Origin of the sequence: Flammeovirga sp. SJP92, assembly GCF_001583495.1 — a bacterium.
Classification (GTDB): Bacteria; Bacteroidota; Bacteroidia; order Cytophagales; family Flammeovirgaceae; genus Flammeovirga.
The window spans coordinates 1-57,671 of the sequence record NZ_LQAQ01000037.1; the positions used below are offsets into that span (position 1 = coordinate 1).

At 33.4% G+C, this 57,671-nt stretch carries 55 protein-coding genes and 1 pseudogene (1 of these 56 running past the window's edge); 32 read left to right on the top strand and 24 right to left on the bottom strand.

Features of this window, described 5'->3' with window-relative positions:
• The first annotated feature begins 400 nt into the window (after positions 1 to 400).
• The 28 genes from AVL50_RS33820 (at position 401) to AVL50_RS09450 (ending at position 24,951) form a co-directional block, all read left to right on the top strand.
• Positions 401 to 565, top strand: coding sequence for a tyrosine-type recombinase/integrase (locus AVL50_RS33820; RefSeq protein ID WP_082795741.1), 165 nt, complete (start codon positions 401 to 403; stop codon positions 563 to 565).
• 157 nt (positions 566 to 722) lie between these two features.
• Positions 723 to 1,607 (top strand): hypothetical protein, encoded by an 885-nt coding sequence (locus AVL50_RS09320; RefSeq protein WP_157491232.1) that lies wholly within the window; start codon positions 723 to 725, stop codon positions 1,605 to 1,607.
• 46 nt (positions 1,608 to 1,653) lie between these two features.
• A complete protein-coding gene (locus AVL50_RS09325; protein ID WP_062616228.1) occupies positions 1,654 to 2,112 on the top strand; it encodes a hypothetical protein in 459 nt (152 codons plus the stop codon).
• A gap of 123 nt (positions 2,113 to 2,235) precedes the next feature.
• The gene (locus AVL50_RS09330) at positions 2,236 to 3,513 is read left to right on the top strand and encodes a hypothetical protein (protein ID WP_062616229.1); all 1,278 of its coding nucleotides are present in this window, start codon (positions 2,236 to 2,238) and stop codon (positions 3,511 to 3,513) included.
• A 16-nt stretch (positions 3,514 to 3,529) separates the two neighbouring features.
• Positions 3,530 to 4,156, top strand: a complete 627-nt coding sequence (locus AVL50_RS09335; protein ID WP_157491233.1) for a hypothetical protein — start codon at positions 3,530 to 3,532, stop codon at positions 4,154 to 4,156.
• A 169-nt stretch (positions 4,157 to 4,325) separates the two neighbouring features.
• The gene (locus AVL50_RS09340; RefSeq protein WP_062616231.1) at positions 4,326 to 4,964 is read left to right on the top strand and encodes a hypothetical protein; all 639 of its coding nucleotides are present in this window, start codon (positions 4,326 to 4,328) and stop codon (positions 4,962 to 4,964) included.
• Positions 4,965 to 4,966: 2 nt separating this feature from the next.
• The gene (locus AVL50_RS09345) at positions 4,967 to 7,141 is read left to right on the top strand and encodes a tetratricopeptide repeat protein (protein WP_062616232.1); all 2,175 of its coding nucleotides are present in this window, start codon (positions 4,967 to 4,969) and stop codon (positions 7,139 to 7,141) included.
• Positions 7,142 to 7,667: 526 nt separating this feature from the next.
• Positions 7,668 to 8,234, top strand: a complete 567-nt coding sequence (locus tag AVL50_RS09350; RefSeq protein WP_062616233.1) for a DUF4377 domain-containing protein — start codon at positions 7,668 to 7,670, stop codon at positions 8,232 to 8,234.
• Between the two features lie 110 nt (positions 8,235 to 8,344).
• Positions 8,345 to 8,917 carry a hypothetical protein gene (locus AVL50_RS09355; RefSeq protein ID WP_062616234.1) on the top strand — a complete coding sequence of 191 codons (573 nt, stop codon included), beginning with the start codon at positions 8,345 to 8,347 and terminating at the stop codon, positions 8,915 to 8,917.
• 970 nt (positions 8,918 to 9,887) lie between these two features.
• Positions 9,888 to 10,400 carry a hypothetical protein gene (locus AVL50_RS09360; protein WP_062616235.1) on the top strand — a complete coding sequence of 171 codons (513 nt, stop codon included), beginning with the start codon at positions 9,888 to 9,890 and terminating at the stop codon, positions 10,398 to 10,400.
• Positions 10,401 to 10,603: 203 nt separating this feature from the next.
• Positions 10,604 to 11,143 (top strand): DUF4240 domain-containing protein, encoded by a 540-nt coding sequence (locus AVL50_RS09365; RefSeq protein WP_062616236.1) that lies wholly within the window; start codon positions 10,604 to 10,606, stop codon positions 11,141 to 11,143.
• A 69-nt stretch (positions 11,144 to 11,212) separates the two neighbouring features.
• A complete protein-coding gene (locus tag AVL50_RS09370) occupies positions 11,213 to 11,803 on the top strand; it encodes a hypothetical protein (RefSeq protein ID WP_157491234.1) in 591 nt (196 codons plus the stop codon).
• Positions 11,804 to 11,851: 48 nt separating this feature from the next.
• Positions 11,852 to 12,673, top strand: coding sequence for an alpha/beta hydrolase (locus AVL50_RS09375; RefSeq protein ID WP_062616238.1), 822 nt, complete (start codon positions 11,852 to 11,854; stop codon positions 12,671 to 12,673).
• Between the two features lie 264 nt (positions 12,674 to 12,937).
• On the top strand, positions 12,938 to 13,540 hold the full coding sequence (locus AVL50_RS09380; protein ID WP_157491235.1) for a hypothetical protein: 603 nt from the start codon (positions 12,938 to 12,940) through the stop codon (positions 13,538 to 13,540).
• A gap of 550 nt (positions 13,541 to 14,090) precedes the next feature.
• Complete coding sequence (locus AVL50_RS09385; protein WP_082795736.1) at positions 14,091 to 15,059, top strand: SDR family NAD(P)-dependent oxidoreductase; 969 nt, start codon at positions 14,091 to 14,093, stop codon at positions 15,057 to 15,059.
• A gap of 13 nt (positions 15,060 to 15,072) precedes the next feature.
• Positions 15,073 to 15,681: a hypothetical protein gene (locus AVL50_RS09390; protein ID WP_062616240.1), complete on the top strand. Its 609-nt coding sequence runs from the start codon at positions 15,073 to 15,075 to the stop codon at positions 15,679 to 15,681.
• Between the two features lie 23 nt (positions 15,682 to 15,704).
• Entirely contained in the window at positions 15,705 to 16,373 is a 669-nt protein-coding gene (locus AVL50_RS09395; RefSeq protein WP_062616241.1) for an NAD-dependent epimerase/dehydratase family protein, read from the top strand.
• A gap of 10 nt (positions 16,374 to 16,383) precedes the next feature.
• A complete protein-coding gene (locus AVL50_RS09400; protein ID WP_062616242.1) occupies positions 16,384 to 17,304 on the top strand; it encodes an AraC family transcriptional regulator in 921 nt (306 codons plus the stop codon).
• A gap of 359 nt (positions 17,305 to 17,663) precedes the next feature.
• Complete coding sequence (locus AVL50_RS09405) at positions 17,664 to 17,999, top strand: hypothetical protein (RefSeq protein WP_062616243.1); 336 nt, start codon at positions 17,664 to 17,666, stop codon at positions 17,997 to 17,999.
• 384 nt (positions 18,000 to 18,383) lie between these two features.
• Entirely contained in the window at positions 18,384 to 18,980 is a 597-nt protein-coding gene (locus AVL50_RS09410; RefSeq protein ID WP_062616244.1) for a hypothetical protein, read from the top strand.
• Between the two features lie 95 nt (positions 18,981 to 19,075).
• Positions 19,076 to 19,702, top strand: coding sequence for a PH domain-containing protein (locus AVL50_RS09415; RefSeq protein WP_062616245.1), 627 nt, complete (start codon positions 19,076 to 19,078; stop codon positions 19,700 to 19,702).
• An 87-nt stretch (positions 19,703 to 19,789) separates the two neighbouring features.
• Positions 19,790 to 20,299: a hypothetical protein gene (locus tag AVL50_RS09420; protein WP_062616246.1), complete on the top strand. Its 510-nt coding sequence runs from the start codon at positions 19,790 to 19,792 to the stop codon at positions 20,297 to 20,299.
• Positions 20,300 to 20,358: 59 nt separating this feature from the next.
• Entirely contained in the window at positions 20,359 to 21,018 is a 660-nt protein-coding gene (locus AVL50_RS09425) for a hypothetical protein (protein WP_062616247.1), read from the top strand.
• Positions 21,019 to 21,401: 383 nt separating this feature from the next.
• Positions 21,402 to 21,698, top strand: a complete 297-nt coding sequence (locus AVL50_RS09430) for a hypothetical protein (RefSeq protein WP_062616248.1) — start codon at positions 21,402 to 21,404, stop codon at positions 21,696 to 21,698.
• 201 nt (positions 21,699 to 21,899) lie between these two features.
• Entirely contained in the window at positions 21,900 to 22,475 is a 576-nt protein-coding gene (locus AVL50_RS09435) for a hypothetical protein (protein WP_062616249.1), read from the top strand.
• Between the two features lie 49 nt (positions 22,476 to 22,524).
• Entirely contained in the window at positions 22,525 to 23,058 is a 534-nt protein-coding gene (locus tag AVL50_RS09440; protein ID WP_062616250.1) for a hypothetical protein, read from the top strand.
• 205 nt (positions 23,059 to 23,263) lie between these two features.
• Positions 23,264 to 24,241 (top strand): toxin-antitoxin system YwqK family antitoxin, encoded by a 978-nt coding sequence (locus tag AVL50_RS09445; RefSeq protein WP_062616251.1) that lies wholly within the window; start codon positions 23,264 to 23,266, stop codon positions 24,239 to 24,241.
• 218 nt (positions 24,242 to 24,459) lie between these two features.
• A complete protein-coding gene (locus AVL50_RS09450) occupies positions 24,460 to 24,951 on the top strand; it encodes a hypothetical protein (protein WP_157491236.1) in 492 nt (163 codons plus the stop codon).
• Positions 24,952 to 25,006: 55 nt separating this feature from the next.
• On the opposite strand, the pseudogene AVL50_RS32935 reads toward AVL50_RS09450, so the two are convergent.
• The 21 genes and pseudogenes from AVL50_RS32935 to AVL50_RS09550 all read right to left on the bottom strand — a co-directional run.
• A pseudogene (locus tag AVL50_RS32935) lies at positions 25,007 to 25,117 on the bottom strand (transposase); the annotation flags it as partial.
• 1,204 nt (positions 25,118 to 26,321) lie between these two features.
• Positions 26,322 to 27,050, bottom strand: a complete 729-nt coding sequence (locus AVL50_RS09455) for a hypothetical protein (protein ID WP_062616253.1) — start codon at positions 27,048 to 27,050, stop codon at positions 26,322 to 26,324.
• Between the two features lie 22 nt (positions 27,051 to 27,072).
• Positions 27,073 to 28,113, bottom strand: a complete 1,041-nt coding sequence (locus tag AVL50_RS09460; protein ID WP_062616254.1) for a serine hydrolase — start codon at positions 28,111 to 28,113, stop codon at positions 27,073 to 27,075.
• Positions 28,114 to 28,144: 31 nt separating this feature from the next.
• Positions 28,145 to 28,948, bottom strand: coding sequence for a DUF695 domain-containing protein (locus AVL50_RS09465; protein WP_062616255.1), 804 nt, complete (start codon positions 28,946 to 28,948; stop codon positions 28,145 to 28,147).
• Between the two features lie 100 nt (positions 28,949 to 29,048).
• Positions 29,049 to 30,122: a serine hydrolase gene (locus tag AVL50_RS09470; RefSeq protein WP_062616256.1), complete on the bottom strand. Its 1,074-nt coding sequence runs from the start codon at positions 30,120 to 30,122 to the stop codon at positions 29,049 to 29,051.
• Between the two features lie 42 nt (positions 30,123 to 30,164).
• Positions 30,165 to 31,403 carry a serine hydrolase gene (locus tag AVL50_RS09475; protein ID WP_062616257.1) on the bottom strand — a complete coding sequence of 413 codons (1,239 nt, stop codon included), beginning with the start codon at positions 31,401 to 31,403 and terminating at the stop codon, positions 30,165 to 30,167.
• Positions 31,404 to 31,495: 92 nt separating this feature from the next.
• Complete coding sequence (locus tag AVL50_RS09480; RefSeq protein WP_062616258.1) at positions 31,496 to 32,056, bottom strand: isochorismatase family protein; 561 nt, start codon at positions 32,054 to 32,056, stop codon at positions 31,496 to 31,498.
• A gap of 205 nt (positions 32,057 to 32,261) precedes the next feature.
• Positions 32,262 to 32,720 carry a hypothetical protein gene (locus AVL50_RS09485; RefSeq protein ID WP_062616259.1) on the bottom strand — a complete coding sequence of 153 codons (459 nt, stop codon included), beginning with the start codon at positions 32,718 to 32,720 and terminating at the stop codon, positions 32,262 to 32,264.
• Positions 32,721 to 32,944: 224 nt separating this feature from the next.
• A complete protein-coding gene (locus AVL50_RS09490) occupies positions 32,945 to 33,526 on the bottom strand; it encodes a hypothetical protein (RefSeq protein WP_062616260.1) in 582 nt (193 codons plus the stop codon).
• 417 nt (positions 33,527 to 33,943) lie between these two features.
• On the bottom strand, positions 33,944 to 35,008 hold the full coding sequence (gene rsgA, locus AVL50_RS09495; protein WP_062616261.1) for a ribosome small subunit-dependent GTPase A: 1,065 nt from the start codon (positions 35,006 to 35,008) through the stop codon (positions 33,944 to 33,946).
• A 284-nt stretch (positions 35,009 to 35,292) separates the two neighbouring features.
• The gene (locus tag AVL50_RS09500; RefSeq protein WP_157491237.1) at positions 35,293 to 35,814 is read right to left on the bottom strand and encodes a hypothetical protein; all 522 of its coding nucleotides are present in this window, start codon (positions 35,812 to 35,814) and stop codon (positions 35,293 to 35,295) included.
• A 120-nt stretch (positions 35,815 to 35,934) separates the two neighbouring features.
• Positions 35,935 to 36,801, bottom strand: a complete 867-nt coding sequence (locus tag AVL50_RS09505) for an HAEPLYID family protein (protein WP_062616263.1) — start codon at positions 36,799 to 36,801, stop codon at positions 35,935 to 35,937.
• A gap of 263 nt (positions 36,802 to 37,064) precedes the next feature.
• Positions 37,065 to 38,135, bottom strand: coding sequence for an L-dopachrome tautomerase-related protein (locus AVL50_RS09510; RefSeq protein ID WP_062616264.1), 1,071 nt, complete (start codon positions 38,133 to 38,135; stop codon positions 37,065 to 37,067).
• 246 nt (positions 38,136 to 38,381) lie between these two features.
• On the bottom strand, positions 38,382 to 39,323 hold the full coding sequence (locus tag AVL50_RS09515; protein ID WP_062616265.1) for a DNA-processing protein DprA: 942 nt from the start codon (positions 39,321 to 39,323) through the stop codon (positions 38,382 to 38,384).
• A 197-nt stretch (positions 39,324 to 39,520) separates the two neighbouring features.
• Positions 39,521 to 40,282: a GNAT family N-acetyltransferase gene (locus tag AVL50_RS09520; RefSeq protein WP_062616266.1), complete on the bottom strand. Its 762-nt coding sequence runs from the start codon at positions 40,280 to 40,282 to the stop codon at positions 39,521 to 39,523.
• A 196-nt stretch (positions 40,283 to 40,478) separates the two neighbouring features.
• On the bottom strand, positions 40,479 to 41,882 hold the full coding sequence (locus AVL50_RS09525; RefSeq protein WP_082795737.1) for a sialate O-acetylesterase: 1,404 nt from the start codon (positions 41,880 to 41,882) through the stop codon (positions 40,479 to 40,481).
• Positions 41,883 to 42,187: 305 nt separating this feature from the next.
• A complete protein-coding gene (locus AVL50_RS09530; RefSeq protein WP_062616268.1) occupies positions 42,188 to 42,865 on the bottom strand; it encodes a LytTR family DNA-binding domain-containing protein in 678 nt (225 codons plus the stop codon).
• Positions 42,862 to 43,977, bottom strand: a complete 1,116-nt coding sequence (locus tag AVL50_RS09535) for a sensor histidine kinase (RefSeq protein WP_062616269.1) — start codon at positions 43,975 to 43,977, stop codon at positions 42,862 to 42,864. The genes AVL50_RS09530 and AVL50_RS09535 overlap by 4 nt, the downstream gene beginning before the upstream one ends.
• Before the next feature lie 161 nt (positions 43,978 to 44,138).
• The gene (pafA, locus tag AVL50_RS09540) at positions 44,139 to 45,785 is read right to left on the bottom strand and encodes an alkaline phosphatase PafA (RefSeq protein ID WP_062616270.1); all 1,647 of its coding nucleotides are present in this window, start codon (positions 45,783 to 45,785) and stop codon (positions 44,139 to 44,141) included.
• Positions 45,786 to 45,873: 88 nt separating this feature from the next.
• The gene (locus tag AVL50_RS09545; protein WP_062616271.1) at positions 45,874 to 47,313 is read right to left on the bottom strand and encodes a right-handed parallel beta-helix repeat-containing protein; all 1,440 of its coding nucleotides are present in this window, start codon (positions 47,311 to 47,313) and stop codon (positions 45,874 to 45,876) included.
• 63 nt (positions 47,314 to 47,376) lie between these two features.
• Entirely contained in the window at positions 47,377 to 50,157 is a 2,781-nt protein-coding gene (locus tag AVL50_RS09550; RefSeq protein WP_062616272.1) for a TonB-dependent receptor, read from the bottom strand.
• 373 nt (positions 50,158 to 50,530) lie between these two features.
• On the opposite strand from AVL50_RS09550, the gene bluB reads away from it, so the two are divergent.
• From bluB to AVL50_RS09570, 4 genes are all read left to right on the top strand, one after another.
• Complete coding sequence (gene bluB, locus AVL50_RS09555; RefSeq protein WP_062616273.1) at positions 50,531 to 51,139, top strand: 5,6-dimethylbenzimidazole synthase; 609 nt, start codon at positions 50,531 to 50,533, stop codon at positions 51,137 to 51,139.
• Positions 51,140 to 51,478: 339 nt separating this feature from the next.
• Positions 51,479 to 51,925 (top strand): nuclear transport factor 2 family protein, encoded by a 447-nt coding sequence (locus AVL50_RS09560; RefSeq protein ID WP_062616274.1) that lies wholly within the window; start codon positions 51,479 to 51,481, stop codon positions 51,923 to 51,925.
• A gap of 45 nt (positions 51,926 to 51,970) precedes the next feature.
• Positions 51,971 to 52,981 carry an alpha/beta hydrolase gene (locus AVL50_RS09565; protein WP_082795738.1) on the top strand — a complete coding sequence of 337 codons (1,011 nt, stop codon included), beginning with the start codon at positions 51,971 to 51,973 and terminating at the stop codon, positions 52,979 to 52,981.
• Between the two features lie 192 nt (positions 52,982 to 53,173).
• Complete coding sequence (locus tag AVL50_RS09570) at positions 53,174 to 53,767, top strand: NAD(P)H-dependent oxidoreductase (RefSeq protein WP_062616275.1); 594 nt, start codon at positions 53,174 to 53,176, stop codon at positions 53,765 to 53,767.
• A 239-nt stretch (positions 53,768 to 54,006) separates the two neighbouring features.
• On the opposite strand, the gene AVL50_RS09575 is transcribed toward AVL50_RS09570, so the two are convergent.
• The 3 genes from AVL50_RS09575 to AVL50_RS09585 all read right to left on the bottom strand — a co-directional run.
• Positions 54,007 to 55,425, bottom strand: a complete 1,419-nt coding sequence (locus tag AVL50_RS09575; protein WP_062616276.1) for a sulfatase — start codon at positions 55,423 to 55,425, stop codon at positions 54,007 to 54,009.
• 111 nt (positions 55,426 to 55,536) lie between these two features.
• Positions 55,537 to 56,544, bottom strand: coding sequence for a sugar kinase (locus AVL50_RS09580; RefSeq protein ID WP_062616277.1), 1,008 nt, complete (start codon positions 56,542 to 56,544; stop codon positions 55,537 to 55,539).
• A 122-nt stretch (positions 56,545 to 56,666) separates the two neighbouring features.
• A protein-coding gene (locus tag AVL50_RS09585; protein ID WP_062616278.1) for a tagaturonate reductase crosses the window boundary here: on the bottom strand, positions 56,667 to 57,671 show its 3' portion. The gene runs 432 nt beyond the window's last position; the window shows 1,005 of its 1,437 coding nt (coding positions 433-1,437); its start codon lies off the right edge, out of view; its stop codon occupies positions 56,667 to 56,669.

A 57,671-nucleotide genomic window follows, 5' to 3' on the forward strand; every position in this document is an offset into this window, starting at 1 on the left:
TATTATTGGATGCGTGAACTGATCAAAGATCGACCACAATTCAAACTCTGGAAGAACCCAACCGTTCTGAAATGGAAGACCTACGTCTAATCCATTCATTTTTCATTAAAATCCCTCTCAACTCACCTATTTCCACTCACTTCACTCCACAATTTTTCACAACACTCCCTCTTCAGGGATTTTTTTATGCCCAAATTTTCCGAAGTCACACCAAAAGTCAACAACTACTTGAACTTGAAAGGATAATTTGCATTTGCTCACGAATTGATTTGGAAAAAATATTTTTTGAATGCCAATCAATTCAAGAAAAACTTTTTAAATGAGCAGATCTAAGCCATAAGAAACCTATTCTATATTTTTCTAAGCGTCGAAAGAATATTTTTTCATACAATCTTGATAAATCACAGTAAGAAGTTCTTTTGCAACTCATTTATTAGAGAATGATGTAGATCTAAGCTCTGTACCATCCCTTTTAGGTCATAACTCTGCAATGACCACACAGATATCTACTCATATGAGCACCAGAGTAATAAGTGAAATAAGCAACCCTCTTGATAATTTGTAATATATATTAGAATTGTGGTGCTTCGGATTTGAATATTTAAAGTTGGTTACTAACTTAATGAAAGTAAACTATTTTACTAATGGATAAACGCCATGTTGTATTAAAAAATATAATTTAACATAATGGCCTTTATCAAATGTTGTATGCAATTATAGATATGGAACTAGAAGGAAGACTTTGCTTTTATTCAGAAACTGGAACCGAGGGTGGTTATTGGGCTTTACAAGAAAGCAAGTATATCAAACTCGTGTCACCCACTTTTGGCGTTTCAAATAAACAAACGGTTTACGATATTGAGAATGATTCCCGAATAGGAATTGCATCTAAAAGTGAAGTATTATTAAATAACAAATGGCTTCCTCTACCAGATCCAATAACTCAGGATTCTGATTACCTTGAGTCCTCATTATACAAAGGAGAAGAACAGGGTGATTTTTTAGCAGATGATAGGTTAATGGAAAAGTATGATTTTAAAATCAATTATACAGAAGATAGAGCTAATGAAAAATATGGTAAAGGTAATTGGAAATTTTCTGGTCATGGTAAGGAAATTATCTTAAAGGATGGAAGTAAAATGTCTTTTGGAATAACATGTTCACCTAGTAGACCTTATGGAATTCCACAAAACGCTATTAGCCGCGTAACTATCAATTGGAATGATGGGAGAATTGAAGAAAACCGAGAATCCAATACTCTTCTTGTTGAAAGTTGGGATTACAAGGGCTTACATATTCTAGAAAACCAAGATGTTCTTAAAATTAAAGACCCTGAAAGTTTACATTGTGTTTGGGTAGGTCAAATTGATTTAAAGCAATTCGGGGTATTTCAAGAACATGCCAAAGGAGCTTGGATTCATGCAGAGCAAAAGAATTTTGACCGAGAAAAATGGGCAGAATATTTTTTCAATAAACATCCTGCAATATTAAAAAAGAAAGAAAAAAAGCATACAACAATGTATAAAAGTAATGGCGGTCAAAGTACTGAATTGAAAAATAAAACTACTATTAAACAGCAACCATGGTGGAAACGGTTGTGGTCTTAAATTAGCCACTACTCTTATACTAAATATTAGCATCAATTAGAATTAAATGAAAAGAAAAATAGGATTAACTATAATTGGAGCATTCTTCCTTACTTGCCTAATGGCACAAGATGGTTCAAATATCAAATATTATGAGCCGAGCGATCTTGACAGTTCATTAATTAGAAAATATTGTCATGTTGATTTTGGAGAAGAATCTCTTGGAGGACGGATAATTGACACTATTGATATCAAAGTACAAGGTCAAAAGATGAGATTCTATGAGCATAGAAAAGATAATGGATTTAATAATTGGTTTAACGAACAATATTTGATTCGTGTGGATGATAGAAGTCAAACGTCAACTCGACTTCAAAATTCGCGAATTGACAGCTTAACAGCTGACAAAGTATTTTTGACAAGTGTTCTTAGCTATTACGTCAATGAGTCACCAATCGACACGATAACTGTTTTTCAACATTGGTATGACCGAAAGAATATCTCAAAAGTGCTAATAAAGAATTAAAAAAGATGCTAACAATGTATATGAAATCATAGCACTCTATGGAATGATGCTCTTCATGTACTAACCGTTGTGCATCATGCATGCCAAGTTATATAGTGAGCTAAAAAATAATGCAAGTGTTACATGGATAGACTAAATTATTTTAACCCATATCAATCAAAGGGAATAAATCATGAAGACCAATTGACTAGAGCATATTTAGTCTTATTGAAATATTCAGGACATGCTTTTTCAACTTTTTTTGAGTATTGTAGAATCAATCATTGCACTTCAGAAGATGAAAAATCAATCTCTCTAATTGAAAACTTGGAATATGGATGGGATATTCAGACACAAAAAAGTAACCCTGATATAAGTACGAGCACTTTATTATCCATATTAATAACTGATTCACAATCAGCATTAAGGGATAAAGATATTAAGTCGAGTGAGAGAAATGCGATATACGATGGAATAATTACTTTTGGAAGTAATCTAACTTTAATAATTGAAAATAAACCTCGCTCTAAAAATGTTTGGTTTGACCAATTGAACCCTTCAAGACAAAACCTTTCAGAGGAAACTTCGGTTTATACAAATCCATCAATCTTAGAATGGAAAGAAATAATAAAACAATTGAATTACCTTTTATCTATTCCAACACTTTCTGGGAATGAGAAAATAATGATTGAAGACTTTCTTTCATTCATTGATACAAATTTTCCTTATTTAAATCCGTATGACAAGTTTCACCAATGTAAAGGAAATAAAGAACTAATAAATAGAAGAATTAAAAATGTTCTTGAATCTATTGTTCATGATGAAAGTATGATTGAATATCATCGTGGTTGGGGGTTTTATATAAAATCGAAGTACAATGAAATTAAAAAAATTGGCTTAATACAAAAATCAAGTGATAATGATTGGCATTTGGAACTGAGTTTATTTTTCGGAGATACTCAATCACAAGCAAAGTCTTTTTTTAGTTCTTTTTCTAATATTACTCCTCAAATAGATAATGAATGGTATATACGTCCCAATTTTCATGTATCATTTAGAAACTCTAATCTTGTATGGTTTAAATCAACTGATTATAGCCAATATATTGATTATTGGAAAAATAATATAGATAAAATATCGCAACAGAAAAGAGACAATGTAAAAACTTATATAAGTGAATTAGAAAAGCAGGAAATTATCATTCTAAATGAAGAAAAGTATTCTGAATTAGAAGAAAAGTTCTATGAAACAGCTATGTCAACGTTAAATATGTGTCCTGGTTTAGGGATGATTTATAAATTATCTTCGCAAAAGGTTGAAGAGCTAGATAAGAATGAGATGCTGAAGTCAACCCTTATTAAAAGAATAAAACAGGCATTAGGGATTATTAATAAAAACGGAAGCGAAATGTTAAAAGAATAATAAAGCACGAATATATATGAAACTGAATTTATTAGTCTTATTTATGTTTTTTCTTCTTCTAAGTTGTATCACTGAGTCGAAAGACAAAAAAGTAGAAACCCAAACAACCGACTCGAAGCAAGGAGAAGTAATATTCCCTCAAGTTAATGACGAATTTGATGGTTTTCTTAGGTACTTTGAAAAAGCAAAACTGCCAATTGAAATTAAAGGCTGTAATCTAAGTGAAAAGGAAATGCAAGAGTTTAAAGGAGACCTATTCAGAAAGTATGTTGATGAGTACCACTATGGTTATAAACAAATACCAACGAATGGAACCTATGTTGCAACTATAACATTAGGATCTGCCGACTGCTTCTTGCACGTATTGACAACTTATAAATTGACAGGTGAGAAGATTGACAGTAAATCAATTTCAATAAGTTACTGTGGTTCCGAATGTGGATATTTGTGCAATGAATATATGATAATTAAAGAAGATTATTCATTATATGTTTCGGACACAATAAGCTCTTCAGAGTGTGATAGCCTTGGAAATATTATTCCTGGAACAACAGAAAACTACGTGATTTATAAAACTGGAAAGTTGTTAAAAACTGGAGAGATTGAATTGAGTGAAGAAATCAGAAAAGAATTGGAAGAATAAAAAAAGAACACCATAGCAATGTATAAAAATAATAGCCGAATCAGTAGTGAAATTAAGGGTTTTAGCTCGCTTCAATTTTCGTGCAACTTTACAGAAAAATGGTACGCAGTCGGCTACTATTCTTATACTAAATGTTAGCAAAAAATAAAATCACTAAAAATTAATAACTATGAAGGAAGTAAGAATATTCTTAGCCTCTTCAAATGAACTGAAAGAAGAGCGTGAGTTATTTGAAAGAAATATATATCGGAAATGTCAGGAATGGTTTGCAAGCAAACAAACCTTTCTGTATCTCGATATTTGGGAAAACATGTCTGCTGCAATGACGCAAACTCATTCGCAGGACAAATACAATGAGTTTGTACAAAATGCTGATATTGTTGTAGTGCTTGCTTATTCCAAAATAGGAGAATACACCTTCTCTGAATTTAAAACCGCACAACGCACGTTTAAAAGCACCAATAAGCCCTTTCTTTTTGTGTACTTTAAAGCTAATCCGCCTTATACAGGCAACAACCTAAAAGACCTTCAATCGCTCGAAGACTTTAAAAAGCTACTTGCCGAAAGTGGTTACTTCTACCCCTCGTTCACCGATTTTAACGACCTATGGAACCAATTTAACAAAGAACTTGACCGACTTGTCGACAACGAATTCAGGAAAGTAACGCAGGAAAACCAGCAGAATGAGCTGACTGGAACAAATACCGACAATTCAACTAACCAAACCCACAGTGGAACTGGAAATAATATTGGCGGAGATTATGTGGGTGGTGATAAAATTTCAGGTAATAAAATAGTGAAAGAGTAATTATGGAACAACAGAATACATTCGGAAACAATATCACAGGTGATTATATTATTAAAGACAAAGTTTTAGGCGATAAGATTACGAACATCTACCTAAACACAACCGACTATCAGGAACTTGAAAAACAACTGAATAAACTGAAAGACCAAAAAATAAAATTACAGGAGCGTATTCAAAAATACCCTGATGATGATGACTTTAAAACCGACCTATTGAAAGTTGATGCCGATATAACAGAACAGGAACAGAAAATTGAAAGTTTTAAGGCTGATGTATCTCGTTTATACGAAACCTTTACCAAAATAGAAATAAACACTGAACGCCTGCGCCTTGCCAAAGCCCATTTCGACAAAGGTGAGTTTCGTGAAGCTGATGCTATTTTGAAAGCCGAAGAAATGACTTCCGATTTAGAGAAATTAAAAGAAAAAGACAAACAGCTTGACAAGGAAAAAGAGGAAGTAAAAAAAGGCAGAGAACAAATAGCCTACGAGTTTTTAGTTAAAGCCCAACTCTGGAAAACCTTTTATAGTGATCCAAATTGGTTTAATAACGCTTGTGAATACTACGAAAAAGCCCTCGATGCCTGTCGTACCGATGCAATTGTATTTCAATACGCCTTATTTCTCCAAAATCATAATCAATTCAATAATGCAAATACTTTATACGAAGAAGCATTGCTGATTTATAGAGAACTTGCCAAAGAGAATCCAAGAACGTATTTGCCCAATGTAGCTACTACTTTGAACAATTTGGCGGTTTTACAAAAGGATAAAAATGAATTTGGCGAAGCTTTAGAAAAATACGAAGAAGCATTGCAAATTGATAGAGAACTTGCCAAAGAGAACCCAAAAACGTATTTGCCCAATGTAGCTACTACTTTGAACAATTTGGCGATTTTACATTCGGTTAAAAATGAATTTGGCGAAGCTTTAGAAAAATACAAAGAAGCATTGCAGATAAGAAGAGAACTTGCCAAAGAGAACCCAAAAACGTATTTGCCCAATGTAGCTACTACTTTGAACAATTTGGCGATTTTACAAAAGAATAAAAATGAATTTGGCGAAGCATTAGAAAAATACAAAGAAGCATTGCAGATTTATAGAAAACTTGCCAAAGAGAACCCAAGAACGTATTTGCCATACGTCGCTACTACTTTGAACAATTTGGCGAATTTACATTCGGATAAAAATGAATTTGGCGAAGCATTAGAAAAATACAAAGAAGCATTACAGATTTATAGAGAACTTGCCAAAGAGAACCCAAAAACGTATTTGCCCAATGTAGCTACTACTTTGAACAATTTGGCGATTTTACATTCGGATAAAAATGAATTTGGCGAAGCATTAGAAAAATACAAAGAAGCATTACAGATTTATAGAGAACTTGCCAAAGAGAACCCAAGAACGTATTTGCCATACGTGGCAGGTGCTTTGAACAATTTGGCGAATTTACATTCGGATAAAAATGAATTTGGCGAAGCATTAGAAAAATACAAAGAAGCATTGCAGATTTATAGAAAACTTGCCAAAGAGAACCCAAGAACGTATTTGCCATACGTGGCAGGTACTTTGAACAATTTGGCGAATTTACATTCGGATAAAAATGAATTTGGCGAAGCCTTAAAAAAATACAAAGAAGCATTGCAGGTTTATAGAAAACTTTCCAAAGAGAATCCAAGAACGTATTTGCCCGATGTCGCTACTACTTTGAACAATTTGGCGGTTTTACATTCACATAAAAATGAATTTGACGAAGCCTTAAAAAAATACAAAGAAGCATTGCAGATAAGAAGAGACATTGCTAAAGAGAACCCAAGAACGTATTTGCCCGATGTCGCTACTACTTTGAACAATTTGGCGGTTTTACATTCACATAAAAATGAATTTGACGAAGCTTTAGAAAAATTCGAAGAAGCATTGCAGATTTATAGAAAACTTGCCAAAGAGAACCCAAGAACGTATTTGCCCGATGTCGCTACTACTGTAATAAACCTGAGTATTTTTTATATACAATCAGTTCCTGATAAAACAAAATCAATTGCATTAGCAATGGAAGCAGTTGAAATGCTTTTACCTGTCTATCAACAAGCCCCTTATTTAGAAAATTACTTGAAAACAGCCATTCAGGTACTACAAGAAAACGGTGTTGATTTAGATAAAATCATGAATAATGAATAGTTTTGCCAGTCGAGTAAGCTAGGGGAATCTCACCCCTAACTTCTCACAGAACCGTACGTGAACCTCTCTATCCATACGGCTCTTGTTATACAAAGTCTGGCTTTTTTACTGACTCTAAAGTCCTATTGTAGAAAGTCGCCACCGCCCTTTAGCTAAAAGACATTGAACTGAAAATAAGAAAGCCATCATTTCAACCGCAAATGGTATTTACTCACGAATTGATTTGAAAAAAATCTATTCTTGTTTTGTAATACATAAATATGTAAATTGAAATCATCTTTCAACAATCTAATAGCAAACTCATTTTTAAAAAGGAAGTTGGAAGTACTTTTTACTAATGGATATATACCATATGGCACATATCCGTGAGGTTTTGAGGGATAAAAGACATTATGTTTATCCAATGTTGTACTTAATTAATAATTAGCTAATCTCTATCCATCGGTCGACACAATCACTGGTCATAGTTTTGCATTACGTGACCAATAATTTTCATAAATACATTTAACTTTAAAATAATAAAAAGATGAAGAATACAATATTCGCTTTAATACTTATTTTCATTGGTATTACATCATGTGATAAAGAAGAGAGTTTTGAACTAACTAATATGCGAATCAATCATTACCAACAACCGATAAACAATTATGAGTTGTTTACAGGTATGTCCTATTATATCCAAGAAGGAGATGATATAGGTTCTAGTAATTGGACTTCTTTTCAGCATGAAATCAGGGGATTTGAGTTTGAATTTGGTTATGTATATGATTTAACTGTAGAAAAAGAAGAGTTAGAAAATGAATTGATTGACCATCCAAATGTTATTTATACGCTACGAAAAATAAATTCAAAATCTAAAATTGATATAGAAACAACATTTGATTTAGTACTTTCAATAAAGTATACAAATGGTTACCAAGCTCTGTTAAAAAAGGATGAATTTTCGAATTACTATTTACTTAATTCTAATATTAAGATTGATTGTGGAGATTTATATGAGCAATTATCTGAAAAGATTGAAAACGAAGAAGGTATACAAGGTACTTTTAAACATATTGATAGCCAAACAATCCAATTGTTGAAGCTAAATTAAAAAACAAATTTTCAGTATATTAATCATTACCTCTAGCATAAAAAATGGTTATATGAATCACGTAAGGTTAACTCTACGATAGAGTTTAAAAACTTTTAGGTAATAACAATATGAAAAGTAACAATCATACGAAAATACTAATTAGTTCACTATTTTTTATAGTATTTGGAAGTGCCTGTAATGAGGAGAATGATGAAGTAACTTTAAAGGATGTTATTGACTTTAACTTAATAAACAAATGGGAGTTAGTCAAGGTTTCGAAAATTGAGAAACTACCATCTCACATATATGATTCTATTAAATGTATCGATGGAACCCCTTACATATTTAATGATGGGATTAAATCAAAATATGTGAGTGAAACAGACCAACCTGATTCAATAATTAATTTCCAACCACTTAATGACATTTGGACAATTTACAGCGGAGATTCTTTATTGATAGAAAGAGAAGGTTTTCAACCAATCAGTCCTGTTTGTAATCAAGGAGAAATAATATGGATGACCTCTCCTGGATTTCCTGTATACAATTTTAAAATGAAATGGGAAGCGACGAGTGAAAGCTTTTCAATTTTAAATGACAACCTTGAATCCGTTAATTTTCAAATAGACTATATTGACAAAGATAGTTTAGTACTTGAAATGCCTAATAACAAACTGACCTTTCAAAGACAGAAAAACTAATCCACAGTCGAGCAAGTACATTGTAAACTAAGTTTTCGTTATTTATAGTGTTTAGAAATCAGGAGATTTCTGATGATCTGAAGGACACGAATGACGCTAACGCTTAACATTCGCGCCATTGAGCTTTCTACCACTATAGTTTGGTAGTACTCCCCCTGGCATTGAAGGGAAAAGTGTTAAGAATTTTATGAATTGAGCCGTTAAAAATGATTTTCTTGTCTGAGCAAAGCGAGTTTAAAATCATTGAGGCGAGCGGAATGAAATTTAGCTTTTGACTTCTAAGCCTAGATTTTTTGCTTCGTTTTTCAGCAATGGAAAAATGAAGAAGAAGGAAGCTTGAAAGTAGGTCATAAAAGCCTGCAGAATAATTGACTAAAGATTTGCGGTAATTTAGTTTACAATGTAGTAAGTTAGGGGAATCTCACCCCTAACTTCTCACAGAACCATCCCTTAATCTCTCAATTCATACGGCTCACGTGTTATACAGAGCCCTACAAGAAGCTGTAACCTAAAGACCAAAGATATATTCACCCCACCTCGAATAATAGAATTCAGAGTTTGGGCTTTTTACTGAATTATAGTTCCAATTTTCCTTGAAACCTTAACTCCCTAAAGGTAGCTGATCATACAAGGTCTGGCTTTTTTATTGACTCTAAAGTCCTATTGTAGAAAGTCGCCACCGCCCTTCAGCTAGAAGACATTGAACTGAAAATAAGAAAGTCATCATTTCAACCCCAAATTGCATTTACTCACGAATTGATTTGAAAAAAATCTATTCTTGTTTTGTAATACATAAACATGTAAATTGAAATCATCTTTCAACAATCTAATAGCAAACTAATTTTAAAAAGAAGTTGGGAGTACTTTTTACTAATGGATATATACCATATGGCGTATATCCGTTAAATCTTTGAGAAATAAACGCCATTGTACTCATCCAATGTTGGTGGTAAGCATACTAAATCTAAGAATGAAATTCAGACTGATAATAATACTTCTTATTTGCGTGTCCAGTAGTTCGTTTGGACAAGTAAAAGCCTTTGACTTCTCAAAATTGACGTTTAAAGGTCTTGAATTCCGTTTATCTAAAGACCTTGTAATTAAGACATTCGGACTAGGTGAAATTATAGATCCGCAATACGAATGCGGTTTTTATGCTAATGATCAGCAGGGTGCACCTTTTTATCAAATGTCGTTTAACTCTTTTAACTACATTGGAAGTGACTCTGAAAAATTTATTCTTGAGAATGTCTATTTCAACCTTGACAGTGGCCTATCAATCCAGTATGACCGATGGACTTTGAATGGACAGACAACTAAGGCAGACTTGGTAGAAATATTTGGTGACTACGTTAAAACTTATTTCGCTAATAATCCTGAAGTTAACGATATCCTCATCTATGACGCAAATGGAGATGATGGAGTTATATTTACATTTAAGGAAAACAGACTTATTAGCTTTCGGTACTGGTCACCATGTTGACAAAAAAAAGCCTACCACCAATATCAACTAAACTCCAATCTCGGGTGACGCAACCACTCACGAATTTAGCCATTATGCTAGCCTCAATTGTGAGTCATAACAAGTGGAATAATTCAGAATTAGTCGTTTTACTTTTATACTTGAAAACTAGACAATTGATATCATAATGACAGTAATTATTAAATCTTAAATCAAACTTATATATGGAAACGATCAATACCAATAAATTTTGGAAACTTATTGACAAAGCTGTCCAAGCTTCTAACGGAGACAATCATTTAAAAGAAAGATATCTAGTCCATGAACTAGAAAAATTATCGCTTGACGAAATAAAAAATTTTGAATTTGCTTTTCGAAAATGCATAATTGAAGCTGACGAGTTTAAAATTATGGCAGCACAAAAGATTATTGAAGGCTATGTTTCAGATGATAGTTATTTATATTTCCGTTGTTGGCTAATTGGACTTGGAGAAAATGTTTATGCTGAGATCTTAAACAACCCAGACTATTTGGCAAACATTGTAGATCAGAAAGAAATCCTCGATTGGGAAGGCTTAATGTACGTCGCGACAGATGCTTATTCTAAAAAAACAGGTAAAGAAGAGGATGAAACTTTCCCTAGAGACATTGCAATTGATTTGGGACTTGATTACGATTTTGGGGCACCTCCAACGAAAGGTAAGGATTGGACAGAAGATGAACTCCCAACAATGTTACCTAACTTATGGGCAAAGTTAAATTAAAAATCACAGACGCAACCTACCAGCGTCACCGTATCCATGTCGTCAGCAATGCAAATACAGACACAACATATGAAATCAATATTGAAAGTTTTTAATGTTACTTTTCTGATAATTTTTATTGGTATAAATGCATATTCTAAAGAAATAACTTTGGAACAACCATCCAATGAAACTTCTGAGACTGATACAGTAAAAAAAACATTTTCTGCAGATTTAGTATGTTCCCAATTGAACAATGCACTTCAGTATCTTAAAGACAATAAGATATTCTCAAAAAAGTTTAGAATGGATTATAAAATAAGGTCTGGTTGGGGGTATAACATTTTTCTTACTGAGTATCTTTCATACAAATTGAATGTGTCAGAAAATGATGTATGGAGGATTGATAATGAAAAACGTAGTAAAGCATTAATACACCTTAAGGAAAGCGTACCCTATGAGGACACTTTAATGTTTATCGACAATTGTAAGATTATTGATAAAACAAAGAAGAAAAGTAAGTGGACGATTCTTATATCTAAAACGGATGCTGAATCCATGTTAGTTCAATTTTCCTATAAAAAAAGACCCGATTTGCATGGAAGTGGGTTAATGTATTTATTCTTTTATGATGAGCATAATGAAATAGTCTCTTTCTATAAGACTTCTTGGATTGAATAAGAAAGCAAAACTTAAAACAATGTAAATTACAATAATAACAAACTTAAAATGAAAATCTTCAATTTAATATTAATACTTCTATTCCCTTTTTTAGGCTATTCTCAAACTAAAGTAACAGATCTTACTTTTGGGAAAAAAATAACTATTAACTCTGAAATATTATCAGATTCAATTGAATGTTGGGTTCGTATACCTGAAAGATTAAATCAATCAAACTCAAAAATTGATTCAGTATCCTTACTAGTTCTATTAGATGGAGATGAATATTTTAAAATAGCATCTGATATTGCAGAACTTTATGAATGGTCAAACAAAATGCCATTAACTGTTATAGTAGGATTACCAAGTACTGGCGAAAGCAGATATAAATATTATACACCAACCAATGTAAAAAATTTAAACAGTAAAGAGGATAGTATTTTATATTCAAAAACGGGTAATTTTAATCTTTTTGAATCCTCATTATCACAAGAAGTCATACCCCGTTTGGAACATTACTTACAAGTGAAATTTTCAGAAAAAACAATATTTGGTCATTCTAATGGTGGATTAGGAGCTTTATCATTTTACATATCACAAAATCATTTGTTTGATCATTATATTGTGGCAAGCCCGGCAATCCTTTGGGATAACTATTATATCCAAAAAAATATCTCTAATAATTCTCGTAAAGAATCTATTTATTTAAGCCTTAGTAATAATGGTTGGGACTATTCATTAAAGTCGTATGGAACATTAATAGATGTTTTAGAAAAGACCAATAAACGGTTTAAGTTTAAATTAAATGAAGAGGAAAATCATGCAACTAATGGCTTACGAACTTTACTAGATGGTTTAATCTATGTCAATAATAAGAATAAAATACAGTAGTTAACCATAAGGGCTTAGCTTGGTCTGAAAGTATGGTTACCGATAATTGGGACCTTATAACGATATGCTTACCTTATCCTACCGCCTATGCCTCTTACTTTACTTATGTCTCGCTTCACGGTATCCTTTCGAACTCTCGTTCACAGGAGTATTCAACAGTAGCAACTTTTGGGCACACAGATCAGCTAATCTCCATCCACCGGGTGACTCATCCGCTGGTCGTAGTTTAGCATTTATATTGAGTGGCATGAATTCATGAAAAAAATGAGAGAAAAATCACCTATAATATCACTTTTTGTTTTATCAATATTAGTTGGACTGATTTGGAGAATGGAAGTTGAATATCATGGCTGGGCTGGACTAACTTGGGTAGCATATTTTCATTTAGCAATTCCAACTGGCTTTTGTTTATTCCTAACATGGGCAAACTTCTTTGTAAAGCTTGATTTAAAGAAACGGATTTTAATTAATTCTATTTCATTGATATATGGACTGATAATTTATTATGTGCTAGAAACGTCATTGTATTATAATTTTGCTAGTGGACCATTAGGTTTTTTATTGGTTATGGAGATACCTGAATGGAAATTAAATTTGATAAGATTCTCATTATTGTTGATAATTCCATTCATCCCATTAGGAGCATTCCTCATATTAAAATTATTTAGACTCGAACCGAATAGAAAATTTTTGATAATTTCAATTATAAGTATTGTTATATCAATACCACTTTCTGTTTTAATGCTCGAAATTTCAAATCATAAGGGAGGACATGATTTAATACATTCTATTAAAAGTGGAATATTGATACCATTTTGGGTGTACTCAGTAGGACTTTTAATTATTGGTAAAAGAACAAAAAATTGAGTAAACAACTTTGTAGCCTTGTCAATCAAACTTCAACTGAACTTTCTCTCTTCGGAGAAGAAATTAGATTTCATTACAAAACAAAAGAAACTAAATCTTATCGAATAGATATCTATTATCAAGTTGTTTCTTTGGATAAGTTTCTAATGCGATTATTGAATATTATAACTAGAAAAATGATTCAACTTACCCTAAGAATTTTGAATTACAATTTTATGAAAATATAAGTACTAGGATAAATGAAAACGGGTGTTTCGTAGACCCATAATTGAAATTATGGGTTTTTGGGGAGATAACTCATTTCTCAACATTTGATCATAATATTTGGCCCATTCGTATTTTAATAGATTTAAAAACTGTAAATCTTTGAGACATATCAAGTTTATAATGAAAGTTGAAAAATGGGACAGCTTCCCATAAGCCCACGAGTTTAGTCATCACGTTGTGAGCAAGTTGAACAATCAGTAAAACTGTTATGACCATCTGTAAAATGGTTAAGCTCAACTCCTAACTTCATAAGATATTTGTCTTAACAAAAATCAGAATTGTTATGGCAAATAAAAATGTGATATGGGCTGATAAAGCCACTCTTTCAAAAGATCTAAGCGGCAAAACATACATAGTTACAGGTTCAAACTCTGGTGTAGGATTTGAGACCGCTCAACAACTGGTAAAACAAGGTGCACAAGTAGTAATGGCCGTTCGCAGACCTGAAGCTGGTGAAGAAGCACGCAAGAACTTCAAGAATGTAAAAGGGACTTGCGAAGTCATGAAATGTGACTTAGCTGATTTAGACTCTGTTCGCAATTTCGTGAATGAATTTAAAGCAAAACACAATCAGTTAGATGGATTGATGTGCAATGCCGGTATGGTAAACATGGAAAACAAACCAAAGTACACCAAACACGGTTTTGAATATACCTGGTCAGCAAGCTATTTCGGACATTTCTTGTTAACTGAGTTGCTTTTAGACACATTAAAAGCTACACCAAACGCACGGATGGCCATCATTTCTTCTGTGGTGCATGCTGGTAGCCCAAAAAGCAGACCTAAAGTTCACTTAGAAGATTTAAACTATAAAAAGAGAAAGTACGACAATTTTGCCGCCTACGGAGAGGCCAAAGTAGCCGTTGTTTTATACGCCAAAGAATTAGCTGAGAGACTCGAAGGAACAGGTGTTACAACCTACTCTATCCACCCAGGTTGGGCTCGTTCTAACTTTGGTAGTGGCGGTGGAGTCATAATGAAATCAATATTTTCACTGGTTCAACCACTCACCAAATGGTTTAACATGAGTGACAGCTCATGGGAGTCTGCACAAACGTCATTGCACTGCTTATTGTCCGATGATGCACCTCAGCACTCAGGTGCCTACTTCAGTCAACACAGTGTGCTGTACAGAGATAAGGAATGCAAGAAAGGTGGGTGGCCAATGAAAAGCCCCAACCCAAATGCTAGTGATATGGATTCAGCCAGAAAGCTAGTTAAGATGACAAGGGGAATGGTAGGATTGGACTAAAAACACAAAAAAGATGAAATCATTCAAAACACTTATGGCTCTCATTGCTTTTGCATTTGCGACTACACACGTGCAAGCTCAAGACGGCTGGGAAACACATACTGCCAAGGACGGAATAACAACTGTAAAAAGTCGCGTTCAAAAAACAAAAGACTTTACCAGGATTGATTATACAGTAACATCAAAAGGAAACTTTACTCTGAAAGAGGCGGATGAATTTTTCAAAAACTCCGCCAACCATAAAAAGTTTTGGGAAAATTGTGAGAAAAGTGAAGAGTTTAAGAAAATATCAGAAAATGATTGGTATACCTACTTGTACTTTAACTATTCTTGGCCAATGTCTGATGTCGATTGTGCACAGCACTTTACTAGAACGGTTACCTCAGAAAAAGTCGTTTTCAAAGCAACTACAACTCCGAATGCCATTGAAGACAGAGGCGTTGACAGATCTCACCTTTTTGATGTGATAATCACAGTAACTCCGATTGACGATGCAAGCTCAAACATAACGCTTGAAGTATCCTTTGGCAGTACGGTGAGTGGGCCTAAGTGGATGATCAATGCATGGCTTCCTGACGGCCCTAAAGAGATTATGGAAAGAATCATTGGTGAACTAGAATAACAACCATTAAAGACCCAAATAAAATGAACGTAATAATCACAGGAGCAACAGGAATGGTAGGCGAAGGTGTTTTGCACGAATGCCTTAATCATTCGAAAGTGGATTCTGTCCTAATCATCAATAGAAGATCCTATGGAATGAGCCACCCTAAACTGAAGGAAATCCTTCACAAAGATTTTTCTGATTTCAGTTCCATAGAGAAGGAGCTGAATGGATATGATGCTGCATTTTTATGTATGGGTGTTTCATCCGTTGGGTTGAAAGAAGATAAGTTCAGGTATTTGACTTATGATTTGACCATGGCTTTAGCCAAATCGTTAGTAAATATTAATACAAATATGACTATAACCTATGTGTCAGGAGCAGGTACCGACTCTACTGAGAAAGGTAGAACGATGTGGGCGCGTATTAAAGGGAAGACCGAAAACGATCTAATGAAAATGCCTTTCAAAGCAGTCTACGCTTTTAGACCCGGTGGCATCACACCCATAAAGGGTCTAAAAAACACCTACCCTATGCTCAAAGCAATGTCCCCTATTTTACCTTTGTTCAGGTTTTTAATGCCCAAACTTATTTGCAGTTTGCAGGAAGTTGGAGTAGCCATGATTAATGCTGCCTTGCATGGCTATGAAAAAAAGATTCTTGAAGTAAAAGACATTGTGGAACTAGCTACTTTAGACAAAAAGCAGTAATTCGATAGACATGAATGATATTTTTAGAATAACAAGTATTTCGCAATTCCATGAGATTTTAAACTTACCTGCACCAGAGCACCCATTAATCAGTTTTATCAACGAAAAGGATGCGATGAGCAAACCCGATATGGACGGCTCTATGTACGGTATTCGCTTCTCATCTGATATGTATGCCATCATGTACAAAGATAAAATCAGTGGGTCAATTGGTTATGGTAGAAATTCTTATGACTTTCAAGAAGGTACTTTGATCTTCGCTAGTCCAGGGCAAGTTTTCACTTCACCCAAAAAAGAAGAACTTGAAGGCAAGGAAGGTTGGACGTTACTTTTCCACCCTGATTTATTGCTTAAATCAACACTTAGCAATAAGATAGATGCTTACTCTTACTTTTCGTATGAAGTAACAGAGGCCTTGCATTTATCAAAAAAAGAAGAGGCATTTATATTTGGAGTTATTGAGCAAATCAAAACGGAATACTCACAGAACTTAGATATGCATAGTCAAATTCTCATTCTCTCTAATTTGGAACTACTTTTAAACTATTGTATGCGCTATTATGACAGACAATTCTTTACGAGAACGAACCTTAACCGCGATTTTGTTTCGCAGTTTAACATAGAACTGAAGCAATACTTTACATCTGATTTAATAACGGATTTGGGAGCCCCACACGCAGATTATTTTGGAGAGAAGCTAAATATGTCTACTAACTATTTGAGCGACATGCTGAAAAAGGAAACCGGAAAGGGTATAAAAGAGCACATTGATGGGTACATCATAAGACGAGCAAAAAACATACTACTCAATTCTAATAAGTCAGTGAGCGAAATAGCGTACGATCTGGGTTTTGATTACCCGCAAAGCTTTACTCGGATGTTTAAGAAGAAAACAGGAATGAGTCCACTGGATTTTAGAACTTTGAATTAAAACCCGCACACAGTCAAGTTATCATGGGTGTCGTTTTACGGGTTACCATCTTGAGGTTTGTCTTCAACTTTTCCATGAATCTCACTTCGCGGTATGGTATCCTTTTGAACTCTCGTTCTTTGGAGTATTCATTTTTTTGTCTGACTTACTTCACCACCTTGTTATGTGCTAATGCTTCGGGATTGTCCTCCGCACCTAAGGAACTTGCACCCTCTAGAAGATTGAATTATATTTAGATTAATATAGATCGTGTCCATTTTGGGTACAAAAATCAGTTAATCTCTATCCACCGGGTGACTCATCCGCTGGTCGTAGTTTAGTCATTAATCAAAAACTGTTTAGTCCAAAAGTAATCAATAATGAATAGCTTTGAATTATTTAGTTTTGGAAGTTCAGATTGTTTAAACCTAAAAGAATTTAGCCCAAAGGATGAATTCTTTATCTCAGTTGAATTTGATTTGAAGAAACAAAACGAAGAAGGAATAATGACCTTTTTCTTTTTTTTAGCAACAAAGGAAGGTTATTATAATCAACCTTATCACGATGAATTAGAACATATTATAATTGTTGAAAAATATTCATTTGAGTTTGTAAGAAGAATGCTTGACAAAAAGATAGTGAATAAGATTACTGAGTTATCAGATAAACGATTACTAGAATACCTTCACTCTATTTTTAATTTCAGCGATGATTAAAGGCTAAGTGTAAAAAAAAGATATGATTTTCTATTGAATTGTAGCTCGGATGGAATGTTATAGAATTCATGAAAACGATAGAATTTGATATTCTAGGTTGTAACAGATCAAAAATTGAAAAAAGCATTAAGTTAGTGGTAAAATTGGTAGGTTATTGCATCACCAAAAGAATTAAAAAAATAAAAGGCTTGTGGCTATTAAGTAGATGAAAGGTAAGCTCTTTGAAATGCTTTTTAGCTGAATCATTATCCATAAGCAAATTTAACTATGGGACTATTTGACTTATTCAAAAGAATAAGAAATAGAATTCAAAATCGTAGGACAAGTAAAATACAACCCTCCTTTCAAAGAAGAGTTTGACGAAGAGTAGAAATAATAAGATAGATGAAAAACAAAGTACCAAGGGTATACGAAAAAAAATATAAGAAATACATAGGTAAATTATACCAAGAAGAGCAGACCAAAATAAATAGGACAAAGAAAAAGAATTGTAGAATAATTAACACCACTTTTTTTCTGAGTTTTATACCTTTAATTCTCTCGTTATTTTTATATGAAGACACTTTTATTGACGTGAAGATAATCTTAATAGTATATACTTTTTTTGGGTTGATTTCTGCATATATAAGTTCAAATTTTTTCAATAATTCAGAAGTTTATAAATCACTTTTTTATAAGCTATTTATTAATTTCATATGTGCTGGCAGTTTATTTTCCTTTTCATTATTAGGTATAAATTATTTATCCTTTAAAAATAAGTTAGTTGAAAAACAATTTACAATAATAAGAAAAGGTTCAAAGGCAGGAGCAACTCAAGTGGAACGGACACCAACTGTAGATATTAATCACCATGGTATTATTAAGTCAATATCATTTTCTCCTAAAGATGCAGAAAAGGTGAAAGGTGCGATACATATTAAGTTAACTTTACAAGAAGGAAATTTAGGGTTTGATTTTATTAAAAGTAAGAAAATCATTTAAATATCAACCCAATAATTAAAAATGAAATACAAATTAACAAAGACACATTTATAATTAAACGTTAGTTTGCGTGAGCAATTAATTCAAATAGAAAAATGTATCAAAAGAAAAGACAAAACTATAAAAGCAAATTTGATTTAATAAAAGATAAGGATGAAGAAATATTATGGGAAGATAAACCTGTATTCTTACCATTTATCTCAGTTGGTATACTTCAAATAACCTTAGGTTTATTAATACCCCTAATAATAGTATTAATTAATTACATAGGAAAGTTTGATTTAGATTATGAATCCTATCATTGGAATGTGTTAATAATTTTTGGTATTCAGTTTCTATTTGGTTTATACCAAATATTCTATAACATATTTAATTACTCTAATACATCATTTGCCTTCACAAATAAAAGAGTAATGTTTAGTTCAGGCTACTCTTTTGTTGATTTCAAAACCATAGATTATGATAATATCTTAGAATTAGAAGTTAAGGCTAATTTTATAGAGAAAATGTTTAATGTTGGAACTATACGATTTTTCAATGGTAGAACTAAACATGATGAAGGGAATACTACAAAACTTTATGATGAGTGGAATTCTATAAAAGACGTTTTGACTGTTTATCAGATGGTGAAACAGATTTCATTTGATTTTAAACATTCAAATAATTCAAAATTTAGTACCAACCCTAGTTATAAGATAAATAACAATTATACACAACGTTAACGCAAGCTAAAATCTACTGAAAACTTCGATCATCAGTGGAAATGTCCACTGCCCGTAGTTTAGTCATTATATTGTACTTAATCGATTATGAAAAAATACCTGATAATACTAGGTGTAGCTTTTGGTGTTTATAGAACCAATTGTCAAGACATTGAGTTTCGTTTCAAACAGAACACAGATTCTCTGGATTTATGGGAGTTTAGATTTGAAAAGGATACACTCGATAATGAGAGAATCGGATTGTTAACGCTCATAAGAAAGAAAGACATCTACTCCTCGGACAGTTCAAAAAGAATTACACCTCTTGTTAAATTCGAAATATACCCTGTGGAAATAGCAGATTCAATTGCAAAGTTTGAATCAGACAGAATAATGGAGCTTTCTTGTTGTTATCCACGTTGTGGAGCCACTCTAAAAACGACAAAAAATTTTATTTTTTGGTCTAATCCGTGGTCTATCACTGCCGCGTTAGACTGTAATGGGATTGATTACACCCGAAAGAATGCTGAATTAATTTTAGAAAAGGTAGCAAGTCAGAACTTTGATTTCATTGATGAACTCATTAACGAATTAACAATTGACGAAATAAAAAACTAAGTACATTTTAACCTAAATTACATTAAAACGTAGTTTAGAAAAAACATTGAAAAAGATAAATGAAACAAACCCGAAAAGAAACAGCGTGGAAGAAGAGTCGAAAATTTGGAGATGTAAAAGGTGGACGAAAAAGGCCAAAACTCGCTGACAATATTTTTAATCAACAGCATAATTTTCAGTCTCCAGCAGAAGGAGAAAAAACTCCAATTTTTATCGTTGATAACTCGTCTCGAGATTTGTACTTTCCAATTACCATAGATGATATAAAAGAATTTCTGAATAAGCTCCCTAAAGAACATACCGAAAACTTAACTCATATTTGGTTACGTAAAATGACTAATAAAGAGTACGAAAAAGAAGGCAGTTGTCAAGGTAGTTTTATTTGCGGAAGTGGAGTCGACTTGATTGTACTTTATCCTTTTCCAAGAGATTTAAAGATGAAATTTGGAAGTAAAAAACCATCAAATAAGACTCTGAATTGGTATTCCGCATTTGAACCTGAATTAATTCATTCAAATGGAGAATGGGTTTTGAAATGGACAGAAGAAAAGATCAAAAATTACTATTTAGAAGGTCTTCTTCTTCATGAAATAGGTCATCAAATTGATAGCATATATCAACGCTATTGGAGCCTCAATTATAAAAAACAAAAAGCTGAAAACTTCGCTGATAACTATGCTTATTATTGGGGTAATGAAATTCGGCAAGAAATAGAATAAAAAACTTTAAACGTCCGTCTTCTTTTGTCCTAGTACTTAAGTACTGTGACAAAAGTAAAGGTACATTTTATCTTATCTTTTTTATCCTACTCTTCGTTAGATTTTTATCGCGTAACTAAGGCTATGCTCTGCAAATCTGCCTTGATTAGAATAAAAAATATTAAACTAAAATCATCCCTTTTCTTCTGTCACAGTACTTATATTATTAGAATAATGTAAATGTGGTGTTTATTTAAAATGTGTAACATTTAACTTCACAAAAATCTTATACTGAATTTTTCAATATAATTGGATCAATCTTGTCAGAAGTAAGACACGGGATAGTGGCAAATTTGAAAAATTCGTAAAATTGGTTCGTTAAAAAAGGATTGAATTCTAAATGTATGTATCAAATAGTAGCTCATGTAAAACCAAAAAAAGACTCTAAATATTATAAAAATGTATTAGGAGCCTATGTTACTTGTTTTATTAATTATAAAGAAATCGATGGAGCAGTTGTTTTAACCAAACACTATATTGAAAATGAAGGTTGGGAAGAAATAGAATTGGAAGACGAATATTTCATTATTAATTCAATTGAAGATATGGTCGACTGTTACAAACAATACTATAAAGAAGTGTTTGAATATGGATATTCCCTTATTTTTAATACTTATAATAAAATTGAGGAGGATGACTAAACTCCAATCACAATTGGCGTAACCGCTCATGACGTTGTACAGCATGTGTGAAAAAATATTTGCAGGCAAATTGTGACTACACTCCATCTGCTGGCCGTAGTTTAGCCATTATATCAACAATAATTTAAAAAGAGAAAAATATTATTTACTGAAACTAAATTGGGTCTAACCACTCGCAAACCTTCCCTTCATAAAATTATCATGATTTACCTTTTAAAGATTATTATTTTAAAATTTTTCCTACTCAATATCATTTCAAATGGATTTGGTCAAGGTATAACAAATGATGTAAAACTAAATATCATTTCAGAATCAGATACTTTAACGGAACACAAACCCTTATATCTATATTTTGAAATTGAAAATCTTAGTGACAGCACTATTTACTTATCGAAAAAAGTAAAGCTTATTAGTTCTGTATACCCAAATGGAAATAATTTAGTAGAAACAGATGGAGGAACTCTTTCTATGCATATTACACCCATGAATCCCTTTGCTTCAATATGGAGTGAAGATGGATGGCATGTTAAACCAACTTCTAGAATTCAAATCTTGAAAGTAAAGCCAAATCAATCAAAACAGCTATATAAACTTGATATAGGAAGATATTTCAGAGAAATTAATCAAAAACTTGATGATGATAGTCTTAAATTCAAACCCCATCAAGAGTATGAATTGCGCTTTGAATATTACAATTATACAAAACTGAAAATAAAGGATATTTTTGTTGGAAAAACACAATTTGTAATCAAAAAAATATTTATCAAATCAATATAAAAGGTCTAAAAGAGACCATAGTTTATTAACCGTTATAAAGTCTAAGAAAATGAAAAATGGAAAAGCTAAAATCGAAAACACAATAGATAATTACTCTGTTACAATTCCTTCAAAAAAGAATTGGTTTGCTCTATTATTTGGGGTCTTCTGGTTAGTAGTCCCTTGGTATGCCGGCTTTAGAAGTACAATTACAAACTTTAGTTTTGAGCATAATGCATTTCTGATGCTTTGGTTAATTGGGTGGACAATTGGCGGAGGAATCGTAGTCTTATTACTTCTTTGGGGATGTTTCGGGGAAGAAAAATTAGAATTTGACCAACAAGAAGTGACATTTGGAAAAACAATCTTCGGAATTGGGCTCAAAAAAAAATTAATACGAAAGGAAGTAACTAACTTTAGGTTTGAGAAAATAGATAAAGGCATGTTTAATAGTAATCAATGGACGTTTTGGGGTTTAGGACCAGGCAAAATAAAGTTTGATCACGGCCTTAAAACATACTCATTTGGAATTGCCGTAGATGATGCAGAAGCAAACTACTTATCAGAAGAGTTGAGAATGAAAACGGAACAATATACCATCTGAAAACGTATCCTCACTTGCCGTTTAACAAAAAACGGCAAGTAATCATTTCTTAATGAGCATAAAAGAGATTCACTGTTATTGGTTCATTACTATGAGATTATAAATTATAAAGTCCAAAATGGATGGGATGCTCTTGAGGATTTATTTGAAGAAAAACAATTAGATTTTGTCAATCCACATAGAAAATATATGTTAGATAAGTAATATGAAAAGCACTCTATTATATCTTTTATTGTTTACTCATGCAGTAGTATGTTTGGGTCAAGAACATGACAAAAACACTCGTCAATCTATAAATAATTTAGATGAAGAAGGTTTAAAAACAGGCGTTTGGAGTAAATATAAAAAAGGGTTGTTAAAGTCAATTTCTAGTTATTCAAAAGGAAAATATAACGGATATCATATTTCGTTATTGAACGACTCAACCATTCAATCACTTTCTATTTATGAAAACGGAAATGTAAAAAGTTATTTTCTTTTTACGAGTAACAAACTTTGGAGAAGAAATCTGAATTTTGAGGCATCAAATGCATCATTTCAGGTAGATTATTATCCTAACCAATTGCCCAAAACTAGTGGAATATATACAAGAGGTAACGGTGTATTAATAGATTATTCTGAAGATGGAAAAGTAACGTCTATTAATTCTACCCAGTCACATCAAGTTGAAGGCTATTATACCAAGTTTTATAAGAATGGGCAACTCAAAGAGCATGGAATTATGAAAAATACATTTCCATGGACTATATTTTGTGTTTATGACTCACTTGGTAATAGTATTGACTTTGGAAATATCAGGAATGGCAACGGTACTTTAAAACTGTATCACAATACTGGAGAATTATATAAAATTGAAGAATATAAGAACGGTCTGTATTGGAATACAAAAAAGGTTTACGCAATTCGTAAGAAAAAACTCAATAAAGGCTCAATAAAAAACGGTAATGGAGAAGTAATCAATTATTATATGGATGGCTCCATCAAGAGTAAAACGAGTTTTGAGAAAGGCTTAAAAAATGGTGTATTTATTTCATATTACAGAAATGGTGAAGTAAATGAAATTGGTGTTTATATAAATAATAAAAAGCATAATGAATGGGAGAAGTACGATGAAAATGGAGACTTAGAGACCAAATATTTATATGAGAATGGTGAAGTGAAAGTAATAGGATGTGCTGATTAAACACTCCCCTACTCCAAGTTTTGGCAGGTATACCTTCGCTTTTAAAACTTATTTTTGAAGGCATTTAAAATAAAAACTGAATGTACATAGTTAGAGTAATTGGAACTTTAATAATAGGCCTCATATTAATTAAAATAACTTACCACTTCAAGTACTCGACTTTTATTTTTGACTTGATAACTTTTGGTGGTTTTTTAATTATTGGAGTGCTCTTTTTGATGTGGTCGCTATTTACTGACATCAAACATTTTCGAAGCGAAAAGAAAATATTTTTGCTTTTACCCGTTGGCTTATCAATAGTTTTTGGCTCAATAGTTTTAATATGGAATGTTCAGATCAATACCACTTTTGATAAACCGACACTTGTACGCATATTTTATGATGGTGACTACAATGGAACAGGCATCGACTTTAAAACGGATGGCTCTTATATATTTAATAATTCGAGTCTTGGGCTAAGTGAGTATAGATATGGCACTTATAAAATCAACGATAACACAATTGTCATTGATCAGAAAAACCTTGAAAAGGTAGTTTTGACCAACAAGCTCGAAATTAGAACAGATACTGTAGCATATTTAGATCATTCAGTAGCTCATAAGTACGTTTATCAGATAGATAAAAGTGGGGAAATTTTAGTAAATGCTACAATATTTAGATTAATCGTTGACAACAGAAATAAATACTTTGTAATAAATAAAAAACATTGAGTTAGCAGTGAAAATTGGCAGGTTTTAACTTAGAAGCAACCCTGCCAAAAATTTAAAGGTTATCTATGCAAGCGATTAAAATATCTTCAACTCCTCGGCTTTTGAGCTCGGTAAGCACCTGCAACCAAAAGTTTGCACCTTCGTTTTCGCAAGATATATATCCCAATCAACTCTTTTCCGATTATAACTGAAAACGCTCTTAGTATTAAATACATTGTAAACTCAATTATAGTCAACTTTCAATCGCCTTTTTACAAGTTGTCTATGATCTACATTCAAGCTTCCTTCTTCTTCATTCTTATCTTAGTACTTATTTATAAATAATCATCCAATTGATAGATATTGATATTAAAAAAAGGCATAGCACGAGCTATACCTTTTAGTTGGAATTTAATAAACTATTTGTTAATCAATTACTAACCTCATTGATTGATCAATCATCTTTATTAGATATATCCTCAGTTCTAAATGAGTTAGAGTAATAGTCTGTTCTAGTATAATATCTTTTTGATTTTTAGGGATTGACAATTATAAAAACTGTTTCAGTATACTCATTCCATAAAATGAAAATCTCCCAATTACATTAATTCGTATAGGAGTAATTTCAGCTGGATTTTCAGATTACAGAACACAATTCCATATAGCATTTGATGATCACTCAATTCTTTAATAAGAGCTGAGCAGGAAGAGTATAGTTAATGTGTAATACAGAGATCAACAACATTGTACATTGTTGAGCCATTAAATTCATATCATAATAATTTTGATTCTAGTTCATTTATAGAAAATGATTTTTTATTTAAACACAGAAAAGCTTGCTTCTTCAATTATGAGTACAATATACTGCAATGCTCATTGATTATTCAACTTGTCTTTTCACTAATTTCAGACATTAACCTTTATTAAATATAATCTGTATTATAAATTTTACTATTCAATGAAATACTTGTACTATATTGATTATTAATGAATTACACTTTCACCGTTATTTTTCATTATTCCATAATTTAGAGATTAGACAACTGTACCCGTTCAACTGCATTTCATTATTTAGCACTAAATACAAATTCAAAATTATCTAAACTATTTATTGTTTTGCGATTACTTCGTTCAAAAACTTTTAATAGAACCACTATTAATACATTTTTTGGCGTTGTACTCACAAAACATAAATTAGAATTAACTGTGATTTATTTTTGACTTAGTACTTAGCCAAAAATACTTCTAGTTATTTTGAGTAAGTGATACATCAAGGCAAGCTACACCTAACATAACAACACATACACTGTATTTTAGAATTATAATACATACAATCTCCAATTTTGTTTGAAGCTTTTTCTCCTTATATAAAGGGTGATTAAGACGATAAATTATTCTCCAAAATCGATATCAAAATCAGAAATAACGTCCATTGGAGTGTTAGCTTCAGTAGCTGAATTATTTGATAATGAAATAAAAATCGAATTATTAATTTTAATATCAATAAGATGCATACCATGATTAACAGTCTCCAATTCTTTAATAAGCTCATCATTATAACACTTCAATAAAACGATATTAGTGCCTATTTCAGAAATGTATTGAGTGGCTTTTTCTAAGTCATTTTTGATTAAATCACATAAAAAATCATTCCCTTGCTTTAGGGTTGTGGCAGCTTCCTGCCTTGCCCTTTTCCCTTTTTTAGTCAGAAAAAAAACATTGAATTCATTCAGACCAAATGATCTTTTGAAATAACCTGCTTTCCTTAATTCTTTATAAACCAATTGTGATTTGAAACCGTCACTATTTCCGCCTTCTTTGAGGACTTTTCGTAGTAATGCCCGCAACTGATATTCATAATCCCCACCTTGAAAGGCTTGGATAAATAAATATTGATGATAGCTGTAGTCGTGTTTATCAAAGTTGATGCCCCTTGTGACATAAGTATACTCTCTCGCTTCAGAACTAGTGGCATGGGGAAGTCTCATTTCTTTATGAATGGTCAATATGCCTTTCAAAACAAGATCAATAAAACTGTACCTCAGGAGTGTTTTTCCCGAAATGCTTTTGGGTTGTGTAAGCATCAATAGTTGTGCTGGAGTGAAGTCTGTTAAGCTCATAAATAGTAATGATTAGGTTAAGTTATTGTTGTTCTTTTTCTAAGATCTTTATGACCCGGTTATATTCTACTTCTGACAAATTCCAATTGTAACCGTTAAAATCTACCGTATTTGTAAATTGAATGACCACTGCATCAATAGCTTTATGATATTTTGCAATGGTCTGATAGCCTGGAATTAAGCCTGTATGTTCATAAACGTAAATGGAAGAATAAATATCTTGTTCTTCCCTGTCTTTAAATATTGATCCATCATTCAGAGCCCTGATAAAGGTGCCTAAATCATCAGCAGTAGCCAACATTGAGCCCATATCATTTGTTTTCAAATCAGGTTCATATCCAACATAATAACCGCTCATTACATCATCAATATTGACATCTTTAATTGAGGAAAAGGTATTGTTTAGATTCAAAGGGTCCAGAATTTCTTTTTTGATGTATTTGGCACTACTATATCCCAAAACTTCATCCATAATATGGGCCAGCAACAGATAGTTTGTATTACAATATTCGTAGCTTTTCCCTGGAGCAAAATTTGCTGGCTGGTCCAAAATCAATGCAATATTCTCTTCATAAGTAGACTTGGGATCTAACCAATAGTCTTTTGTGTTGGTGAAGTTTGGAATACCACTTCTATGCTGTACCATCAGACGTAAAGTTATTTTATCCGCATACTCAATTCTCTCTTTTAACTCTGGAAGGTAAAATGCCAATGTTTGGTCTAGTGAAAGTTTACCGCTTCTTACCAATTTAGCAATGGCTAATGCATTGTAAAGCTTACTTACACTCGCTATTTTAAACAATGCATGTGGATCCGCGGGAATATTTTGTGCTTTATTTTTTGTCCCTGCTGCATAAAATGCTGGCGCCTTTCCTTTTTGGTCTACATACACTATAATACCATCAAAACCCATTGGAATTGCTTCTTCAACCTGCTCTTGTACAGTATCAGGAAGAGGTTTTATCCATGCGGTTAGTATTGGCCAAGGTACATAGTAGAGTGAAATTGCGGTTCCTACAAAAAGTATTATCCTTAAGATGAGTATTCCTCTTTTGTTTTTCATTATAGATTGAAGTAAACAGAACGTTGATGAATTATTTAATCATTTGGGTTTCCCAGCCGTCGTAATTTCCCTCCAAAGCATTGGCAATTTGCATCAACTCCAAAGTGATTTTATTAATTGAATCGATCTTTACATACGTATCATCCTGTACAATCAATTGGAAATTTCCATTCTTATGCTTTCCTTTTTTCTTTATTGTAAAACCCTTATTCTCTAACTGCTTTATGCAGGTTTGCATGTTCTTTTTTTCAGAAAAATAAAACCAATGGTCTACTTCTCTTTTTTGTGATAAATCATCCCCCTCTTGTATCAAACTCATGACAATTTTACGGTTTGTCATATCGTTCATAATGTACTTATTGGGGTATAAAAATTTAATGTAGCCTTCCCAATCTTTATCAAATCTTATATTCAGATAATAGTCTTGACCTTCAGCTACTTTACGATAGGCATTTTCTAGAATTGCATTTACACCTACAGTATCACCAATGTATATATATTGTAATCTCTCTTTATTGTGAGTGAAAGTCCCTGCTGGGATAATATCTCTGTCTTTTTTGAGTGCTTCAATTATATAATCCTCAATTTTATATAAAACATCAAAATCAGTTGGAAAACCGTCTGCTCTTTCGGTTTTATATTTTGGACCTGTTATCACAACAAATGGTTTTGAAGTAATTGGAGCCGAATTTATCAAGTCCATCCTTAAAGTAACACTACCTGGCATGTTATTTTCGTAAGACGCCAAATAGGTATCCCACATTTCAGGCTGTGTTTGGCCAAAAGAAATGATAGGTAGTAATAGAATTAATATCGGAATAAGATATAATTTCATAAGTGCAGTAATGTTTGTAATAGTTGCTTTTTAAAATGATGCCCAAGTTAAAAAACTCTACTGATTTAAACTAATAACAACCGGTTACTAAAAAACTAAGCTACTCACCAACAATAAGTTTAATAATGGGCTTTAATAGCTCTTGTCTATAATCTTCATTATAATCGCAGTTTCCCAAAACAACAGCACCACTATTCTTTTCTGGGACCATTAATAATAAGCTTCTAAACCCCTTATCTCCACCAAAATGCCCAATCACTTTTTGACCATTCAATTCAAATAATTGAAAACCCAGACCAATATGAGTATAGAGATCTGTAGATGGGTTTTGCATTTGCTTATATATTGAATTTTCGTCTTTCTTTAACTGTTCTAAAAAGAAAATCATCCACTTTGATAAATCATAAGATGATGCGTTGAGTGTACTACTTGGAGCATGTTCTCTAGTGTAAGGATACGTGTTACGAACCACCACCTTATCTCCTTTTTTTGTATGAGGACTGACTTTTAACTCCTCTTTTATTTGAAAATATCGAAAATCACTTTCATTCATTTCAAGTGGTTTTAATATACTTTCAGCGATATAATCTTCAAATGACTGTCCTGATTTTTTCTCTACAATAAGACCCAAGATATCATACCCTAAATTACTATACTTGTATGCTGTGTAAGGTGTAAACTTTGTTTTGAGTTTAAGACCTTCAAAATACTGATCCAAACTATTGTCCTCCTGATGATTTTTATCCCAATGATAGTTATGGATATCGGGCAACCCAGAAGTGTGATTTAATAAAGATTTCACATTGATTTCTTCTACTTTTTTGTCAGAGTAATTCAATGAAGGCAAAAGGTCCACCAATCGATCTTCTAATGAAATTTTACCATCCCCTACTAATTGTATGACTGCTTGGGCCGTCAATAATTTACTTATGGAAGCCGTGTGAAATACCGAATGATCAGTTACTTTATCAGTTGTACTAATATTTTTTACGCCATAACCTTTGGTATAGATAATTTCTCCATTTTTGACCACTCCAATACTAATTCCAGGTATTCCGTATTCAATCATTTTTGTATTCACAATCGAATCTACCTTTAAATAAAATTCATTATTTTGGGCTTGTACGATTGAAAACTGTAATAAAATGAGTGAAAAAAGTAAGAATAATTTCATCTTTAAAACTGTTGAAAAGATAATTGAATGTACCTATAAAATCTAAAGCAAACCTTTCTTTTGATTTTCAATCTGATCTATAATCTGCATAAAAATTCTACCATAACTTATGTCTGATTTTTCACCCAATCTCACCATAATGATTTCGTTTTCAGGATTGACATATAATATTTGTCCTAATATTCCGACAGCATAAAAATTGTCAGTACAGTAATTGACACGCCATTCATTGACACTCTTCGGTTTCCTTTCAACATAATAATTCTTATAGTTGTTTTCAATCGCTCCATTTACAGCACTTAATGAATCTGTGTAAGCATTTCCATTTTTATCTTCATAATCTCTACCTGATTGAGTATACCACTGATATTGATAGCAATCATTGTCCATATTGACGGTTTTGGAACGTAAGACCCATTCCTTACTCACTATTTGTTGACCTTCCCAAGTCCCATTATTCAAGTAAAGCCGACCAATTTTGGCTAGGTCTCTTGCATTGGTATTTAAACAACAAAATCCTTTTGCTGAACGGTTTTTATTATCATCCACACTCCATGAAGCGTCATATTCCATACCCATTGGTTGCCATACTTTTTGTTCCAAATATTTCCCCAGTTCCATATGAGTAGCACGTTCAACCACCATACCCAGAATTGCAGTAGAAATACTTTGGTAATCATGTACTTCACCAGGTTCATAATCAAACTTCAACTTTTTAAATTGCTTCAATTGATTTTTGCCATAATAGAGTCGTGCAATATGGGCAAAAGGATTTAAATAGGCTTCTTTAAATCTTAAGCCCGATCTCATTTCTAAGAGATCTTCAACGGTTAGTTTCTGGAAGTTGGGGTCTCCATCTTTCAATTCTGGGATATAATTGACAACAGGGTCTTTTACACTTTTGATTTTTCCTTCATCAATGGCAATTCCCACCAATAAAGAAGTAACTGATTTTGATGCTGAAAAAATATTGGAGATATCCCCTTCTTTATACCCTTTATAATAGTTTTCAAACAAGATAGTGTCCTTATGAATGACCAAAAAAGATACCGTTGCAGTCTCCTTTAGTCTTTCATCTAAGGACATCCTATCTTCATTGACATTTACAGTAAAAGCGGTAGGTTTTTCTTGAAAATGAAATGACTTTTCTCCCTTGGCTATTGCTGTATTAGTGAAAAATTTGTGATCTGTAATGTTTGCATTCAGCCGTGTAACATACCTTCCAAAATGACATGAAGTGAAAAGTATAACGCTGAGTAATAGTACAATTTTTTTATTCATTTATTTAGAGAGCTTAGTTTTTAATATATATTTAAGGAAGTTTGGCTCTTCAAATTGTGAAAATTAAATTGTAATATCAAAAAAACACAAACCTATTTAAGTACAGTGACTTCTTCTAAAATCTCATGCAAGGGTTTTACTACTATTTTACCTTCTGTAGGAATCATACCTTGCCATACCCAATTGTAATGCTCTACTACCTGCTGGGCTGTCAAATTGGGTCTTTCACCTGTAGTATGACCATCTTTCACCACCGTGATTGTATATTCTTTTGTAAGAGCAGATTGTATTGTTGATTCTACACAAAAGTCTGTTGCACAACCTGTCACATACAACTCACCCACGTTATGGCGAATCAATTCCTCCTGAAGCTTTGATTTATAAAATACATCATTGACATACTTATCAATCAAAATATCTTCTGACTTTACCTCAAGTTCATCTAAGTTTTCCCATTCTTCGGTATTTTTCTCAAACTCACCTGAGCCCGTTCCATCATGCTGAATCACAAAAACAGGGTATTTTAATGTTCGAAAGTTAGCGGATAAAGTATTAATTCTTTCTACTACACCTTTGTGGTCATATCTTGGTGTTTGTGGAGTAAAAGAACCTTTCTGCATATCAATAATGAGTAATGCTTTGTTTGTTTTCATTTAGATTTAGAGTATTTAGTTTTTACATTTAAAGCATAAGTACAAATTCAAAATTATCTAATTCTATATTTATTGTTTTGCGATTACTTCCATCAAAAAACTTTCAATAGAACCACTATTAACACGTTTTTTGGCGTTGTACTCACAAAAAATAAATTAGAATTAACTATGATTTACTTTTGACTTAGTACTTAAAGGTTTACAATTATAGTTCCAATGAGCTTTTATCTTTATGCTTAAACTCTACCCTTTTTTTCATGTCATGCTTAGTATGGTGTTCAACCTCCACATATCCTGACAAGTTTGAATCATACTTCTTCTTGTTTCTACTCTCAAACGTCATGCTATCACCCTCGTGATACTCATTTCCTTCTCCTTTAGTCCATTTAGTGATGACAGAATAATCACAGTGAAACTCATACACTTTCAGTAATAAATTATAAGTGTACACCCCTCTTTCAGTGATCACATAAAAGTCATCGCAACCTTCATAATACCCTCCGTGCTCATTACGTTCGTACTTCTTTTCAGTCTCATTTAGGTAGATATGATCAAGATAGAGTTTATCACCGCGGACTACTTTGGATTCAAAAATTTTAAAAGTGTCTTGAGCAAATGTACTCACTGAAGTAAATAGGATAATTGTTAATAATAAGGATTTCATAATAATTTACTTTTGACAATCGCGTAAAAAAAATGATTTAATTGAAGACCCACAAAATTAAAGAGATCCAATTAATGTGTTAAATCAAGTTTCATAACAATCCATAATACGATGTAAATCAATAGAAAATACCCCATCTACAAGAAAATTTATGTCCCCTTTTTTAAGTATCAATATTTAAGTACTAAGACAAAAGTAAACGAGTGTTTTGTCATAGTGCTTCGTTATTCTTCCTTTTTTAGTAAGGCATTTACTTTGGGTTGAATTTCCCAAATTCCATAAGGGAAAAAACATATTCTATAAAATTCCAAAAGAGTATCAATAAGATGGACCTCTCTTTGTAATTCTATTGTCGTTAGTGTTTTGGCCACAAAATACATTGCATACAGGCTACTGGCAATGGAGATAGGAAATAAAAAGACTGAAATGGTTTTCCAAATGTCTATAAAATTCACTGCTCTTAACAAAAACATCTCATTAAAAATCGTCACAATACTAAATAAAAAGTATAGAAATGGGAGCAGTAAGCAAAATGAAAATAACCCTACATTCCTATTAACACCATTTGATATTAATTTTTGAAATCTAAAACCTACAGATGCAAGCCATCCATAAAAAACTACAATACATACTATTAAAATAAAAGGTATATACTTTATTAAATCATAAAATCTGAAAGCATCAATCTCTAGACCTAGAGTTGCTTCAAGAAATAAATATACAAGGAAGCGGATTTTCAAGAGGATTAGAATTCCATACATCATCAAGAAGATTTGCCAATGTTTCGCTCTTAATAGTATTTTCATTGTTCTTTATTTGATTAATAAGTAATAAGCCAAAAATAAATGGTAATTAATTCTTGATTATTTTTTCTGAGTACAACGCTGAAAAACGTATAAATAGTGGTTCTATTTAAAGTTTTTTAAAGGCAGTAATCAGAAAAAATAATATGAATTAGTGTTATTTAATTTTGTCTTATTGTTTAACATTAAAGAACCTCAAAAATTAAGTATTACCAAATAAAAGCCCCATCAATTCAATAATTAATGGGGCATTGGTACATTGTAAATTAAATAATAGTCGACTTTTTTACAAGTTGTCTATGATCTACTTTTAAGCTTCCTTCTTCTTTATTTTTGCCTTAACATAAAAACGAAGCAAAACAGGCAAGGCTTAGAAGTCAAAAACTAAGTTCACAATGTATTTGAGCCTTGGAAAAGAAATTAGAATCTCTGTTTATGTTGTTTTACGGTTTTTACCATTTTAGCAAAAGATTTTCCTTTCTTCCTTTTTTCTGCCTCAGAACTCGCGTAATGTTCTTGTTCCCTGTGCAGTTTGAGGTAGTTTTCATAAGCTTCTTCTGAAATATCTCCATCATTTACTGCTTGAATTACTGCACATCCTTTCTCATGTTGATGAGTACAGTCAGAAAACTTACAGTGTTCTGATAATTCCATAATCAACGGGAAAGCATCTTCAAGTGCATTGTCTGAAGAGGTTAATCCTACTTCACGAATACCAGGATTGTCAATCAAAACACCTCCATCTGACATCACAATCAATTCACGATGTGTTGTGGTATGTTTTCCTCGATTGGTACCAGAACCTATTTCCAATGTCAGCATTTTCTCTTCACCCAAAAGAAGATTCACTAATGTAGATTTACCAACTCCTGAAGAGCCTAAAAAGCAATAAGTCTTGTCATGCTCAATCTTTGACTTCAATTGTACGATACATTCCTCATCTTCAGTTCTTGTTATTAAAAGGTCCAATGCTGGAAAACGGTCTAAGATCTGAATTTTATAAGCTTGAAGCTCTTCGGCTGTGACTAAATCTGCTTTACTCAAAATAAGGATTGGTGTAATACCAGCATCATAGCACAATACCGTGAAACGTTCCACCCGGTTTAGATTAAAATCTCTATTAGCTGAAAAAACAATAAAAGCTGTATCAATATTAGAAGCGATGTATTGTGCCTCGCCATCTCTACCGATCGCTTGTCTTTTTAAGGTGTTATTTCTGTAAACAACTTGCTGTATTAATGCTTTTCCTTCATCAAAAGGCATCATTTGTACCCAATCCCCTACCATGGGAAAATCAGATCGATCTTCAGCTGTAAAACGTAGATGTCCCATTACTTCTGCTTCGAAGATCCCCTCTTCATTTTGGATTACATAACGTTCTTTGTGCTCTGAAATAACACGTGCCCACTCATCTCTATTTAACTGTGAGTGAGTTGAATATATATATGAATTGAACCCTAATTGTTCAAGTGTGATTGTTTTCAATGTATTAGAATTATATGACTTTTGATTTAATTTATCTGAATTTCAGATACAAAAAACCGACAGGTACTTTGGAGTACCTTACATATTTATGGTAAGAAGAAAGCACCTGCCGGACTAAGCGGAGATCAAGTGCACCATAGGTGAGTTATATGTAAAATTTGTTGTCATACAATACAAATATGATAGATTATATGTTCCTTTCCAAAACGGTATAACACTTCGAAAAACTTATTAAGAAAAAAGTGAAAAGCTACAAGCTCTATATAAGCACTCAGAAGCCTTATCTATTGAAATAATCTGTCAAAATATTGATCCCAAAGTTCTTGATGTTCTAAAGTTGGGAAGTTATACTTTGTACTACTCGCCACCATCAAAGAAGTAAAATAAACAGTGCCTTCAATAAACTCTTTGTCATCATGGACATCACCCCTAAAATCCTGGCATAAGGAATGAAACATTTCATGTACAATAAGTTGACATTCCATATGTTCAATACCAATTTTAGTACTTGAAGGATTGATTTTTATATCTCTCATTACATTAGATTGACCATGAATATAAGAAGCCAAACCAGAGTCCCATTGTATTTTCACTCTCTTATTCCTGAAGGTATAATTTCTCTTGTCTGCTTCTATAATAAAACGTTCTACATGTTTATGAAATATAGGAATGAGATCATCCGATGCATATTCAACAACGAGGTTTCTGGGAGAAACATCCATATCAAAGTAAGCACATGAGTTTAGAATAAACATCGGTAATAAAATGACAGTATTGAGTTTAATTCGGGTAAGTAAGGAAGTCATTATAACTTTGTTTAGGTTTAATCTAACCTAAAAATAACAGCTTAATATTAAATTAGCAAATATTTAATATTTAATTGTAATTTTTCAAGCTATAAGAAATTCCTTACTTTTTATTTTTTCTTAATGACCTGGCTCCCAAATCAAACGGCAGAAAGCACTTAATCTTTCGTTTTCTCTTGCTACAGGAATACCCGCTACAATACCAATTAATAAATTATCAGCCAATGCCACTCTCATTTGTGGTCTAATGGTCATATCAAAATCTTGATGCTCAAAAGTTTGGTTAAATTCTACACCAATAAAATTGGTGGTACCTGGAATCATATAATGCACACTGGGGTTAAACTCAAAAGAAGTTTCTAATCCTGATTGGTTAAAAATTTGTTCAATCTTAGGACCAGTATAAATTAAGGAGTGAAAATTTTGCCCCCATCTTTTCGCAATGACGAAAAATGGATTATATAAATTCCCTCTGACTAAAGGATTACCAAACTGTTTAAAATCAGACAATAGAATTTCATTGATATAACCTAATGCCATGGTCATAGCCATCTTCTCACTCACAAAGAAACTCCACTGTGTTGCGAGCTTTAAACTTTCCAGGCGATCAGCAGGAATTGAGTCTGAAGAAACTCCTTTTTGAGGAGCATAAAATGTGAAAGGTAACTCTACCTCAAAACCCAAACGGTTGATCGGTGCCCATTCATATTCTACCAATGCCTCGTATTTATCATAGTCTAAATTATCAACCAATTCCACACCCACGTTCCATTCTTTTTCACCTTTACGTGCACCTAGATCTCGGATTAAGTCAATGTAAAGAGGCTCAGCATGAAGTACTTTTGCTGGGAGAGTTTTGTCTTGATAATTTTCTATAAATAAGCTATCGATTTCTCTTTTCGTCTTTAGTTCATGCTGTTGTGCAAAAACACACAGAGAAGTCAATAAACTAATAAATATTGCCAATGCAATTTTTTTGATTGTCATGAGGATAAAGTAAATAAACAGATGTTAGATTTAGAAATACTGTTGTGATTTGATTTTTCAAGCACAATACTAATATAAGTACTAAGACAAAAGTATTTAATATTAATTCTAATTATTGTTTTAGCACTAAATTGATAATAAGGTTCATCAAATCACACCCGCAAATATAATTATAGAAAATAATGTAGGGTTTGTTATATAAAAAATGCCGAAAATTTAGATTAAATCTTCGACATTTGGCTTATCTAGTATTTTATCATCAACTACTTTTCACTCAACATTTCATCCAATAAGGACATTGAAACCTTATATACCTCGTATTTACCTCTTTTTTCTTCTGGTAAATGGATCTGAGATGTAGTGAAGTAAATTTCCCTTTCCAAATTTTTGGCAAATGAATCTGCCCATCGGATTCGCGAATCTTCTAAAAGGCGAATTAATTTCCCCTCTTTTGTATATATATTAATACCGTTGGTTTCTAATCCCCCCAACCAAAGGTTTCCTTTTCGGTCAAACAACATTCCATCTGTTGCTGGAACCTCTGCCACTTTTTCAACACTTTCCTGTACCTTCTGTTCTGTTGCATTACTATCCAAAAGTACGGATGTATTCACCTTATATAAAGTGTGTGAAGTAAGTGCAATAAAATACAACTCTTTGTAATCTGGAGTCAATGCTATACCATCTGAAGCCACTGAATTTTCCCATTTGATGCCATCACATATTAAATGATCCAGTTCAGATTGAACACTATTATGCCCCGTCAATAAACGTTTAGATGTTCCAGTTGCAAGGTCTAATACAATGATTCCACCAATTCCAGAATCAGTGATATAAGCCACTTCTCTTTCGATGTCAATTCTAACATCGTTGTAGTACGAATTCGTAAAATAGTTCTCTTTTGGAAAGTCATACGATCTAATCAATTCATCTGTTTTAAGATCAAAAGCATACAAAACGGGTCCATTCTCTACTACTCCCTTAAACTGTTTATTGAAAGTGTCTAATACCCAAAGTCTGTTTTTGGCATCACAAACCACACTCTGAACTCCGTAGAAAGAAAAATCTCCTCTTTTGGTATTCCACATTTCCGAAGGATAAGGGCGTGGTTTTCCATCTACAATTTCAGCAACCGAATAAGTTATACTATCGGTCCATGTAGGATAATTGACAAAAACTCTATTGTTTTTACTTACGGCAATTCCTGTCCATTGCTCAGCAGATTGAGCCACTAATGTTAGAGGGTCTTGCTCTTTTATTTCATTTGATTTTTGACAACCGATTATAAACTGGAGGCAAAAAATTAGATTTAGAATAAGATATTTGATATTCATTTATTTAATATGAGATGAAGTAACAGGTACTAAAAAGTAACTAAGTATTTTGTTTTATTTTATAAACAAAGCTATAAAACTTCAGATGATTCTTAAAATTTGTATAGTGCAAAATGTACTTTTTAGGAAGTGTTTAGAAATGTATATAATACAATTTTGTTAATTATGTAATGCGGTATATAACAAAGTGAACTTTTAATTCACTCCAAATTTTTTCAAACGAATGTAGGATAATTTCTCCTTTTACTAAAAAGGTAATTCTTCCTCCTTGAAAAATTGTGGATAGTCGTTTTTAGATGTAATTATTTTAATATCGCAAATTACACTTTCTTCGTTTACATCTTTGGCTCTGCAGTAAGAAATCAGACCTTCTTTTCCTTCATCAACCAACAATTTATTTCCTGCATTGATAGGATAATTTATAGCGGTCGCAATCGGTTTAACAACGCCTAAAACCCTTTCTGAGCGAGAAAAATAACTTAATACAAAACGTGTATCATCTGAGGTTGTATCTTGGATAAGTACTACTCTATTAGACAAGCTAGCCAACACTTTACACGCTTCTATATACTTATATTCGTCATATATAATTTCAGGTGGAAAAGGAGAAATAACAGCAATCAAGTTGGAATGGAAAATGTCATTATCCGGGAGGTAAACCTGATCAATTCCTGAAGAGACTACCTCCACATAAAAAGAGTCTTTGGAGTCTTTGACAATAGAAGAAACACCTCTCTGATGCATAATATTCAAGGTTATCTCATCTTCATCACTAAACTCTGTAATCTTTTGACTGATGATTTGTCCATGTTGATCAGGATTTTTTGTACCTATAATTCCAACACTGTATTCATTTAAAATCTCTTGATTTCCTGCCACATATAATACTGGCCAAAGCTCACTTACCTTTAAAATATTCTGAGGATAATGCTCATTCAAAAATGAAATAGGTTGAATTGAATACTTCTTGCAATTGTCTAAAATTTCAGAAGCGATAGCAATCCCTTTTTCTATATCTTCTATTGTAGTTTTATTAATTCTCTTCGTTTCCTCTAGGATAAGTGTGATAGCCTCTCTCACAGAGGACGTATTTTTTTCTGCATCGCTTAATGCTTTTGCATTTCTGAAAAGAAACTTTGGACCAAATCCACGAATATTTAATATTGACAAAATAAGAAATTCTATCATTTTTCCAAGATTATTAATGAAGCATTGATTATAATGTAATATTACGGCGAAAATTTAGATTTTTTCTATGAAGTAATAAAAAAAAGATACTATATTGCACATGGGTAAAGAATCATAGGTTAGTCACCTATATAAAAAAAACTAGTCGGAAATCTTTTCGACTAAAAGCATCCTGATTTTCAGGATGCTTTTATTATTTATGCGTATTCGATAATTTTCCCTTCTTCTGTAAACCCAACTTTTCTAAAAATATTTTCAGAATCTTCAGAAGCTTGAGTTACTATTTTTTCTATTCCATTTTTCTTGGCATAATCAATCGCTTGTAAAACGAGTGCCTTACCAATGCCTTGCATTCTATTTTCTTTCATCACAGAAAGGTTATAGATTCCTGCCACTTTTGGATCAGATGGCGGAATAAACAACTCGATCACTCCAACTACTTGCCCACCTTGATAATAATTGAACATGATAGTATGTGTCTTTTTCAAAACTTCCATGTGTACATTATTATAGAAGTGTAATACATTCACATCAAACGGTTCCCAATTATTGGCAATTACAAATGCATTATCTATGATATCTTGCTTTTCAGCGACTGTATTAATGTTTTCATTTGTATCTGATTTCAGATCATCAATCTTTGCCCAGAAACCTTTGCTACTTCCTGCTTCTTTGACTCCTAATTTTTCAAAGATAGATTTTACATTATCTGTCAAGTTAAAATCACTGATCCAAATGCATGATTCTCTCAATCTGTTTTCAAAAAAAGATACGGCCGTTTTGAGGCTTTCTTCTTTCAATTCTTCTCCATTATGAATATGTATTACATTAAAGGTGTCAGCCTTTAAACCACTATCAATATAACTTAATCCATCAGCAGATAGTACCTGCATAATATTACATGTAGAAGCCAACACAGCCGCATGTTCTTTAAAATTTTGATCTATAAGTTCCTTCATTATTCCGTTGTTCTTGAATTACAAAGGTAAAACTTTAAAATAAAATTAGGTTGTTAATAAAATATATGTAAATCCATGATTTTGCAATTTGACTTTCTATTTTCAAATTTATTTCATTTTTGCCCTAAACAAAAAAGGCAGAGAAAAGTGCTACTTCCCTCTACCTCAATCAATGTATTATTTTATGTCTACAGCATTACAATGCTTTCTGATTTTTATCTAAGATTTTCTGTTTTGAAAAACATGATGCTGGCAAACCTGACTCGTTAACCAATAACGGTACTGCTCTACTATTCCATCCGAACCTCACATACTTTGGTTTTTTGATTTTACCTAGCTCCAAAATTACAACTCCTCTGTGCACTTTTGCCTTTACAGTTTGGAAGTCGGTCTCTTCTCCAGAAACTTCAAAATCACCCTGATCACCTTCTTCAAAGTGCAAGCCTTTACTGTTTTTATAATAAACAAAAAGCTTCTTTCCTTCTTTGACTACTCTATCGAGTTCGGGAGATTCTACTAATTGGTTATCAATAACTTTATAGTGTTTCTTTAAAGCAATATTTGATAAACGAATGCCGATTTCATCTTTATTTTTTGCATGTAAATCATGAATATCACCGATATCACTTGTCACTACCATTGCGGTTTTATTGATATGAAGCAGTTGTCTTTGGTGGTCTCTGATCACTGCTCCATGCGTCATTTTTTTATATTTATACGGTGCAATCTGAACATAATAAAATGGGATTTTGCCAAATTGCTCATGCATATGGTGGATCAAAGTTGTCATTTGTTTTTTATAATCTCCCTTTTTATTAGGTTGATCTTTTCCATGAGACCAAAGAATCCCTGCGAACTTGTAATCTCTGTATTGATACATTAACGCATGATGCGAGATATCATAATGATGGAAACTGAAAGGCTGTTTTTCCACATCATCATCCAAATGTTCAATGGAAGAGAGTTCCTGTTCTAAAAAAGATTCCTCATGCCAGCTGTCAATAGGTTCGTCTCCCCAATCTTGGACAACTACCCCAATTGGCACGTTTAGTTTTTCATTGAGATTTAATGAAAAATAGTAACTTAATTCGCTCCATTTTTCCAAAACAGCTTGACTGCATAATTCCCAATTACCACTGATATCTTCATGTACATACCCTTTTTCTTTAGGATGTACGGTCATTAATCTGATGTTTGGGTAAGATGATCTTTCAAAAACTTCTTTGGGTAAATTGGCATGATCTTCAAAAGTTGAGGTGATGTTCGTTTGCCCTACAGCTAACCAAACTTCTCCTACTACAACATTTGTCAAATCAATGTTCTTCTCTTCGGATTTGATAGAGATGACATAGCTTTTATATCCTCCTTTGGGCGTACTAATTTTCACCTTCCAGTTACTGTTATGGTCAACAGTAGTGGTAATGGATTGTCCCCATGAAGGATGAACTGTGATACTTTCTCCTGTTTTTCCCCAGCCCCATAGGGTTACTGTGGTATTCTGTTGTAATACCATGTTGCTAGAAAAAAGGTTACTTACAGATAAGGCATAGATTGGGTTAACAAAAACCCATAATACCATAAGAATTAATAGTTTTTTCATTATAATTTAAGAGTAACATTAACAGTAGTCTATTGTTAGAAGCAAAAAGTATGAAGTTATAAGTGATATATAGCAGAGCTTCGTAGTAATAGTTACTGCATCAAAAAGTTTAAGTTAATTGTTTAGTGTAAGTCGTTAATTTGTTGTCTATCAATCACACAGGATAGCAAGACTAGAAAACACTTCAGCAATTATAAAATGTTTTACATGAAAAAGCAAATATGACGTGTAAGAAATTAACTTATAACTATCTAATATTCAGTTAAATCAACAAAATTTTAATTACTCTTATTTAACAATGGTCACTATATGTTTAACTTATCGTAAACTAAATGCCTATATTTTTGACCGATGGGTACTTCTTTTCCTCTAATTTTAATTCTATTACCTTCCACAATATCAATGCTGTAGTTATTGATCAAAAAAGATTTATGCACTCTGATGAAATTATCTTTTTCAGAAAGCAACTCTTCGAAATAGGAAAGTTTCTGATGACAAACCAAGCACTCATTTTCAAAGTGAAGTTTCACATAATTGCCATAAGCCTCTAGAAAGAGTAATTCCTTCTTATTTACTGCTTTTAGTTGCTTGTCTACTTTAATAAAAAAACGGTCATTTTCTGGAGCTTCAATTGGAGTTGGAATTTGTATTTTATGAAGCGCCGTCATAAAACGGCTGAAGCTAAATGGCTTGAGTAAATAATCCACAACATTGAGCTCAAAACCTTCCAAAGCAAACTCTTGATAGGCTGAAGTTACAATCACTTTGGGTGGAGAAGGTAAAGATCTTAGCATTTCAAAACCAGTCATTTTGGGCATATTGATATCTAAAAATAGAAGATCAATATTGGTGGTATGAAAAAAATCCATGGCTTCAAAAGCATCATATGCGTTTCCAATTTTCTCAAGATAAGGTACTTTTTCACAATACCCTTCAATGATTCTATGTGCTATGGGTTCGTCATCTATAATCAAATATCTCATACTAAGTCGATTATCAAAATTGCTTTATAAGTATCTATTGTATCAATAATTTCATAATGATGACGGTTAGGGTAAATCAATTCTAATCGCTTTTTTAGATTATCAATCCCTATACCGACTCTATGATCAATTAAAGCCTGATCAAAATTATTTTCAATAGTGAAACTAACTTGTGTACCTTCTTCTTCAATTTCCACGAAAATATAGGCATTCTCCACCAGCGTTTCTACACCATGTTTGAAGGCATTTTCTAAGAGAATAATGTACAGTAAAGGTGCAATTTTAAAGTCAGATATCACAGAATTGATAAAATGAATTTGAACATTCTTTTGATATCTTATTTTATGTAACTCAATGTAATTTTCTAAATAAGTGATTTCATTTTGAATGGCTACTTTTTCCTCCTTCCCTTCATAAATAGTGTAACGCATCATATCACCCAACTTCAAGACCACTTCTGGTGCCTTATCTGATTTTTCTACTGTCAAACCGTAAAGATTATTCAACGTATTGAAGAAAAAATGGGGATTGATCTGGCTTTTTAATAATTGCAATTCAGCTCTTGCTTTTTCGTTTTTCAGAGTTTGTAGCCATTTCCATTGTTCATAAACCCAAAAAACGAAAAGAACAGGTATGGTGAGTATTGTCATTACAACTACTTTTTCATATTGTTCGGCATTATCATCATTTCCTTGAACTAGGTAGACAAATAAGAACATTCCAAGGAAAAAGCCCCAGAAATACCTGTAATATTTCATAAAGAATTTTGGCATAATGGTATACACCAATCCATTGAAAAGTAAAACCACTAAGACAATGGTTACGGGATTTTCATTGACCTGTGCGGCCTCATCATAGAGGCTTATGAAGATCATGAAAATAAAAGCCCCTGCCAATTTCATCAAGACAGGAATTTTCTTCTTCAAGTAAGAAAAATGATAGGTAATAAATGACACTAGTAGAGACCAAAAAATCATCGCTACTGTAAATTCTTCTGTTTCTGTAATTGGAGTGATAATAATGCCCGCAATCATCATTATCACTGCTAAAAGTCCTGTAATAGTAGAGCCTATGAGGATCGGTTTTCCGTATTTAGTTATTTTATTTTCCATACTTCAAAGGTAGTTGCTGTGCCATAAGTCAACAATTATTTTATTTGAACGCAGAATTTTGGGTGATGAACGATTGAAATATCAGGATCAAATGTAGGAAAACAAAAGCAACCCACTATTCATTGCACTATAATAGTGGATTGCTATGGGGAAAAGTGTTCTTACTTCTCTAAAATGCCTTGAATTGGCTCAAAATAACAAGCCGAAGGTGTATTGATTGAAAGGAAACCACAAATAGTAGGTGCAATATCTGTAATGTAAACTTTTTGATGGGACACTTTATGAGGAATTTTCCAGCCCATTAGCAGGATTGGAACGTGCGTATCATAAGTAAACGCTGTACTATGGCCTGTTCCTTTTTTACTTTTCTGGTTGAAATAATTACCAGCAAAAACACCCATCACATCTGGTGAGTTTCTGACATTATAACTGTTGTCATACAAAGATGTATAACCTTTGTGATATTCGTTTAATCTAAGGTCTTCTCCTGTCAGCACATCTCTAAAGCAAGGGTACGTAATCAGGATATCAGCCACTTTAGCTTGAACTTCCGATAGCTTTAAGCTTTTAGAATTAATCAAATTTCTATTTAAATACAAATCAGAAACTCCTCCATAAGTGATCCATTGCCCTTCTCCATATTCTTTTGAAAGTTGCGTTTCAACATTCTCCAAAATCTCTTTTTCATCGAAGAAATCTGAAGGTAATTTGAGGTCTTTCAAATATTGTGGATTGTGAGCACCACCATGATCTGCAGTTAAGAAAACAACTACATTTTCCATCCCTACTCTGGCATCTAACACTTCAAAAAGCTGTTGAAGTTCCAAATCTAAACGTAGATAGGTATCTTGAACTTCAATAGATGCAGGGGCAAACATATGACCTATTTTATCTGTTGATGAGTAGCTTATCAGTAATGCATCCGTATCATGATTTTGTCCTAGATTCTCGTTTTCAATAGCTTTGAGGGCTAACTCCGTTGTAAGTGTATTTCCAAAAGGTGATTTCTTCACATAACCGAATTTGTCTTTTTTGGCACTCTTTATAATTTTCTTTAAGTCGTGGGGAAAAGTTGATTTTTCTTCAGATGGAAATAGTTTTTCATAATTGTTTTCATCCGCAATACTTTCTGTGTATTCTTCTATTGGAAGTAAAGTTTCCCAAGTCATTGAAGCATATTCATCTACTTTTCTTTTTCCTTGATTTTCTTCCGCTACCCATTCTGGAAGTGTATCAACATAAAAAGAACTAGAAACCCAATTGCCAGATGCATCATCCATCCAGTAAGCTCCGTCTGCTAAGTGTCCGGCTGGAAAAATAGCTCCTCGGTCCTTCATACTGATTGAAATGACTTTGGACTTTTGATTAGAGGCTAATTTCAACTCATCTGTCCAAGTTGTGCTCATCAATCTTTGAGGAGACATTTTACTGTTTTCATTTTTATCACCTACTGTATTGACACTTTCATCTTCTGCACAATAAACTACTTTTTGCTCATCTCTGCTGTAAAAATCATTTGAAACAATTCCATGATAAGCAGGAGTAGTACCTGTGTAAATAGAGGCATGTCCAGGTCCTGTTTTGGTAGGAGCATAATTAAAATAGCCATTAGAGGTAGAAAATCCTTCTTTCATTAATCGTTTGAAGCCTCCCTCAGAATATTTTGACCAATATCTTGAAACGTAATCATATCTCATCTGATCAACCACAATTCCTACTACTAACTTTGGTTTTTCATCAGGAAGTTGTGCGTAAGTAAACTGACCTATTAGCATCAGTATTAACATCACTTTCAATTGTTTTGTCATCTTTTCGTATCTTTTTAAACAAAAACCCAAGCCACTTCGGAAGCAGCTTGGGTGAACACAATATATATAATAAGTAGTTTGAGGGATATTAGTTAGAACCAAAGGCACCCACTGTAGCAGACAAGTTTGGTCTTGTTACCACTTTATCACCTACTTCTGTTACTACTGGAGCAGATAATAAATCCATATTGTCAGTACCATAATCAATACCAGGAGAGTTAGACGATAATCTGAAATCTAAATCTTTGTAATCAATTTCTTTTGCGGCGTCACCATCTACATTAGGCGCTTGATCAATGAATGAAACAAATTGAGGGTCTTCTAACTCATCTGTCCACTCATTTACACCTGGAGTTGTAAAGAAGTTACAAGAACCGTGGAATACTCTCCAGAATGTAGCGTGACCTACAGAAGTATCATCGTCAGCATCGTCATAAGGCTGGATACCGTGGTGAGGTAAATATCCATTTCCTTTATCTTGACCACCTTCAACGTGACCATAATAATAATTACCTTTTACCAATGTATTTGTTCCTACAATATCAGTAGATGGATCTACTTTAGTACCAAATTTAGAATTAACAATCAAGTTGTTTAAGATACGTCCTCTAGCATCTTTTTCAATGTTGATTGATCCACCTCTTTCACCATCTCTTCTCCAGCCACAGTACGCCATTGTATTGTTGTACATGTTTACATTTGTCTGCTGATCGCTTTCAATTGGCTTAGAGTTGTTGATTTTAATACCGTTTGTCGCCGCTGAATACATTAAGTTAAAAGCACAATCACCTACAGTACCTTGTTTGAAGTTGAAAGCCTCATCTTCAGTTGTACCAGCATAAGCTACTGTGTTATGGAATAAAGCAATTTGACCTCTTTCAACATAAATAGCGTCACCACCTGAGTGCTCAACAGTACAGTTTTCCATATATAATTGGCCTTGGTTGTTGTTGAAGAATACTGAGTATCCTAACTCACCTGGCTCTAATTTACCTACACGAACCGCTTCAGAGTTTTCGTTCATTGGTCCACCTGCATACTGAATTGTAACGTAAGTCATACCAATTTCCTGATCTGGGCGAGTTGTTCCTTCTGGTACTTGACCGCCATTGATACCACCCCAGTTTACACGGCCATAATCAAAGTAACCCGGCTGTGCTTCTGATAACGTGAAAAGGATAGGTTGTGCCTCTGTTCCCCAAGCATACATTTTACCGTGAATTACAATTTCAGGGTTCAAATAAGGACTCACCCAAACTGTTACATCTTCTTCCACATTTAAAGTAGCACCATCTTCAACGATAAGGTTTTCTGCTAACCAATACTCCTCACCGCTCTCTAAAGTTAGATCATCACTAATACGTCCACCAATGCTAATTGTCCCCTCTGGTCTTCCTGCATCTGGATCAATGGGTTCTCTATCATCATCTCCTGCGTTAATTTCTTCTTTCGAACAAGATGTTGATAAAATAATTGGTGTAGCTAGCAATAAAAATGCTAATAATCTGTAGATAAAAACTTTTTTCATGGTTTTAATTTTGAAAGTTTAATGGAACCCACCCCGGTTTAAAAAGGCAGGATATCTTTTATGTTAGAAATTATATTTTAATCCTACTAGGAATTGTCTTCTGTAAAAATCTTGGCGGACAAGTACATTGTCTCCTACTTCCCCTTGATGCGGGAAGTGCGATTGAGCATCATTAATAGGCTGTCTAATTTCCACCTCATAAGCGTTGTCTAATAAGTTGTATACCTTCAGGTAAATCAACGTCTTTGGTGAAACCTTTTTCTCTACTGACAAGTCCATCTGGAAAAATCCTCGTTGCCACATATCGTTGCCATAGAAAGCAGATAAACTGTGAATTCTATCGCCTGTGTAAACTGTAGCCAACTGCATATCCAAGCCCATGTCAGGGTTTTTATACAATAATGAAAGATTGGCGATATGTGCCGCTTGCCCTTGTAAAGGACGTTCTTCTAAGGCTGATCGAATCACAATATCTGAAGTATCATCATCAGGATTTTCTCTATCGTAATACGCTTTTTCTGTGACAATTTTAGAATGTGTATACGTATAATTAGCACTGATTCCAAACTTATTGAAGTACTTTACGATATCAATTTCAATACCCATATTTTCAGCGTCACCATAGTTGTCTGGCATAATGTATCCTGCTTGACGGTTCAATGAGTACTCAATTGGATTGATTAATTTTTTATAGAAACCACCAATCATAAACTTGTCCATTCCGCTAGGGAATAATTCATATCTCAAATCCAAGTTGTGGCCAATTGTTCTTTCTACAAGAGGGTTACCCATTTCGGTCCAATCATCTTCAGTATCGCCATTTTCGATTGGAACAAACTCTGCAAAACCTGGACGAATCACCGACTTAAAGTATGAAGATCTAAGGTTTGACTTTGGATTGATTTTATATTTGAAGTGAATACTTGGTAAGAAATCCACATATGTCTGATTCATTTCCTGCAAGTCATTTTCAATGATCTCATTAGTTGGTTGAGGTAAATAGTATCCAATATCAGTATGTTCCACACGTACACCACCTGTCACTTCTAGTTTTTTATTGAAATCAAATTTAAACTGACCATAAGCGGCTCTAATATTTTCATGTGATTGATACCTGTTTGGTGAATAATTGACACCAGTAGGGTTTTCTATAATCCAATCTACATCTGTGATGTCATTCCAGTCCTCTCCTTTTACTAAAGCTCTGCTTCCTGCATTAAAACGGTATTGCTCAAAATCATTCGAACGGTTTTTATTTCTCACTAAACCACCCACTTTAAACTCTGTATCATAGATAAAGCTGATTTCTGGAGTGAAAGTGAAGTTAGTGTACAAAGCTATATCCTCGTCATCATTATAATCCCATCTTCTAGTTAATGAAGACCTCGCCGCAATTCTTTCAGGTTCTTCTACCCAATTGGTCATACTTCCAGAACGCGAGAATTTTGTATTATCAGGAATATTATTGCTGGCTTTAGAGTAAACCGCTGACCAATCAGCCTTGAACCAATTGTTCATTTGATGCTGTCCTGTGAGCGTAGAGTTAAAAATCTGTTGGATGGTAGATCTGTAACGAGTCACATAACTCATCTCTCCTGCATTACCATTGATAGGATCATAGCTACCCCAAGTACGCGTTCTTGTGACGTCTCTCACCTGATCATTTCTTAAGTGTACAAATGCATTGTACCACTGAATCGAATGATTTTGATTAATTCTGTAATCCAATTTGGCATGAAGCCCCATTCTCTTTTGGAGTTGATAGTAGTCTCTATCTTCCATATTATCCAAAGAAGTAGAACCGTCGGCCATCATCCCTGTACTGTACCAAGTACTTTCAGATCCTCTAGCTGTTTGCTGATAACTACCAGCCAACATCACACCTAATTTATCATTCATAAAACGGTTACCAATTGATAAACCGGCTACAATATTTGGTACATAGTTTTTATATTGATTCAATAAATGATTAGTACTAAAATCACTAGGTATGGCATTATTAATTCCGCTCCAGCTTGGAGGTGTATTCATATTGCCGGCGGTGTTCCATGACATAAAAGGATTACCACCACCAAATAATGAGTTATTTCCCAATGATAAATTCAATTGACCACTATAAGATTCAGGTGCATCTTTCATTTCCATGTTGATCACACCACCCACCGCATCACCTTCCATATCAGGCGTTAATGCTTTTGTCACTTCCAAACGGTCCAATAAATCTGAAGGGAATAAGTCCAAAGGAACGTAACGGTTTTTATTATCTGGAGAAGGGATTTTCACACCATTTACTAATGTATAATTGTATCTTTTATCCATACCTCTCACAATTGCAAACTGTCCATCACCAGAATTATTTCTTTCTAATGATACACCCGAAACTCTTTGTACTACATTTGCAACGTTTAAGTCAGGTGACAGTTCAATATCTTGTGCCGAAACAACCGTCATTACTTTAGAAGCCACTTTCTCAGTAGCACGAGCACTCTCCGCTGTTTTTCTTTCCTTCGTACCGTATACAACTGCTTCATCCAGCTGAATCGCATCTACGTCTAAAGTAAGATTGGTAGACACCCATCCAGAAGTTGGAATAGCTACCGTTTGTATAAGGTCTTTATAACCAACGTATTTTACTTTTATAGTATATTCTCCTTGCGGGAGATCATTAATTCTATAGGTACCATCCATGCCCACAATACTTTGTTTGTGGATGGGTTCAATGGAAATTACAGCTCCAATCAATGGTTCGCCGTCGCTTCCGTTTACTTCACCTTTAATTCCGCCTGCATGTGCAAAAAAAGGTAGTATGAGTAGTAGAGATAATAAGGTAACTGTTCTCGTCATCGTGTGGTAAATAACTGGTTTTGTTTTTTAACACTGCAAAATAAGCGACCATACGTGATATGATTTTTAGGAGAATATTAAGTAATAAAAAATACCCTACTTGTAACAAAAAACACCATGTAATGTTCTGTTTGGGTTGTTAAAGTTAAAAGATTAAAAAATAGCTTGTAAGTCACTGTGTACAATTGACTTTACATTCATTACCACATGAACCTAATGTTATGATGTTAAGCCTTACCCCTATTTTTAAAGTATTTAAACAATTAGCGGTAATCACATAAACCTTAATATATAGTACGTATAGCTTCGTTTTTATAAGATTCTTCGATATTTTAGAACTCAGATTATTAAAACTAAAATATTACTAGACATAATGGACTTATACGATTGTATTCATAAAAGAAGAGATACCAGACATTTTACAAAAGACGAAGTACCAGAAGAGGTATTATTGAAAGCATTAGATGCCGCACATGCTGCACCTTCGGTAGGTCTTACTGAACCTTGGCGTTTTTTGATTGTAAAATCCCAAGAGAAGAAAAAAGACATTAAAGCGTTATTCAATGACTCTAATAAAAGAGCCAAATTGGGGATCAGCAATGACAAACAGCACAAACTATACAGTTCTTTGAAACTAGAAGCAATAGAGGAAACTCCTCTAGGGATTGCTCTATTCTGTGATCACGGCATGTTGGAAGGTTTTACAATTGGCACTATTGGCAATAGCAGTACGCTGGAATGGAGCTGTGCTTGTGCTGTTCAAAACCTATGGCTTTCATTGACGGAACAAGGCTATGGTGCTGGATGGGTCTCGATTATGGACTATGAAAAATTTGAGGCACTTTTTGATGTGCCAGAAACATGGCAAAGTCTAGGCTATATGTGTGTAGGTAAACCGGCTACTGATTATGGTGGAGAACCCATGCTTCAGAAAGAAAACTGGAAAAGAAGAAGCCCAAAACCGTATATTGAGTACGTATAATAATAAATGGAGTACAACACTATCGCTATTGTGCTCTATTTTTTTATGCTTTATATTTTCTAAGAACTAAGCCAAAAATAATATGAATTAGTATTATATAATTTTTTCTTAGTATATCCATTCAAATATGAATAAGACAAGTATTCAACACCCTATACTATTACAAAGCCCATTTACTACTGACTAAAACTTTCATTATTGCACATTTATACATCCATTCTTTGAAATTTATACTCATTGATTTGAAATCAAAATAACACTCCATACACCTCTTCTTACATTTGTAATGTTCAAAAAATGAAAGTTCATTTTAATTGCATGTACAAACAATAAGCTATTATGAAAACGAAATTACTACTTCTATTCATCCTAGGGTTCTTCAGTTATTCTTGTGATAATAACGATGTTACAGCACAACAAGAGGAAACCACAGAAGACATAGAATCAATAGAAGAAGATGCGACAGATGAAGATATTCCAGCTGCCATACTTGCTTATCAAACAGGTGCAAACAGTGAGGACATTGACACCTATATGGAGGCTTTTGCTGATGATATTTCTATTCTTGATGTCTCTAGAGAAATCAGTGGAAAAGAGAACGTTAGAGCATGGGCACTAAGAGAAGTTATTTCTAGTGGTGATACATTTAGATACCGTAGAACTTTAGAAAGTAGTGAAGGATATGCCAAAGCTGAAGTAAACTGGCTCACTTGGGTAGTACACTATCATTTCTGGTGGGATGAAAATGACAAAATTACGCGTATGTCACTACAATACGCTGACTAAAATAATTATCAATTTATATACATCTAATTTTAATTCAACAACAAAATGAAATTAAGAACATTAACGCTAATCATCGGCTTATTTATCAGTCTTACAGCTTTTTCAAAAGACATTAAACCTAAAGTGCTTAAAGGAAAAAGTGATGCTTTTGAAAAAGTAGTTTTTAAAAGTGAAGGTTTGAAATTGGTGGGAAACCTGTATTATCCTGAAGGTTATCAAAAAGGTAAAAGTTATCCAACAATCATTGTAGCAGGAAGCTGGACCACAGTCAAAGAACAAATGGCAGGTTTGTATGCTCAAAAGTTAGCTGATAATGGATTTATCACTTTGACATTTGATTTCAGAAATTATGGTGAAAGTGAAGGAGAACCTCGTTTCTGGGAAAACCCTACCATGAAAGTTGAGGACATCAAAAATGCTGTAACATACCTTGAAACACTACCTGAAGTAGATGAAGCTAAAATTGGTACGTTTGCTGTATGCGCTGGCTCAATGTATACGCTTATGGCTGCTGCTGAAGATCAAAGAATCAAAGCTGTTGTGACTGCTGCTTCATGGTTACAAGATGGTGAGGCTGTAAAGCTTTTCTATGGTGGTGAAGAGGGTGTAAATGCTAAAATCACTGCAGCACAAAAGTCAAAAGATAAGTATAAATCAGAAGGTGAGGTAGATTATATTGAAACTATTTCAACTACCAACCCAAGTGCCGCAATGTATGGTCCTTTCGACTATTATTTAAATCCTGAACGTGGCGCAGTGAAAGAGTGGAGTAATGACAAATTTGCTGTAATGAGCTGGGAAGATTGGTTGACTCTTGATCCAATGCCTTATGCAGAAAAACTAAATACAGCCACTTTAATGATCCACTCGGATGGTTGTGTTTTACCGCAGTATACTAAAAACTTCTTTGAGAAAATTGCCACTGACGATAAAAAGTTAGAGTGGGTAGATACTGATCTGGCTTCGCCAATGCAACAATTCAGATTCTATGACCAAGATGAAGAAGTGAACTTTGCAGTGAAAGAAGCGACTACTTGGTATAAGACAAAACTATAATGTCTAATTGAGTATTATGTGCATAACATGTAAATATGAGAGATACAATGAAAGACCGTTACCAATTGGTGACGGTTTTTTTGTGAACTTTTTTATTTCCCAAAAACGTATACAAACCACTGGGTAAAGGTTGAATAATAGTGCTCGAAAAACTACTTTTAAAGTATTCTTCAAAAACTAAACATAACAAACATGAATGTATTAATAATCTATGCTCACCCCAGTAAAAAATCTTTCACTTATCAAATCCTAAATCAACTTTTGGATGGTTTAGAAGAGGCAAATCATACTTTCGAAATTTCTGATTTGTATAAAATGGACTTTCAATCCAATATGACGGAAGATGAATATGAAAGAGAAGGGCTCGCCAATACAAACTTACCAATTCCTGGAGATGTAACTAGAGAACATGAAAAGATTGAAAAAGCAGATTGTATTATTTTCCTTTATCCCCTTTGGTGGAGTGATGTTCCTGCTATCATGAAAGGTTGGTTTGATAGAGTTTATTCTGTAGGATATGCTTATGGCTATGATCAAGAGGGCAACAAAATACAAGCGATGAAGCAAATTCCTTTAGGTTTATCCATCTGCACAGCTGGCCATTCCAATAGTTACCTTCATGAAATAGGAATTGCTCAAAGTATGAAAAAAATTATGCTGGATGATAGAATGGGCAAACGTTTTAATCATAAAGAATTCATCCTACTTGGAGGTACTACTGAGATCGAAAAAGTGCGAGAACATCATTTAAGTAGAGCTTATGAAATTGGTAAAAATATCAAGTGATTAAATACATTGTAAACTAAGTTTTCATTATTTATAGTGTTTTAAACCTTAAAAATTGAATCTACATTTTTTGAAAAAATTGTTCCTGAATAATTGTAAGAAGCTAGAGAAAAACTAAAAAAGAAGCCGTTACTATAGCAGTAACGGCTCTTCAATCTAACTTATATATCGCAAATATTTCGAAATGTCCTCGTTAAGCATTCAAATTGATTATAAGATTACGTATTTAGTCCAAAATTTTATATTTCCTTTTTCTTTTCGCCAGCACTTGCTTTTTCAATAAACTGCTGACGGTTTTTCTCTTCTTTTAAAACGTTTTTAGCATGAGGGTCGTGCCACTTTGCTTTTACCGTACCTTCGGTCCAGTCAGTGTACAATCCTTTTAACTGCTTTACAATTTCCGGTTTTTGTTCCGCAAGATTGTGGCGTTCCAATGGATCTTTTTCCATATCGAAAAGGAAGCTTTCCAACTTATATCCTGAATAAACCAGCTTATAGTTTCCATGTCTGACAGCATATCCTGCACCATCAGAATATCTCCAATAAAGTGTTTGGTGTGGATGACCTTTTTTCTTTCCTTTTAAATAAGGTAAAAGGTTCACTCCGTCTAATTCTTTGTCTGGCAATGATGAATTTGTCGCCGCCATTGCAGTAGGAAAAATGTCCAATGCGGTAATGCATTCCTCATAACGTTTTCCTCCTTTTAAACCTTGAGGCCAAGAAATCACAAATGGTACTCTGATACCACCTTCGAAAAGCATTCCTTTATGTCCTCTGTAAGGATAACTGCTAGCACCATGCGTATGTGCACCATTATCACTATAAAATACAATCATTGTATTTTCGTAAATCCCTTCTTCTTTTAATTTTTCAATCACTTGGCCAATTCCATGATCCATCCCCACTACTAAGCCGGCGTACGCTGCTCTTCTTCCATCTTCAATGTGAGCAACATCCTCATAGTATTTTTTAGGAGCCTGTATTGGTGCATGTGGAGCATTGTAAGCCAAATACATAAAGAACGGTTTGTCTTCTTTAGCATATTCTCCAATATATTCCGTTGCCGCCTTTGTAAAATCATCTGTCAGGTAAGTCAACTCTTCCTGAGGAACAACTTTCCCGTCTCTCAATACACCACGCATGGGATCTCCCTTTTTAGGTTTTCCCCAATAATCAGAACCTCCACCATAAAAGCCATACCAATCGTCAAAACCTCTTTTATTAGGCCAGAATTTCTCATGATCTCCCAAATGCCATTTTCCAATAGCACAAGTTGTATATCCTTGTGTTTTAAAATGTTCTGACATCATGATTTCATCCAATGGTAATCCATCGTCATCCGTTGGATCAACATAAGGCATGTTGTTTTCATGACCAAAACGCTGTTGGTATCTTCCACTCAATAAACCAGCTCTACTTGGACTACAGTATGGATGACTCGCATATCCTTGTGAAAAAGAAATACCATCTTTTGCCAAAGCGTCAAGATTGGGTGTTGGAATATCTGATCCGTTAAAACCGACATCACCCCATCCTTGATCATCTGAGATAATGATAATTACATTGGTTTTTTCTTTTTTGTCTTTAGGTGGTTCATTGGCCCACAGTTGAAGGGACAGTAAACCAAAGCAAAGTAATAGTATAGAAGATCGGTGCATAAGTAATATTCAAATTTATTGTTATTTTCATCATTAGCCCACGACTTAAGTCGTGGGCTAATGATGATGAGTGGTAGTCTATTTAGAAAAAATATTTTCTTGAAGATAGGGTTATCTATCTACCTTAGAGAAGTCTGATGATGAAATCATCTGCATCACTTCTTCTTTTTTGACAGCATTAAAATCGCCATCAATTCCGTGTTTAAAAGCAGATGATGCTATCGCAAAATCAATACACTGTTGTAGATCTCCTTCAAAAGCATGCAGACCATAAATAACACCTGCCATAAATGCATCACCACCTCCTACTCTATCAACAATATGTGTCAGTTCGTATTTCTTAGTTCTGTATACTTTTTTTCCATCAAATAATGCTCCTGCCCATGTGTGATGATTGGCAGATTTAACACCTCTTGATGAGAAAACCACTACTTCACAATTCGGATATTTCTCCATCATTGCTTTACCTGACAAAGCAAAATCAAGATCCGTCACCTCTTCATTTAAAACATCAACATCAGGATGAATTCCTGACATAACATGACATTTTTCCATCAATGCAGGCATTACTTCTTCATGGCTTTTACCCCATTGCCAAAGTTTCGCTCTATAGTTATAATCCATTGATACTTTCAACCCTTTTGCAGTTGCTACTTCCAATGCTTTAGCTGTAATTAAAGCCGCACTTTCAGAAACTGCTGGCGTAATTCCACTCCAGTGAAACCAAGTTACATCTTCAAAAATGGCATCCCAATCAAATGTATCAATTGCTGCTTTTGTAAATGCACTGTCTGCACGATCATAGATCACTTTTCCTCCTCTCTGCATTGAAGGGGCTTCTACAAAATACAACCCCAAACGACCTTCAGAACGAAGTACATTTGAAGTATCTATACCAAACTTTCTCATGTGCATCAGAGCATCATCAGCAATATCATGTGTCGGTAAAACCGTTACCATACCTACATTCATACCGTAATTGCCCAATGAAGATGCTACGTTTAGTTCAGCACCTCCGTAGTAGGTTTCATACTCCGTAGTCTGACCAAATCTTTTATGTCGAATAGGTGAAAGCCTCATTAAAACTTCACCTAATGTTATGATCTTATGTTTTTTCATATTCCTACATAAATGCAGTTGAACTTTAAAAGGGATGAGCAAAGAGGAATGAGAAGATACTTGATCATCTCCTCCCTCTTTAACTGTTACTCTTCCCTAAATAGCACACCACTATTCACTTTTTATACGTATAGTTCGCTTTCCAATAAAGCAGTCACACCCTCATTCAATATGGCTTGAAGATAATAGGCCACTCCTTCGTGTAATTGAGGAATTTTGTTTAAATCTTGTTCCCAAAGTGTTGTATAAGCTAATACCTGCTGTACTAACTCTTCCAATGAGATTTCTTTAGAATCGTATTTCGCCCAAACCGTCTTCAATAACTCCAATACATCTGCGTTATCTTGTGCTTGGAAGTCATCACTTGGTGCATAAAGCTTGATCAACGCTGCAAAAGACATCAATAAATGCTTAGGCACTCTTCCTTTTTCAGTATAGAAACTAAGAATAGATGGTAAAACTCTTGTCTTGAATTTAGGGAAAGAGTTTAATGAAATACTTTTCAGATAATGTTTGATGAATGGATTTCTAAAACGATCCAATACATCGTCCTTGAACTCTACCAATCCATCTGCTGGAGGAAGAGAAGGAATTATTTCTTCTGTGAGGCAAGTATTAATAAATCTTGAAACTGTTTCGTTTTCTAAATTCTCTCTAACCGTTTCAATTCCTGCCAATAATCCTACAGGCACCATTAATGTATGTGCACCATTTAAGATTCTTACTTTACGCTCTCTATAAGGGGCTTGGTTGTCAGTAACAACGATATTTAAACCTGCTTTTTCGAAAGGTAAAACTTCTTTGATTTTTTGATCGCCTTCCAATACAAATAAATGGAACTGCTCTCCTTCTACTACTAATTGATCTTCAAAACCAAGGTCTTTTTGAATTTCCTCAATTCTATCTTTTGGATAACCTGGTACAATTCTGTCTACCAAAGTATTATAAAAAGTACATGCTTCATTTACCCAAGCCACAAACTCGTCACCTAAGTTCCAATCTGAAGCGTATTGAAGAATGATTTCTTTTAGTTTTACACCATTTTTATCAATCAACTCACAAGGTAAAATGATAAGTCCTTTGTCTACAGCTCCACTGAAATGTGTAAATCTACGATGTAAAAATGC

Coding starts and splice junctions, on each gene's coding strand:
- AVL50_RS09320 (WP_157491232.1), top strand. CDS start 723: ATGGAACTAGAAGGAAGACTTTGCTTTTATTCAGAAACTGGAACCGAG.
- AVL50_RS09325 (WP_062616228.1), top strand. CDS start 1,654: ATGAAAAGAAAAATAGGATTAACTATAATTGGAGCATTCTTCCTTACT.
- AVL50_RS09330 (WP_062616229.1), top strand. CDS start 2,236: ATGGATAGACTAAATTATTTTAACCCATATCAATCAAAGGGAATAAAT.
- AVL50_RS09335 (WP_157491233.1), top strand. CDS start 3,530: ATGAAACTGAATTTATTAGTCTTATTTATGTTTTTTCTTCTTCTAAGT.
- AVL50_RS09340 (WP_062616231.1), top strand. CDS start 4,326: ATGAAGGAAGTAAGAATATTCTTAGCCTCTTCAAATGAACTGAAAGAA.
- AVL50_RS09345 (WP_062616232.1), top strand. CDS start 4,967: ATGGAACAACAGAATACATTCGGAAACAATATCACAGGTGATTATATT.
- AVL50_RS09350 (WP_062616233.1), top strand. CDS start 7,668: ATGAAGAATACAATATTCGCTTTAATACTTATTTTCATTGGTATTACA.
- AVL50_RS09355 (WP_062616234.1), top strand. CDS start 8,345: ATGAAAAGTAACAATCATACGAAAATACTAATTAGTTCACTATTTTTT.
- AVL50_RS09360 (WP_062616235.1), top strand. CDS start 9,888: ATGAAATTCAGACTGATAATAATACTTCTTATTTGCGTGTCCAGTAGT.
- AVL50_RS09365 (WP_062616236.1), top strand. CDS start 10,604: ATGGAAACGATCAATACCAATAAATTTTGGAAACTTATTGACAAAGCT.
- AVL50_RS09370 (WP_157491234.1), top strand. CDS start 11,213: ATGAAATCAATATTGAAAGTTTTTAATGTTACTTTTCTGATAATTTTT.
- AVL50_RS09375 (WP_062616238.1), top strand. CDS start 11,852: ATGAAAATCTTCAATTTAATATTAATACTTCTATTCCCTTTTTTAGGC.
- AVL50_RS09380 (WP_157491235.1), top strand. CDS start 12,938: ATGAGAGAAAAATCACCTATAATATCACTTTTTGTTTTATCAATATTA.
- AVL50_RS09385 (WP_082795736.1), top strand. CDS start 14,091: ATGGCAAATAAAAATGTGATATGGGCTGATAAAGCCACTCTTTCAAAA.
- AVL50_RS09390 (WP_062616240.1), top strand. CDS start 15,073: ATGAAATCATTCAAAACACTTATGGCTCTCATTGCTTTTGCATTTGCG.
- AVL50_RS09395 (WP_062616241.1), top strand. CDS start 15,705: ATGAACGTAATAATCACAGGAGCAACAGGAATGGTAGGCGAAGGTGTT.
- AVL50_RS09400 (WP_062616242.1), top strand. CDS start 16,384: ATGAATGATATTTTTAGAATAACAAGTATTTCGCAATTCCATGAGATT.
- AVL50_RS09405 (WP_062616243.1), top strand. CDS start 17,664: ATGAATAGCTTTGAATTATTTAGTTTTGGAAGTTCAGATTGTTTAAAC.
- AVL50_RS09410 (WP_062616244.1), top strand. CDS start 18,384: ATGAAAAACAAAGTACCAAGGGTATACGAAAAAAAATATAAGAAATAC.
- AVL50_RS09415 (WP_062616245.1), top strand. CDS start 19,076: ATGTATCAAAAGAAAAGACAAAACTATAAAAGCAAATTTGATTTAATA.
- AVL50_RS09420 (WP_062616246.1), top strand. CDS start 19,790: ATGAAAAAATACCTGATAATACTAGGTGTAGCTTTTGGTGTTTATAGA.
- AVL50_RS09425 (WP_062616247.1), top strand. CDS start 20,359: ATGAAACAAACCCGAAAAGAAACAGCGTGGAAGAAGAGTCGAAAATTT.
- AVL50_RS09430 (WP_062616248.1), top strand. CDS start 21,402: ATGTATCAAATAGTAGCTCATGTAAAACCAAAAAAAGACTCTAAATAT.
- AVL50_RS09435 (WP_062616249.1), top strand. CDS start 21,900: ATGATTTACCTTTTAAAGATTATTATTTTAAAATTTTTCCTACTCAAT.
- AVL50_RS09440 (WP_062616250.1), top strand. CDS start 22,525: ATGAAAAATGGAAAAGCTAAAATCGAAAACACAATAGATAATTACTCT.
- AVL50_RS09445 (WP_062616251.1), top strand. CDS start 23,264: ATGAAAAGCACTCTATTATATCTTTTATTGTTTACTCATGCAGTAGTA.
- AVL50_RS09450 (WP_157491236.1), top strand. CDS start 24,460: ATGTGGTCGCTATTTACTGACATCAAACATTTTCGAAGCGAAAAGAAA.
- AVL50_RS09455 (WP_062616253.1), bottom strand. CDS start 27,050: ATGAGCTTAACAGACTTCACTCCAGCACAACTATTGATGCTTACACAA.
- AVL50_RS09460 (WP_062616254.1), bottom strand. CDS start 28,113: ATGAAAAACAAAAGAGGAATACTCATCTTAAGGATAATACTTTTTGTA.
- AVL50_RS09465 (WP_062616255.1), bottom strand. CDS start 28,948: ATGAAATTATATCTTATTCCGATATTAATTCTATTACTACCTATCATT.
- AVL50_RS09470 (WP_062616256.1), bottom strand. CDS start 30,122: ATGAAATTATTCTTACTTTTTTCACTCATTTTATTACAGTTTTCAATC.
- AVL50_RS09475 (WP_062616257.1), bottom strand. CDS start 31,403: ATGAATAAAAAAATTGTACTATTACTCAGCGTTATACTTTTCACTTCA.
- AVL50_RS09480 (WP_062616258.1), bottom strand. CDS start 32,056: ATGAAAACAAACAAAGCATTACTCATTATTGATATGCAGAAAGGTTCT.
- AVL50_RS09485 (WP_062616259.1), bottom strand. CDS start 32,720: ATGAAATCCTTATTATTAACAATTATCCTATTTACTTCAGTGAGTACA.
- AVL50_RS09490 (WP_062616260.1), bottom strand. CDS start 33,526: ATGAAAATACTATTAAGAGCGAAACATTGGCAAATCTTCTTGATGATG.
- AVL50_RS09500 (WP_157491237.1), bottom strand. CDS start 35,814: ATGACTTCCTTACTTACCCGAATTAAACTCAATACTGTCATTTTATTA.
- AVL50_RS09505 (WP_062616263.1), bottom strand. CDS start 36,801: ATGACAATCAAAAAAATTGCATTGGCAATATTTATTAGTTTATTGACT.
- AVL50_RS09510 (WP_062616264.1), bottom strand. CDS start 38,135: ATGAATATCAAATATCTTATTCTAAATCTAATTTTTTGCCTCCAGTTT.
- AVL50_RS09515 (WP_062616265.1), bottom strand. CDS start 39,323: ATGATAGAATTTCTTATTTTGTCAATATTAAATATTCGTGGATTTGGT.
- AVL50_RS09520 (WP_062616266.1), bottom strand. CDS start 40,282: ATGAAGGAACTTATAGATCAAAATTTTAAAGAACATGCGGCTGTGTTG.
- AVL50_RS09525 (WP_082795737.1), bottom strand. CDS start 41,882: ATGAAAAAACTATTAATTCTTATGGTATTATGGGTTTTTGTTAACCCA.
- AVL50_RS09530 (WP_062616268.1), bottom strand. CDS start 42,865: ATGAGATATTTGATTATAGATGACGAACCCATAGCACATAGAATCATT.
- AVL50_RS09535 (WP_062616269.1), bottom strand. CDS start 43,977: ATGGAAAATAAAATAACTAAATACGGAAAACCGATCCTCATAGGCTCT.
- pafA (WP_062616270.1), bottom strand. CDS start 45,785: ATGACAAAACAATTGAAAGTGATGTTAATACTGATGCTAATAGGTCAG.
- AVL50_RS09545 (WP_062616271.1), bottom strand. CDS start 47,313: ATGAAAAAAGTTTTTATCTACAGATTATTAGCATTTTTATTGCTAGCT.
- AVL50_RS09550 (WP_062616272.1), bottom strand. CDS start 50,157: ATGACGAGAACAGTTACCTTATTATCTCTACTACTCATACTACCTTTT.
- bluB (WP_062616273.1), top strand. CDS start 50,531: ATGGACTTATACGATTGTATTCATAAAAGAAGAGATACCAGACATTTT.
- AVL50_RS09560 (WP_062616274.1), top strand. CDS start 51,479: ATGAAAACGAAATTACTACTTCTATTCATCCTAGGGTTCTTCAGTTAT.
- AVL50_RS09565 (WP_082795738.1), top strand. CDS start 51,971: ATGAAATTAAGAACATTAACGCTAATCATCGGCTTATTTATCAGTCTT.
- AVL50_RS09570 (WP_062616275.1), top strand. CDS start 53,174: ATGAATGTATTAATAATCTATGCTCACCCCAGTAAAAAATCTTTCACT.
- AVL50_RS09575 (WP_062616276.1), bottom strand. CDS start 55,425: ATGCACCGATCTTCTATACTATTACTTTGCTTTGGTTTACTGTCCCTT.
- AVL50_RS09580 (WP_062616277.1), bottom strand. CDS start 56,544: ATGAAAAAACATAAGATCATAACATTAGGTGAAGTTTTAATGAGGCTT.